The following is a 57671-nucleotide window of genomic DNA, read 5'->3' on the forward strand; positions in this document are numbered from 1 at the left end:
TGGTGTTCGTGAGGATGCGCGGCCGGCTGTTGTCCACCGGGAAGAAGCGGCCCGCCTCGCCCCCGCGCGCCCCACCGGGGCAGGCGTTGGTGGCGGCGTCGATGCCGGTGGTGGTGACGGCCACGTGCAGGTCCACGCCCTTGGCCAGGGCCGCGTCGGCGAAGGCGGGCATGGCCGAGACGATGCGCGGCTGCTCCTCCACCATGGACGCGGTGTTGTCCACCACGAAGAGGACGTCCACCTTGGAGCCGTCCTGCTGGACGAAGGCGTCCGTCTTCTCCACGTTCTTGGAGGACTCGCCGATGAGCGGGACGAGCAGCGGCGCGGGCAGGTCCGACGACGCCACGAAGAGCGGCGACAGGTTCAGCCCGTTCACCTGGGCCAGGTAGCCCACCTCCACGGTGAAGCCGTCTCCCGGCTCGAGCGTGAAGGGCGTGCCCGGCGTGTCGTTGAGCACGAACTCTCCATCCGTGGTGCCCGGCCCGATGTTCACGCCCGACACCGTCACCGGAGCCCTGCACGCGTTGAGGTAGTTCACCTCGCGCGGAACCATCGGGCAGTCCGGGCGCGCGACGCCGTAGTCCACGAAGCGCGGCGAGGGCACCAGGCACGCGTTCTGCGAGTGGGCCGTCAGCGGCACCAGCACCAGCGGGTGGGTGGGGTTGGCCGGCTCGAGCTGCAGCAGGCCCGCGAAGTCGCCCCCCGCCGCGGGCGCGGAGAAGGCCACCATGAAGCTGAACCAGTCGCCCGGGTACATGACGAGCCCGTCCAGCGCGCCACCGGGCATGGTGAACACCCCGCCCCCATCGTCGCGCAGGCGCATGTTCTTCACCGCGCACAGGTCCCCGCCATGGTTGGCCACCTTGACGCCCAGCACCGCGCCCTTCCCGGGCGCCACCGTGCCGAAGTCCAGCGCCACGGGGGAGATGTCCAGCGTGCAGGGCGCGTGCTCCTGCGCGGAGCCCGTGAAGTCGATCTCCGTGCTGTTGCCCGAGTACACGTCCGTGGTCATCAGCAGCCGGCCCGACGTGGCCCCGGCCCGCGTGGGCTCGAAGAAGACCTTGAGGTTCACCTCCTCGCCCGGCAGCAGCCGGTGGGGCAGTTGCATCGGCACGACGTTGAACTGCACGTCCGTGTCCGGGTGCCCGTCCAGGGAGTGGAACTCCAGCCCGTAGAGGGTGAGCGGGCCTCCGTTCGAGGCACCACAGTTCTTCACGTTGACCACCACCGCCGTCTTCGAGCCGATCGGCTTGCGTCCGAAGTCATGGTTGAGCGGCGACACGCACAGCTCCGCCGCGCCACCGAAGCCGCGCAGCGCCACGTCCGTGGTGGGGTTGCGCTTGCTCTCCACGCGGAACGTGGCCTTGTCCTCCGCCGGCCCCATGTGTCCCGGGCTGTAGCGCATCTCCCACGAGCGCACCTCGCCGGGCGCCAGCACCAGCGGCAGGCCCGGAGCCCCGTGGCTGAAGGAGGCCTCCGTGCCCCCCAGGGTCAGCTCCGTCACCGTCATGGGCTCCGTGCTGATGTTGTGCAGCCGCGCCAGCCGGAAGCTGTCCTTGTCCACCGGGATGGCGCCGAAGTCGAGCTCGGGCGGCTCGGCCACCACCGCCCTGTCCAGCGACTCGGCCGCCACCTGCACCGCCACGTCCGAGCAGCCCCGGCACGGCGACACCGCCAGCGCCACCTGCTTGCGCCCCACCCTCCCCGGCGAGAAGGTGATGGGCACCTCGCGCTGCTCCCCGGCCCCCAGTGACACCGTCGCCGCGGAGAACTCGTCCCGATCCGCCCCCAGCAGCTTCGGCGTCACCTCCACCGGCATGTCCGTGGGGTTGATGACGGTGACGTTCAGCGTCTTGCTGGACTCGGCCTCGATGCGCCCGAAGTCCAGCTGCCGCGGCGACACACGCGCCCACGCGTCCACGCCCGCGCCCTGCAGCGGCACACGGATGAGCGGCTCGCGTTTCGCGTCCGAGCGCACCACCAGCGTCGCCGGCAGCGGCCCGGACTCGGACGGAGCGAAGCGCACCCGCAGCGTGCACTCGCTTCCTGGCACCAGCGTGTGCGGGCCCTCATGGGTGAAGCTCACCTGCCAGGCCCCCGCGGGCCCCTCCACCCAGGCCTCGTCCACGTTGATGCGGGCACGGCCCACGTTGCGCAGCACCACTTGCGCTTCGCGCCCGTCGAAGACCGCCACCCGTTGAAAATCCAACCCACCCGGTGTCGCCGTCAACCTGCCGTCGGCGATGGCCGGGCGGTCGCGATCAGCACACCCGGTCAACACCACCAGCACCGCGAGGACCCACAGGTCCCTTCGCCTGCTCATGGCTCCCATTCCCCTTCCCACCCCCACACCCAGCCCAAGACCCACGCGAGCACCTCGCGGGATCAGGGTGCGAAGCTAGGCACCCACCGTAGGGTGGGCAACGGCCACTCCGAGGCCACTGTCCGGGACTCATACACACCTGTCGCTCCCACCTTTCAGGCATGTCCGATTCCCATCGGAGCGCGGCCACCGGCGGCCTCCTGGAGAACGGCACGCGCCTTGCTCTCCTCATGCGTGGACATCCCACGGAGGTAGACCGTCATGAACGAGCGGCAGATGCGCGACTGGATGAAGGAGAACCTCGACCGGCTGAAGACACTGCGTGATGAGATCCGCGTGGACATCCACCTGGCCAGCATGGACGCCAAGGACAAGTGGAAGGAGCTGGAGCCCGTGGTGCGCGACGCGGAGAAGCTCGCCGACGAGGTGACGGACGTCTCGCGCCGGGCCATGGAGGAGATGGTGGAGAAGTTCCGCCACTTCCGCGAATCGGTCCGCCACCACCGGCCGGGCGGGCAGGCCTAGGGCACGCAAGCCTTGCGTGACGCCGCCCCGGCGCCCGCAGGCAATGCACCGGAACCGCGGCCCCCACTGGCGGGGCCCTCTCTCCCGCTCCATGTTGGGGGCCCTATGAACGTGCAGCCCGCGGTGCTGCAGTCACTGATGGGGCGGGCCGGACGCCAGCTCGCCTCCTGGCTGTTGGCCGAGCCCCTGGAGCACATGCGCTCCATCCCCTTCCGGGACGCGGGCCACGGCCATGACGTCTTCGGGTACGAGCCCCTGCACGCGGCGCTCGCCCTGGCCGCGCTGGAGCCGGTGTACCGGCACTGGTTCCGCGTCCGCTCGTACGGGGTGGAGCACGTCCCCGCCCAGGGCCCGGCCATCCTCGCGGGCAACCACTCGGGCACCCTGCCCTTCGATGGGATGATGGTGTGGACGGACGTGGTCCTGCGGCGCCGCCGGCTGCCGCGCATGGTGGCCGACCATTTCGTCTCCGGCATGCCCTTCGTGAGCACCCTGTACGCGCGCGGTGGGGTGGTGGGCGGAACCGCGGGCAACCTCCGCGTGCTGCTGGAGGCCGGCGAGCTGTTGATGATCTTCCCCGAGGGCGTGCCCGGCATCTCCAAGCCCTTCCGCGAGCGCTACCAGCTGAGGGAGTTCCGCGTGGGCCACGCCGAGCTGGCCATCCGCCACCAGGCGCCCGTGGTACCGGTGGGCATCGTGGGCGCGGAGGAGCAGATGCCGCAGCTGGCCCGCCTGCCCGTGAGTGCCTTCGGTGCCCCCTACCTGCCCGTGCCGCTGACTCCCCTACCCCTGCCCGTGCGCTACCACCTCCATTATGGCGAGCCCCTGCTCCTCCACGAGGGCCTGCGCCCCGAGGACGCGGATGATCCGGAGGTGGTGCACCGCGCCGCCGAGCGGGTGCGGCGGGCCGTCCAGGCGCTGGTGGACCAGGGCCTGCGGCTGCGCAAGGGGGTGTTCCGATGAGCGCGCCCTCGGACTGGCGGGCCCCCAGGGGCGTGCTGGTGCTGGGCGCGAGCACCCCCCTGGGAGGCAGCCTGTGCCGGGTGCTGCTGGAGGACCGTTCCCTGGGCGCGGTGCTGGCCGTGGGCCGGGAGCCTCGCGAACAGGTGCGCCTCCCGGAGGACGCGCGGCTGTCGTACCAGCGGGTGGACATCACCCACGCGCGGCCGGTGCACGACATGCTCTTCGGCGCGGCGCGCGACCTGGGGGTGGACGTGGTGGTGCACCTGGCCCTGCACCGGGCCAACGACTTCGGAGACCCGGTGCACGTGCAGAACGTGGAGTCCCTGCGCTGGCTGTTGTCCCTGTCGGACCGGCACCCCACCCTGCGGCGGCTGGTGTTCCGCTCCCACGCGGAGGTGTACCGCGTGGAGCGAGGCCTGCCGTCCGTCATCACCGAGGACCACCCGCTGGAGCTGTCCCCGGATGCCCCCCAGTGGGTGCGAGACCGGGTGGAGGCGGACCTGCTGGCGTGCGCGCAGATGGGGATGGCGGCCGGGCTGGAGATCGCCGTGCTGCGCTGCGCCGAGCTGTTGGCCCCCAACGAGGGCTCGCAGCTGCACGACTACCTCTCCGCGCCGGTGTGCCTGCGCTCGGCGGGGTTCGACCCCATGCTCAACGTGCTGGCGCTGGAGGACGCCACGGAGGCCCTGCGGCTGGCGGTATACGCCGGGGGCACCCAGGGCATCTTCAACATCCCCGGCGCGGACACCCTGCCCCTCTCCGCCTGCATCCGCCTGTCGGGGCGGCTGGACGTGCCGGTACCGGGGCCCCTGCTCGCGCCCATCTACGAGGCCCGACGCCGGCTGCGGGGAGGCCAGTTCTCCTACCGCATCAACCGGGGCCGCTTCCACCTCGCGACCGTGCTGGACGGAACGTGGGCCCGCCGGGAGCTGGGGTACGAGCCCCGCCACCGGGTGGACTGGCCCTCCACCAGCCGCTGAACGTCGGACGGTGGGTGCAACATGCCCGCAAAGTACGCGGCGAAGGCCGCAAGATGCGCTAAGCCAGGGATCCCACGCCCCCTTGGGGCCGCGGAGGCATCGCAATGACGATGGAGTCGCAGCAGAAACGTGAGCCGCGCCACTTCTCGATGATTCGCACCTTCACGCCAGCTGACTTCGTCACGTTGGGCAATGCCTTCTCGGGCTCGGCCTCCATCCTGGCGCAGATGCAGTACCTGGCCACCGGCATGCCCCACTGGCTGTGGCTGGCCTTCGGGCTGATGCCCCTGGCATTCATCCTCGACGCGCTGGACGGGCGCATCGCGCGCTGGCGCTTCCAGTCCTCGCCCCTGGGGGCGGACCTGGACTCGCTGGCGGACGTCATCTCCTTCGGCGTGGCGCCCGCGGCACTCGCCTTCGCCATGGGGCTGCGCGGCACGCTGGACGTGCTGGTGCTGCTCTACTTCGTGGGCTGTGGCGTCAGCCGCCTGGCGCGCTTCAACGTCACCGCGGCCACGCTGTCGGACAACACGGGCAAGGTGAAGTACTTCGAGGGCACCCCCATCCCCACCAGCCTGGCGCTGGTGATGGTGCTCGCCTACTTCTTCTGGCGGGGCCGCACCGGGGACACCCTCCCCTTCGGCGTGTGGGACATCGGGCCCTTCCAGCTCCACCCCCTGGTGCTGATGTACCTGGCCAGCGGCAGCGCGATGATCAGCAAGACGCTGCGCATCCCCAAGTTCTGAGCCGCGCCCGGGCTACCGGGTGACGGGCCACCACTTGCGCCGGGTGAGCGCCTGCGAGGTACCGATGCCCGCGGCGAGCGCGCTCACGCGCAGGGAGGTCTGCACCAGGGTGGCGGTGCCGGCGGTGTAGTCCTGCGCGGCCAGCTCCAGCACGGTGCGGAAGGCCAGCACCCCGGGCACCAGGGGGATGAAGCCCGGGATGACGAAGATGCTGGTGGGCATGCGCAGGGCGTACGAGATGGGCTCGGAGAGGAGCACGATGGCGAACCCGGCCAGGAACATGGCGCCCTCGGGCGGCAGGGACGGGGCGAGCAGCACGGAGCTCCCGCGCACGGCGTAGCCCACCGCGCCCACCAGGGCACAGGGCAGCAGCGCGCGGCGGGGCACGTCGAAGAGCACCGCGAAGCCGGTGGTGGCCGCGAGCGCCAGCAGGGTGGCGAGCCAGAGCGGCGGCGGCTCGCGGGTGGCGAGCGCCAGGTCGACGCCGGAAGCGAGCAGCACCGTGAACAGCCCCGCCCCGACGGTGGCGATGATGAGCGTCGCGGAGGCGGCCCGCGCCATGCCGGAGAGGGTGTCCCCGCGGAACAGGTCCGCCACGGAGCTGACCATGAGGACGCCCGGCACCAGGAGGAGCACCGAGGCTGCCAGGGAGAGGCCCGGCGCGGGAGTGCCCACCCCGCGCGCCCCCACCAGCCCGAGGCCGGCGGCCAGCACCGTCACCAGGAACGTCGACGCCAGCCGGCCCATCTGCAGCCGGCCCAACACCTCGCGCAGGGCCTGCGCCGCCGCGGCCGCCACGCCCGCCACCCCGGCATCGGCGGCATCACCCCCGAAGAGGAGCGCGAAGCACGCGCAGGCGGCTCCCACCGCCAGGACCGTGAGGGCATCCCCGAAGCGCCGGGGCGCACGGGCGATCCGCTCCAGCTCGTCGTGCAGCTGCGCCCGGCTCAGCTCACCGGAGCCCGCGCGCTCGGCGAGCGCGTTGACGGCGGCCACCCGGTTCAGGTCGATGCCCGTCTTCACCACGCGCACGATGCGGGTGCGGTGCAGGTCGTGCGCGAGGGCGGTGGTGACGATGCCGGTGGGCGTGGCGAACACGTCCAGCCGCTCGGCGCCCAGGGCCGTGCCGAAGCGGGTGACGGCCTCCTCCACCCGGGCCATGTTGGCGCCGTTCTCCAACATGATCTGCCCGGCGCGAAGCGCCACGGCGAGCACCTCGCCGAGCTCCTGACTGCTGAGGGTGCGTGTCTCCATCCGGGCCGGAAGCTACTTCAAGCGCCCGGCCGAGCGGACGCCCGATCTCACTCCTGCTCGATCTTGGGACCCTCGCCGAAGCCCTGGAAGAGGCCCTGCATGGTGCCCATCAGGAAGGAGCGGGACATCTCCTTGATGGCCTTCAGCTGCTGCTGCTGCTCGAACATCGCCTGCATCTCGCCGTTGAACTCCGAGCCGACAGCGGAGTTGGAGGACTGGGACTGCTTGGCGGAGTCGATGGCGCTGGAGACGATGTCCCGGCCGGAGACGGCCGCACCGCTCCTCGGCAGGTTCACGGCGCCGCTGGCCCCCGCCTGCACGCGCGAGATGAAGCTGGTGCGCGGGGCCTCGCGCGCCGCGGACGGGCTCGAGGTGGGGACGCGGGGACCGGTCAGACCCTTGATGGTGGACATGAAACCTCCAGTTCCCTTCCATTATCGCCGAAGCCGGTCCGAAGTTGCTTGGGGGAATTCCGCCGACCGCGGATCGGCTATGTTCCACCCCCCCATATAAGGAGAGACGGCAAGAGGATGGAGCACCCCAGGAAGGTAGCGACCGCGCTCACGATCGCGGGCTCGGACAGTGGTGGAGGAGCGGGCATCCAGGCGGATCTGCGCACCTTCGCGTTCCACCGTGTCCATGGAACCAGCGCGCTGACGGCGCTGACGGCCCAGAACACCCTGGGTGTCACCCGGGTGGACGTCGTGCCCGCCGAGGCCGTGACGGCCCAGATCGACGCGGTGGCGACGGACATCGGCATCGACGCGGCGAAGACGGGCATGCTGTTCAACCGGGAGATCATCTCCGCGGTGGCCTCCCGCATGCGGGCCCTGGGCATCACCCGGCTCGTCGTGGATCCGGTCATGGTGTCGCGGGCGGGCTCCCGGCTCATCGACGACGAGGCCGTGGCGGCCCTGCGCGAGCAGCTCCTGCCGCTGGCGACCCTCGTCACCCCCAACCGGCACGAGGCGCAGCTCCTGGCGGGCCTGGAGCTCCACACCCTGGCGGACATGCAGGAGGCGGCGCGCCGCATCCACCGGCTGGGGCCGAAGGTGGTGCTCGTCAAGGGCGGCGCGATGCCGGGCGATCTGCGCGGCACCGACGTCTGGTTCGACGGCGAGCGGCTGGAGACGCTGCACCTCGCCTCGGTGGAGACGCCCAACACGCACGGCACCGGGTGCACGCTGTCGGCCGCCATCGCCGCCAACCTGGCCCTGGGACAGGGGCTGCTCGACGCCACCCGGCACGCCAAGGAGTACGTCACCCAGGCCCTGCGACACCCGCTCGCGGTGGGCCGGGGCAACGGTCCCATCGGGCACTTCTTCCCGCTGCTCGAGGATTGAGCTTCCGTCACCCGGCGTCGGTTCAGCGTATGTGAGGGCCCATGAGCACCGACGAGAATCCGGCCCCGAGCCTGTGGGCGTCCCTGAAAGAGGCCGTCCACGGCACCGAGCAGGATTTCACCGAGGCCCCCGTGGGACGCGCCATCCTGCTGCTGGCCGTCCCCATGGTCCTCGAGATGGTGATGGAGTCCATCTTCGCCGTCGTGGACGTGTTCTTCGTGTCCCGGCTGGGTGCCGAGGCCATCGCCACCGTCGGGCTCACCGAGTCGCTCCTCGCGCTGCTGTACGCGCTGGCCATGGGGCTGAGCATCGGGGCCATGGCGATGATCGCCCGGCGCACGGGGGAGAAGGATCCGGAGGCGGCCGCGCGCGTGGCCGTGCAGGCCATTGGCCTGGGCATCCTCGTGTCGCTTCCCATCGGGGTGGCCGGCGTGCTGTTCGCCCAGCCCCTGCTCACGCTGCTGGGCGGCTCGCCCTGGGTCGTGGAGCACGGGTTCCGCTACACGCAGCTCATGCTCGGCAGCAACGTCATCATCCTGCTGCTCTTCCTCATCAACGCCATCTTCCGCGGCGCGGGCGACGCCTCCATCGCGATGCGCGTGCTGTGGCTGTCCAACTCCATCAACATCGTCCTGTGCCCGTGCCTCGTGCTCGGCCTGGGGCCCTTCCCCGAGCTGGGCGTGGTGGGCGCGGCCACGGCGACCACCATCGGACGTGGCGTGGGCGTCTGCTACCAGCTCTACCGGCTCTTCCTCGGCAAGGGCCGCGTGGCCGTCCGCCGCGAGCACCTGCGCTTCGAGCCGGCCACCATGCTCGTCATGACGCGGCTGTCGGGCAGCGCCATCTTCCAGATGCTCATCGGCACCGCCAGCTGGACGGTGCTGGTGCGCATCGTGGCGGCGGCCGGGAGCGCCGCGGTGGCGGGCTACACCATCGGCATGCGCATCATCCTGTTCGCGCTCCTGCCCTCCTGGGGGATGAGCAATGCCGCGGCCACGCTGGTGGGGCAGAACCTGGGCGCCCGCAAGCCGGAGCGCGCCGAGCAGGCAGTCTGGCGCGCGGGCTTCTACAACATGGTATTCCTCGGCCTGGTGGGGCTCGCGTTCATCGTCTTCGCCGAGCCGCTGATCGGCACCTTCACCCAGGAGCCCGAGGTGCGCGCCATCGCGGTGCGCTGCCTGCGCATCGTGAGCGCGGGCTTCATCTTCTACGCTTACGGCATGGTCCTGACGCAGGCCCTCAATGGCGCCGGGGACACCACCACCCCGACGTTGATCAACCTCGTCTGCTTCTGGGTCGTGGAGCTCCCACTGGCCTGGCTGCTGACGGGCCCGCTCGGCCTGGGTCCCTCGGGCACATTCACCTCCATCTCCATCGCCTTCTCGCTCAGCGCCCTGCTGGGCGCCTGGGCATTCCGCCGCGGACGGTGGAAGTCACGCCGGGTGTAGGCCCGTCTGCCCTGGAACCGGGCGTGCGGGCTTGGACATCTCGCCAAGTGGACCGATGATGGGCCGCTGCCGCCCCTCCCCCAAGGCGGGCTAGCATGGGGAAACGATGAAGAAAGCAGTCTCGGGTCGTCGGCCGGCTTCCACGCGGGAGCGCCCCCCCTCGCGCCAGAAGGTGACCGAGAAGGCCCTTCAGGCCACCAACCTCCTGCTCCAGGCGCTCACCGACGCCCACCTCGAGTTCACCCGGGGCAGCGCCGCGCACAACCTGTTCGACAAGCTGCTGCAGGTCCTGCTCGAGCTGACCCAGAGCGAGTACGGCTTCATCGGAGAGGTCCTCCGGGAGCCGGATGGCGAGCCCTACTTCCGCAGCCACGCCATCACCAACATCGCCTGGACGGACGAGCTGCGCGAGCACGTCGCCCGTCAGATTCCCCTGGGCCTGGAGTTCCGCAACCCGCACACGCTCTTCGGCGCCGTGCTCACCACGGGTGAGATGGTGGTGGCCAACGAGCCCTCGACGGATCCCCGCCGGGGCGGCCTTCCCCCCGGCCACCCTCCCCTGCTCGCGTTCCTGGGCCTGCCCCTCAAGTTCGGCGATGAGATGGTGGGCATGCTGGGCATCGCCAACCGTCCCGGCGGCTACGGCCCCGACATCATCGAGTTCCTCCACCCCTTCGTCGCCACCTGCTGCAGCATCATCGTGGGCTGGCGCAGCGAGCGGCAGCGGCGAAGCGCCGAGGAGCTGTTGCGCCAACGGGAGGAGGAGCTGCGGCGCCACCGCTCCCAGCTCGAGGAGCTGGTGCAGAGCCGCACCGAGAAGCTGCGCTTCACCACCCAGGCCCTGGAGGAGCGGCAGGCCCAGCTCATCCAGGCCGAGCGGATGGCCTCGCTGGGACATCTCGTGGCCGGTATCGCCCATGAGATCAACAACCCGCTGGGCTACATGACGAGCAACCTGGCCACGCTCACCCAGTACCTCTCGGTCTTCACCGAGCTGCTCGAGAACTACCGCGAGCTCGCGACGGCCGTGGGCCCGGGACTCCAGGGACCGGCGGCCGAGCTGCTCACGCGCATCCGGGCCCTCCAGGACCAGGAGGATCTCGACTACCTCCTGAGTGACGTGAAGGAGCTGCTCAAGGACTCGCGCGAGGGCGCCCAGCGCGTGGCGGACATGGTGCAGAGCCTGAAGGCCTATGTCCGGGACGACTCCGGGCAACCGGAGCTGGTCGACGTGAACAAGGAGCTGGCCACCACGCTGAAGGTGGTGTGGAACCAGCTCAAGTACCGGTGCGAGGTGAAGAGCGACTACGGGCAGATCCCCCCCATCCTCGGCCAGCCCGCCCAGCTCAACCAGGTGTTCACCCACCTGCTGCTCAACGCCTCCCAGGCCATCCCCCAGCGCGGCGTCATCCACGTCCGCACCCGCCACGAGGCGAACGAGGTGCTGGTGGACATCTCCGACACCGGGCACGGCATGACGCCGGAGGTGATCTCCAAGCTCTTCACCCCGTTCTTCACCACCCGGCCTCCCGGCAAGGGCGTGGGGCTGGGCCTGTCCATCAGCCAGGGCATCGTCTCGCGCCACCAGGGGCGGATCGAAGTGCGGAGCCAACCCGGCCAGGGCAGCACCTTCACCATCCGGCTTCCCGTCGCCAGGGACTTCTACTGACGGACCGCTCCCTCCGCCCGCCCGCCCAGGGGCCCGCCCGCCGAGGCGCTGTCACGAAACCGGCCCATGGGCATCTGAACAAGCAGGGAGGAGTCCATGCCGAACCCCCGAGACCCGAGCCGTTGGTGGAAGGTGGTGCTTGTCACCAGCGCCATCGCCCTGCCCTCGCTCGCGGCCATGCCGGAGCCGGGAAGCGCCCTGCCCTCCTTCACGGCGGAGGATCTCCTGGGCCACGAGCACGCGAGCCGCGAGTACGCGGGGAAGGCCACGCTGCTCGTCGCCATCACGCACAAGAACGCGGGGGACGGGATGCGGAGGTGGTTCGAGGCCGCCGATGCTCACATTCCCGGCGGCGTCCAGCGCGAGTCCCTCATCTCCCTCCATGTGCCCTTCTTCGTGGGCATCGGGACGGTGCGCCACCGCGTGAAGCAGCAGGTGCCCCAGCAGTTCTGGGACGACACCCTGCTCGACCGGGATGGTGACATGGCCAGGGTGCTGGGACTCGGCTCCAGCAAGGAGCCCTACGTCTTCGCGCTCGACGAGCACGGCCGCGTCCTGGCCGCCGTGCACGGGCCGGCCGACTCACCGGATGCCGCGCGCATCTGGTCGTCCCTCTCTACCCCGCGGGTGCCGGCGGGTACTCCCCCGGCCTCCGGATGGGATACATCTCCACCGGGCGGCGCACACGGTCCGGAAAACAAATGACGAGATGACGCAACCCAAGCTGTGTTCGTTGCGATAATGTCACTGCCTGCTTTCTTGGCTCCTGAGACCGGAGGCTCACGCCATGTGGATTGAAACCATCGTCATGCCCCGGGAAGAGCCAGCCCACTACCGCCCCGCACCCCAGCGAGACCGCACGGCCGGATACGCGGCCGCGTGCGCCATGGGTGAGCAGTTCCGGAACTCCGTGCTGAGTTACCTCCAGTCGCAGAACCTGATGGACGCGGTGAAGTGGGTCAGCGATCCGGGCAGCATCGCCATGGTCACCCTCCACTGCACCTCCCAGGTGCTGGAGGAGCTGCAGAAAGAGCCTCGCTTCGAGGCGGGCCGCTCCCTCTCGTTCACGGCCTATTGAAGGTTCCGGCTGGGCTCCGGCGTGGACCCCCCTCCCCCGAGGTGGTCCCTTATCCCACATGCCTGAAGGAAGGGCCCCGGCGCACGGGAGGCCCCCGGGCAGGACGGCGGAGGTTCTGTTATTCAGGGGGACCATGACGGACACGCTCAGATACGTCCCGGATGCACCCACGGACGCGACCCTGATCTCCTCGCGGCAGGACAACGTCCCCGCTCCCATGCTCTCCCGGGATGGCGCCCAGGCGGCGGCCGCCTCCGCGCGGCGCAGCACGGTCCTGCCCCGCGTGCAGTGGAACGGGGACCGGCCCGACGTGGTGCCCTTCGAGCGTGAGCGCTTCGAGGAGGTCAGCCAGCTGGGCCAGGGCGGCATGGGCGAGGTGGTGCTGCTCAAGGACCACGACATCGAGCGGATGGTGGCCCTCAAGCGCCTGCCCGAGGGCGCCGATCTGGATCGCGTGCTGCGCTTCGTGGAGGAGATCCGCACCGTCGGGCAGTTGGATCACCCGAACATCGTCCCGGTGCACGACGTCGGCATCGACCAGCGCGGCCGGTACTTCTTCGTGATGAAGCACCTGCAGGGCGAGACGCTCGAGTCCATCATCGACAAGCTCCGCCAGGGCGACGCCGCCATGCACGCGCGCTTCACCTTCCCCATGCGGGTGCAGGTGTTCATGGGCGTGCTCAACGCGGTGGCCTACGCGCACCGCAAGGGCATCATCCACCGCGACCTCAAGCCCGCGAACATCATGGTGGGGCCCTACGGGGAGATCACCGTGGTGGACTGGGGCCTGGCCCGGCGCGTCCGCCAGCCGGACACCGTGGCCCGGACCGCGACCCCGGTCAGCGCCCAGACCAGCCTGCGCGAGGCCGTCTCCATGCAGACGCAGATGGGCGCCGTGGTGGGCACTCCGCTCTACATGTCCCCCGAGCAGGCCCGGGGGCAGCACGACGCGGTGGACGCGCGCAGCGACACCTACAGTCTGAGCGTGCTGTTCCACGAGTTCCTCGGCCTGCACCACTACCTGGAAGGCCGTGAGACGCTGGCCCAGGTGCTCGACGGGGTGCAGAACGTGCTCCCAGGCAAGAGCATCATGGATCCGAACCCCCTCCAACCGACCGTCCCCGCCGAGCTCGGCTGGTTCGTCATGAAGGGTTTCGCGAAAAATCCAGCGGAGCGATACCAGTCCATCGACGAGATGAAGGATGTGCTGATGCGCGTCATGGACGGGCGCATCGACGTTCACTGCCAGCGAACCCTGCTCAAGAATGGGTTCCACAAGGCCCTCCGCCTGGTCGACCAGCGTCCGAGCGTCTTGCTGCTCGGACTCCTGGTCGTCTCCTCGCTAGTGCTCACCGGTCTGATCGACCTGATGTGGAGGCTCCTCGACTGACGAGGAGGGGCACGAAGGCGGAACGGGTGTAACGCAGGGAGATTTCAGGTAGATTTCCCACCACTCCCCGGGCTCCGTGCCGCACAACCCAAGGTTTTGTTCCATGCCCTCCCTCCCCCAAGGCTCAGGTCCGGTCTCCCGGGAGCGCCCCGGTCTGGCCATCGCTGGCCAGAGCACCGCCGAGGAGACGCTACGGGCCAGCCATCAACTTCTGCGGGCCATCGCCGAGCTCCAGTCGGAGTTCATCCGAGGGAGTGAGGCGCCCGCCCTGTTCGAGCGGCTGCTCGCGGTGGTGCTGGAATTGACGGGCAGCGGCTCCGGCCTCATCGGCGAAGTGCTCCACGCCGTCTCCCCGGCCCCTTCGCTGCAGATCCTCGCCAGCATTCCCCGCGAAGAGGGGGACGCGCTCTGGCCGCTCACCGCCCCGAGCGAGGTGAAGGAGCAGGAAGCGCATGAGCCGCGCGTGCTCGTGCACGCCATCCACGCCTCCGGCAAGCCCGTGCTGACCGAGAGCTTCCTGGGCCTGCCGCTCGACTGCGGCGGAGAGCGGGTGGGCCTGGTGATCCTCACCGGCCGCCCCGGCGGCTACGACTCCGGGCTCGTCGACTTCCTCCAGCCCTTCATCGAGGCCTGCGGCAGCATGCTGCTCGGCGGTCGCAACGAGCGGCGGCGGCGGGCCGAGCGGGAGCCGCACCGCGCCCAGGAGTCCTTCGAGGAGCGCCTGCGGATGCTGATCGACGGCATCCATGATGGCGTGTGGGAGCTGGACCCGACCACGGGCCGGATGTTCGTCAACCGCCACTGGCTGGGCATGTTGGGCTATGCGTGGGACGAGCTGCCGCACGACTTCTCCACGTGGGCCCTGCTGAGCCACCCCGAGGACGTGGCCGAGAGCGATCGGCTCTTCCAGGAGCACCTGGCGGGCCGCACGCCCTTCATCGACCGGGAGCAGCGCCTGCGGCGCAAGGACGGCGAGTGGGCCTGGGTGCTGAGCCGGGCCAGGGTGGTGGCGCGCGACGAGCAGGGCCGCCCGCTGCGCATGGTGGGCACCAACGTGGACATCACCGCGCGCAAGCTCGCGGAGGAGCGCCTGCGCGCCCTGGTCCGCACCCTGCCGGACATGGTCTTCCGCCTCAGTTCGGACGGCACCTACCTGGACTGCCAGGTCAACGACCACGAGGATCTGCTGATCCCGCCGGAGACCGTCATCGGCACCAACATCCGGCAGATGCCGATGTCGCCGCAGCTCGTCGACAAGATGTTCACGCACCTGGGGCGTGCCATCCGTGACGAGAGCCTGGAAGTCTTCGAGTACGTGCTGGAGATGCCCCTGGGCCCCCGGTACTTCGAGGCGAGGATGTTCCGCAGCGGGCCGGACGAGGCCGTGTCCATCGTCCGCAACATCACCGAGCGCAAGCTGGCCGAGCAGCGCGTGCGCCAGCAGGAAGAGGAGCTGCGGCGCCACCGCGACAGCCTCGAGGAGCAGGTGCGCAACCGCAGCGAGCGGCTGCGTCAGGCCACGCTCGAGCTGGAGGAGCAGCAGAGCCAGCTCATCCAGGCCGAGAAGCTGGCCTCGCTGGGGCAGATGGCGGCCGGCGTCGCGCACGAGGTCAACAACCCGGTGAGCTACGTGATGAGCAACCTGGGGACGCTCGACCAGTACGTCTCGTCCATCTCCCCGCTGCTGCAGCTGCAGGGCGAGCTGGTGCACATCATGGAGTCCGGCGAGCCCGCCCCGGTGGAGATGCTCGAGCGCCTGCGCGAGCTGTGGGACCGGGCCGACGCGGGCTTCATCCTCGAGGACATGCCCGAGCTCATCGAGGAGTCGCTGTCGGGCACGCGGCACATCAAGGAGATCGCCCAGAGCCTGCGCTCGTTCGCGCGCGAGGACTCGGGAGAGCCGCAGCTGGTGGACGTGAACACGGAGCTGGCCTCCACGCTGAAGATGGTGTGGAACGAGCTGAAGTACAAATGCGAGGTGAAGCGCGACTTCGGTCCGCTGCCTCCCGTGAGCTGCCACCCCACGCAGCTGGCCCAGGTGTTCACCAACCTGCTCGTCAACGCGGCGCAGGCCATGGACACGAAGGGGGAGATCCGCATCCGCACCCGCCACGAGGGCGAGGAGGTGGTGGTGGAGATCTCCGACACGGGCAAGGGGATGACGCAGGAGACGCTCTCCAAGCTCTTCACGCCCTTCTTCACCACCAAGCCGCGGGGACAGGGCACGGGCCTGGGGCTGTCCGTCAGCTACGGCATCATCACCCGCCACAAGGGCCGCATCGACGTGCAGAGCGAGCCCGGCAAGGGCAGCACCTTCACCGTGCGCCTGCCCGCCGCGGAGCGCTGAGGCCCACCCGGGCCTCCGGCCGGCAGGCCGTGATGAAACCATGATGAAGAGCGGAGCCCCGCATGCGGCACGATGCGGGCCGCATCCGGATGATGGCGCTCATCCCGATGCCCGAGGTGGCCTCCACGATGAAGCCCGTTCTCTCCAGTCTCCTCTGTTGTGCCCTCCTGCTCCTGTCCGCGCCGGCCCTCGCCCAGGCCCAGACCGGCACCATCCACGGCACGGTCACCGCCGCCGCCATCAACGATCCCATCCCCCTCGTGGTGGTCACCGCGAGCTCGCCCGCCCTCCAGGGTGAGCGGGTCGTGCAGACCGACGCACAGGGCCAGTACGTCCTCTCCGGGTTGCCCGCGGGCGTCTACACCCTGCTGTTCGAGCATCAGGACTTCAGAGCGAAGGCGCGTCAGAACCTCCTGCTGTCCGAGGGCGGCACCCTCCACGTGAACGTGACTTTGGAAGTCTCGACCATGGAGGAGATCGTGGTGACGAGCGGACCGGCGCCCCTCATCGACCTCGGGGCCATCGGAAGAGGCGTCAGCGGCTTCTTCGAGCGCCTCGCGGGTTCCGGCAACAAGGGAAGCCAGGGCGGCACCACGGCCAGCGGTCCCCCTCCATCCAACACGACGCCCCCCCACCAGGCGCCCCCGCCCCCCGAGCGCACCGCGCTGCCTCCCCAGCAGCCCTTCGCGGACATGTACTTCAAGAGCTACGGGGTGAACCCCACCATCGACACCGAGGAGGAGCGCTTCTCCACCTTCTCCGTGGACGTGGACCGCGCGTCCTACGCACTCGCGCGGAGCTACCTGGAGCGGGGGGCGCTGCCCGACGAGCAGGCGATGCGGGTGGAGGAGTTCGTCAACAGCTTCGACTACGGCTACGAGAGCGACCCCGAGTCCCCCTTCAGCGTGCACGTGGAGGGCTTCCCCTCGCCGAGCCGCAAGGGCTACCACGTGGTGCACATCGGGCTGAAGGCGCGCGAGGTGAGCCGCCAGCAGCGCAAGCCCTCCCACCTCGTCTTCGTCATTGACGTGTCCGGCTCCATGGACCTCGAGAACCGGCTCGGGTTGGTGAAGCAGTCGCTGCGGCTGCTGGTGAACGAGCTCGACGAGCGCGACCGGGTGTCCATCGCCGTCTACGGCACGACGGCGCACACGGTGCTCGGGCCCACCCGCGCCACCGAGAAGCGCAAGCTGATGGCCGCCATCGACAGCCTCGAGTCCGAGGGCTCCACCAACGCCCAGGCCGGCATCGAGCTCGGATACACCCTGGCCTCGGAGCACTTCCTGGAGGGCGGCATCAACCGCGTCATCCTGTGCTCGGACGGGGTGGCCAACAACGGCATCACCGACGCGGACGGCATCTGGCAGCGCGTGCGCGGGCAGGCCGCCAGGGGCATCACCCTGACCACCGTCGGCTTCGGCATGGGCAACTACAACGACGTGCTGATGGAGCGGCTGGCCCAGGTGGGAGAGGGAAACTACGCGTACGTGGACCAGCTGGAGGAGGCACGCCGCCTCTTCGTGGGCAACCTCGCCGGCACCCTCCAGGTGGTGGCCAAGGACGTGAAGCTGCAGCTCGAGTTCGACCGCAAGGCCGTGGCCCGCTACCGGCTGGTGGGCTACGAGAACCGGATGCTCGCCAAGGAGCAGTTCTCCGATGACCGGGTGGACGCGGGCGAGGTGGGCGCGGGCCATGCCGTCACCGCCATCTACGAGGTGAAGCTGCGCGAGCCCACCCCCTCCTTCGCCACCCTGCGCATCCGCTACAAGGCGCCGGAAGGGGGCGACTCGCGGCTGGTGGAGAAGGAGCTGCCCGCCAGCATCCTGCGGCCGGCGTACGGCCGCGCCGCGCCCCCCACGCGCCTGTCCTACGTGGCGGCCGCCTTCGCCGAGAAGCTGCGCGGCTCCTACTGGGTCCGCCCGCTCACCTGGTCCCAGCTCGTCTCCCTCTGGGAGGAGGTGGGCGAGCCCCTACACGACCGGCCAGACGTGGCGGAGCTCGGCTCCCTCATCCGCAAGGCCCAGACGCTCGACCGGAGGGCGGACCGCTTCGAGCAGCTCGTGCCCGTGAGCACCATGGACTTCGACCGGGTCCCGGCCATCAAGTAGACCCGCCCTCATGCTCCGCAGGCTGCTCCCCACCCTCTCCGCCCTCGTGCTCGGCCTCGCCGGGCTCGGATGGGGCCTGTGGCAACTGCAGCGCATCTTCGCCACCGAGCGCGAGGATGCGCGGGCCTCGCTCCGCTCCCGGCGCGAGGCCCTCGAGCAGTACGCCCTCGCCTCCCTGAGCCAGGTGGTGAGGGAGAAGCTGGAAGCGGCGCGGCCCGCGCTGGAGCTCGCCGCGGCCGATCCACTCGCGCCCGCCCAGGGCCTCTATCTGCGCGAGCGCGGAGAGCAACTGCTGCCACGGCTGGCCCTCCATGACTCGGGACAGGATACGCCCGCGCGAGACCGGTACACACGGCTGCGCGCCGGTACCGAGGTGGCCGACGAGGAGGATGGCCCCTGGGTGGAGCGGCTCGCCCTGATGAGCGCGGTGGAACGGGCGCTCGACCGGAGAGACGGGCGCGCCGCCACCGAGGCACTCGTGGCCTTCCTCCACCATCGCAGCCGGTACGTGCTCGCCTCCACGCGGGATGTGCCAGGCCATCTGGTGGTGCTGGAGACGCTGGCGGAGCGGGGGAACGTGGTACCGCAGCTCATGCAGTCGCTGGTCCGCGAAGGGCTGGACGAGAGCAAGGGGGGACGGATGGATGGACTGCAACGGCTGCTCCTCCTCAAACGCTCGCGCTTCACCCGCGCCGATTTCGACTTCCTGCGCGAGCGCGTGGTGGCGCTGTCCACGCGGACGGGAACGCCGGTGATGGACTTCGAGGCACGCACCGCGGAGCTCGCCGCCGCGCCCCTGCCCCTGCCCGCGTCGCTCGCCGGGCCCGTGCTGGTGCGCTCCGGCTGGTACCTGGAGCCGCGAGACGAGGGGTACGCCCGGGGCGTGGCGGTGGACCCTGGGGCGCTATTGGAGTCCCTCGCCCGGGAGATGCGCGAGCGCGGGCTGCTCGGCCCCGAGGGACACGTGCGCCTGCGCGGGGAGGACGAGGTCCTGCCGCTCGCGACCCTGCGCCTGGACGTGGAGACGCCCGAGTGGGCGCGGGAGGAGAGCGCGTTGGAGCAGCGCTACCAGCTGAAGACGGGCATGGTGGTGCTGTGCGCGGGGCTCGCCCTCACCATCGCCGCGCTCGCCTTCCTGGGCCAGCAGCGCAAGTCCCGGTTCCTCGAGCTCAAGAGCGACTTCGTGGCCACCGTCTCGCACGAGCTGCGCACGCCGCTGGCCTCCATCCGGCTGCTCGCCGAGACACTCGAGTGGCGGCTGGCCCAGGGCGTCGAGTCGCGCGACTACCCCGCGCGCATCATCCACGAGGCGGACGGGCTGGGGTTCCTCGTGGAGAACCTCCTCTCCTTCAACCGCATCGACAAGGGCCGCTGGGTGCCCCACCTCTCGCTCGTGCGGCTGGAGGAGCTGGTGGCCACGCTGCGGCGCGACCTGGAGGGCTGGGCCCGGGTGCCGGTGGAGCTGACGTCCGACGTGGGCGAGCGCGAGCTGCTCGCGGACCCGCAGCTCCTGCGGCTGCTGCTGGCCAACCTCGCGCGCAATGCCTGCGCCTACAACACGCGCAACCCCGTGCGCCTGCGCCTGGAAGCGCTCGCGGACGGACGGGTGCGCTTCTCGGACAATGGCGTGGGCATCCCCGAGGCCGAGTGGGAGCGCATCTTCGGCGAGTTCTACCGGCTGCGCGGGCAGGGACGAGAGGTGCCCGGCAGCGGCCTCGGCCTCGCCCTGTGTCAGCGCATCGTGCGCCTGCATGGAGGCACCCTGCGCGTGGCGGCCTCCAACCCCGAGGGCACCACGTTCGAGCTTACCTTTCCGGAGCGACGCTGAATGACGTCTCCCAACCCCGCCATCCTCCTCGTGGAGGACGATCTCAACCTGCGGCTCGCGCTGCGCGACAACCTGGAGAACCAGGGTGGCTACAGCGTGGAGGAAGCAACCACCGTGGCCGAGGCGCGCGCGCACCTGGCCCGGCGCGCCTTCCAGCTCATCCTGCTCGACGTGATGCTGCCGGATGGGGACGGCTACACGCTGTGCCGCACCTTGCGCCGGGAGGGGCTGGAGACCCCGGTGATGATGCTCACCGCGCGCACGCTCGAGGACGACGTGGTGCGGGGCTTCGAGTCGGGCGCGCAGGACTACCTGGGCAAGCCCTACCGCCTGCGCGAGCTGCTCGCGCGGGTGGGAGCGCTGGTGCGGCGGAGCGGAGGTGTGCCCACGCAGGTGGTGCGCTTCGCGGGCTACAAGATGGACCTCGACCGGCGCAAGGTGGAGACGCCCGAGGGGAAGACGGTGGAGCTGACCCGCACCGAGTTCGACCTGCTGGCCTTCTTCGTGCGCGAGCGAGAGCGCGTCCTGCGCCGGGACGAGATTCTCGACGCCGTCTGGGGGCGCGACGTCGTCGTGGACCCGCACACGGTGGACAACTTCGTCTCGAGCCTCAAGCGCAAGCTGGGCTGGAACAGCACCTCGCGCTTCGCCCTCCAGACAGTGCGCGGCGTAGGCTACCGCCTGGAGGTGGAGGGGTGACGAGCACCCTCCTCTTCCTGCTGCTGCTGACCGTCCTGCTCGCGGGGATGCTGTCCATCGTCTTCCACACGCTGAGGACCGGCATCTCCCCCATGCCCACCTCCGGGAAGGTGCGCCGCCAGCTGCTCTCCCTGCTGCCGGAGGACCTCGAGGGCACCGTGCTCGAACTGGGCTCGGGCTGGGGGACGCTGGCCTTCGCGCTGGCGGACCACTGCCCCCGCGCCCGGGTGGTGGCCTTCGAGCTGTCTCCCCTGCCCTACGCCTTCTCGTGGCTGCGCCAGCGCCTCGCGCCACGCCCCAACCTCCGGCTCCTGCGCGAAGACTTCTTCCGCGCCTCCTTCTCCGAGGCTTCGACCGTCGTCTGCTACCTCTTCCCCGGCGCGATGACGCGGCTGGCGCCCAGACTGGCCGGGGAGCTCTCCCCGGGGACGCGCGTCCTCAGCCACACCTTCGCGCTCCGGGGGTGGAAGCCGCTGCGCACCCTCGTGGTGGACGACCTGTACCGCACCCCCATCTACCTCTACGAAGTCCCCGCCCGGGAGGCCCGGCTCAGCTCCATTGAAGGGTGAGCGTGTCGTCCTCTTCCAGGAGGACGTGCGTGCCGAATCGGCGGCCCTCCCGGTTCAGGATGCCCTGCAACCACCTGGCGTCGGCGGCGGAGACCCGGCACTCCCGGAAGCGGCGCACCTGCATGGGCGTCATGCGGAGGGAAAGCAGCCGGCCGCTCGTGGGCTCCAGGGTGACGAAGTACATCAGGGTCAGGTCACCCCGAAAGCCTTCGTAGCCACGGATGCCTTCGTAGTCGTTCAGGAAGTCCCCGCAGCCGTAGAGGATGAGACGCTCCCGGTAGACCTCGATGCCGCGGGGATGGTGGGAAGAGTGGCCGTGGACGACATCCACCCCCGCTTCGTCGATGAGGGCCCGTGCGAACTCCCGCTGCGCGGAGGGCACCTGGTAACCCCAGTTGCTCCCCCAGTGGATGGAGGCGATGACGAGGTCTCCCGCGCGATTGATGGCTCGCACCCGCGCACCGACGTGCCGGGCCGTGGTGGGCGTCAGGTCCGCCAGCAGCTCCACCCCTGGCCTGTCCACCCCCGCCGCCCACGTCGGTGGGATGCCACTGCTTTCCGACCCAAGCGAGAACACGGCGACCCGGCCCTTGCTCGGGACGTCCAGCACGGCGGGAGCCCGCGCTTCTTCCAGGTGGGCTCCCGCTCCCGCGGTGGCGATGCCCGCGCTCCGCAGGGTGGCCAGCGTCTCCCGGAGCCCCTCGTACCCCCAATCGAGCACATGGTTGTTCGCCAACGCGCAACAGTCGATGCGGGCGGTGGTGAGGCAGGCGACGTGCGCCGGGTTCATCCGATAGTGGATGTCCTTGTCCGGCCACCACGCCTCGCTGGTGGTGATGCTGGTCTCCAGGTTGATCAACCGCACGTCCGGAGCACGCCGCGCCAGCTCGGCGAGCGCATCACCCCAGACATGGTCGAGGCCCACGGGCCTGGGAATGGAGCCGTTCCGATCCTCGGCCAGCGCGATGTAGTCCCGGGCGTCCCGCACATAGGGCTCGTGCAGCTCGGGTGGACACGGGTGGGGAAACGCCTGGTCGATGCCTCGCCCGGTCATCACGTCGCCACAGAGGAAGACGGTGAGCGCGCTCGCCGGGGAAGAAAGCTCGCCAATGTGCTCCGGCTCTGGCATGGGCAGCGTCTCCCCAGAGGGTAGACATGCCCGGCGGGCATGGCATTCCGCGTCCCCCGGCGCTCCCCCGCTCCGCCATGGCACCCCTCCTTCCCTCGGAAGTCAGGCCCTCCATCCGCCCTGTCTGGTCCTCCGCTCATGTCAGACCCACCGGATACGATTCTCTTCTTCGCCGCGAGGGAGATGCGGCGCGCAACGGAGGGATTCGTGGCAGACATCGCGGACGGCGCCCAGGTCGAGATGAAGGGCTCTGGCTCCAAGCCGTACATCCTGAAGAACACCGGGGGCGTGTACTCGTGCTCGTGCCCGGCCTGGCGCAACCAGTCGGTGGCCATCGAGCGGCGGACGTGCAAGCACCTGCGCAAGGTTCGTGGGGATGAAGCGGAGGACGCGCGGGTGGGCGCCGCGGAGACGAGCGCCGCGGCGAAGCCGGCGGCCCGCAACGTCCGTCCCCGGGCGAACGCGAGCGAGGACGCGGACAGCACGGTCCCCCCGCTGCTGCTGGCGCACTCGTGGGAGAACGATGTCGACCTGACGGGCTGGTGGATGAGCGAGAAGCTCGACGGCGTGCGGGCCTACTGGGACGGCAAGCAGTTCATGTCCCGCCAGGGCAACCCCTTCTTCGCGCCCGACTGGTTCACCGAGAAGCTGCCCGACTTCCCGCTCGACGGAGAGCTGTTCGGCGGGCGAAAGAAGTTCCAGCGCACGGTGAGCGTCGTGCGGCGGCAGGACCGCAGTGACGATTGGAAGGAGCTGGCCTTCGTCATCTTCGACGCGCCGGGTCTCGAAGCGCCCTTCGAGGAGCGGCTGGCGCGCTGCCAGCAGTACGTGGAGGACGTGGCACCGCCGTACGCCGAGTGGTTGCCGCACGAGCCCTGCAAGGGCGTGACGCACCTGCGCGAGGAGCTGGCGCGGGTGGAGGGACTCGGGGGCGAGGGGCTGATGCTGCGCCAGCCGGGCTCGCGCTACGAGGCGGGCCGCTCCCACACGTTGCTGAAGGTGAAGAGCTTCAAGGACGACGAGGCGCGCGTGGTGGGGCACCTCGCGGGCGCGGGCAGGCACAAGGGCCGGCTGGGAGCGCTGGAGGTGGAGCTGCGCGACGGCACCCGCTTCTCCGTGGGCACCGGCCTCTCCGACGCGGAGCGCGAGAACCCGCCCCAGGTGGGCACCATCATCACCTTCCGCTACCAGGAGCTGTCCAACGACGGCGTGCCACGCTTCCCCTCGTACGTGGGAGTGCGCATCGACGCCGTGCCCTTCGAGCCCGTGGCCACCCGCAGGCGCGCCTGAGCCGGATTTAACCCTTCTCCGGCTCGGGGGTTTTCAAGGACAGGAGACGCCGGGAGGCCATCCCGGCGTCATCCCTGGAGGAGAACCCTGTCATGCGCCTGAAGCTCGCCCTGTCCGCCGCCGTTGCCTCGCTGCTGTTCGCCGCTCCCGTGCTCGCCGAGGAGCCCGCCCCCGCCCCCGCCAACCAGGCGGCCCCCGGTGACAGGGCGGCGCACCGGCACGAGCGGATGATGCGCAGGTTCGAGCGCATGGAGCAGCGGATGAACCGCGCCGTCGAGCGAGGCCGCCTCTCGCGCGCCCAGGCGGATGAGCTCATCGCCGAGGCCCGGCAGCTCCGCGACGAGGCGCTCGCCCTGCGTCAGTCCAGCGGTGGAAAACTGACCGAGGAGCAGCGTCAGCAGTTCCACCAGCGCAAGCAGGCCCTGCGCGAGAAGGTGCGCGCGGCCATGAAGGCCAACGCGCCCCAAGCGCAGTAACGGCGCCGTCACCTCATCAGGGAGACGTCGGAGGCTACCGTCCCTCCTGGGCGGTCTGGAGGGAGGGCGGGCCACCGATGAAGCCGGAGAACATCAGCCGGTTGGGCGAGCACGAGCCCGGGTTGGCCACCTTGCCGGGGGTGGAGTTGTCGACGAGCGCGGCGGCCACGGCGGCGGGGGCGGCGGTGGGGTTGCGCTCCAGGAAGAGCGCGGCGAGCCCGGTGACGTGCGGAGCGGCCATCGAGGTCCCGCTGAGGAGGCGGGTGGCGGTGTCATTCGAGAGCCAGGCCGAGAGGATCTCATGGCCCGGAGCGAAGACATCCACGCAGCTGCCCCAGTTGGAGAAGGTGGCGCGCGAGTCGGAGTTCGTGGTGGCGCCCACGGTGATGGCCTCGGCCGTGCGCGCCGGGGAGACGTTGCAGGCATTCTGGTTCTCATTGCCCGCCGCGAGGATGAAGGTGACACCCGAGGTGATGGACTTGCGGATCGCATCATCGAGCGCTGCGTTCTTGGCGCCGCCCAGGCTCATGTTGGCCACCGCGGGCAGCTCGCGGTTGCTCGTCACCCAGTCCACGCCGGCGATCACCCCGGCGGTCGTGCCGGAACCGGAGCAGTTGAGCACGCGCACCCCGTGGAGGCGGACGTTCTTGGCGACGCCATACGTGTTGCCGCCCACGGTGGCGGCCACGTGGGTGCCATGGCCGTTGCAGTCATTGCCCTTCTGATTGTCGCCGATGGAGTCGAAGCTGGCCTCCGCCCGTCCGCCGAACTCGGAGTGCGAGGCGCGGATGCCGGTATCGATGATGTAGGCGTGCACGCCCTTGCCGTGGGCGTTGTAGAGGTAGGTCTTGTCCAACGGGAGCTCGCGCTGGTCGACGCGGTCGATGCCCCAGGTGGCGTCGGGCTGGCTCTCGCTGATGGTCATCACCCCGTTCTCCTGGACGTACTCCACCTCGGGGTCGGCGGCCATGGAGCCGGCCTGCTCGGGGCTCATCCGGCTGGCGAACCCCCGCAGGGCATGCGCGTAGGTGAAGAACACACTGCCGCCGTATTGGGCCGAGAGACGCTCGGCGGCCAAGGAGGGCTCGAGCGTCTTCTCACCCGGGCGCGGCGTCCTGAGCACGACGATGTACTCACCGGGGACCGGCTGGGGCGAGGCGACGAACTTCCCGGTGCGGGACTCGCTCCCCACGGCGTCGGCCTTGACGCAAGGGTCCGAGGGGTTGGGCGTGGGCGTGGGAGCGGGAACGTGCTTGGCCGGGCAAGCCACCAGCATGGACAAGGACACAGCGGACACGGCCACCCACGACGCGATGTGGAGACGCATGGTTTCCCCCTGTTGCGAAGAAATTCCAGACTGCGTGTTTCAGTTTAAAGAGACGTCTGACGCGGTTCCTTCTGATTCACGCCTGGCGCACACGTGTTCAAAACGAGACATGCGGGCGATGTCGGATGGATGTATGGCTTTGGCCGCTACTTCCGGGGAGGCGGTGCCGGGGCGTCGGAAGACAGCCCTGGGGGAGCCTCGCGCTTGAAGGGGCTCCAGGACACCACCACCTCCTGGCCCGCCGCGTCACGGCCATACAGGAAGTCGAGGATCTGTTTGATATCGGGCGGAGCCTCGGAGGCGCTCACCGTCACGTAGCCGCGGAAGCCCCCGTGCCCGAGGTGCTCCTCCACGTGGATGGCCTCGTTCCAGGCGCGCGTGACGGTGTCCGCCTGCCCGTCCCAGTGCAGGGAGATGCGCTCGAGGCGCTCCCAGGTGAGGGCCGAGCCGTCCGGGGCGTACACCACCACCTCACTGCGCCACCCCTCGCCCTCGGGGAGCGGACGCCAACGGGAGACCCGAAGGTCCACGGGAGGCGGCACATCGGAGGGGGGCTGCCCGCGAACGAGCGCGAACGCCGTGGCCTCCAGGGGCCCACCCCGGCCGAGCCGGGCCTGGAGCCTCACGGTGAAGCTCCTCACCTCCTGGGGCTCGAGACCCTGGAGCGGATAGGAGTGCTCGACACGAGGCTCGGTGGTGGTGGCGGCGGTGCCATCCCCGAAGTCCCAGGCGAACGCCACGGTGCGCTCGCCGCCCTGGTACAGGGCCTCGAAGGCGAAGGTCCCCTGCCCTCGCTGCACGACCCCGAGGCGGAGCGGCTCGTCGCGCTGCCCCTCCCCCTCGGCGCACTGGCGCACCTCCACCTCGACGTCGCGCTCGGCCAGAACGCCGACGCGCCGCCCTCCGAGGTCCGTGCAGACCTGGAAGCGAACGAAGTACCTGCCAGCGGCCTTCGGAGCCCGCCATTGGAGCGTCGGGCCCGGATGCAGCTCGGCACCGCCCCCGGCGACGGGCCAGACCCACCGTTGGACAGCGCCCGGCTCGGGAACACCTCCGAGGCGGGCGGACAGGCCCATCGACTCACCGGCGCACACCCAGGGACGGTCCTGGTCGATTCCCTCGACCACGACACTGGACGCCAGGCTCACCCGCTCCTCGTGGAGCGCCGCGGAGAGCATGCCCCCGCGAGAGGCCGGCGAGGCGGGCACACGGGGTGTGGGAGGCGCCGGTGGTGGAGCGGAGGACGCCGCTGGCGGTACCTCCAAGGCGGGGGCACGGCGCTGGGGAACGGGGGGCGTCCGGAGCGCCTCACCGCCATCCTGCCGGGGCCACAGCACGAAGGTGAGCACCGCGAGCAGGACCCCCACGACCGCGAGCCCCAAGAAAGAGCGGAGGGGCGCCCTGGCGGGGCGTCCCGGGTGTCCTGGTGGCACGGGAGCGTTCCGCACGAAGCGCTAGAACCCGAAGTCGTTCAGGTGGCGGCGGTAGCCCTGGGAGTTGGGGCGATACCACTGGTCATCCCAGCCCTTGAACTCCACGTCATCGAGCAGTCGCTCGGTCTTGCCGTTGAGGAGGACCTGGTTGATCAGCTGAACGCCGGTCGAGCCCACATTGCGGGAGACGAGCCGATCCGTGGTGTCGAGGTACTGGTAGGTATGGCGGCTGCAGTAGTCCTGAAGGAAGCAGCCTTTGTCGCAGTTGGCCAGGTTGTTGTAGGTGGCGTGTTTGTCTTCGGCGACGTAGAGCGTGGGCCAGCCGCGATAGGCATTGCGGGAGTCGATCGCGGTGTCGTACTCGAGCTGGCTGTACGAGTACCAGGCGGACGAGTCACAGCTGCTCTTGCGATGGGCGGACATGTAGACCCAGTCGAGGTACCACCTGCCACCGGAGTAATGGACCTCGAGGATCTGGAACTCGGGATCTCCATCGTGTCCGGTGGTGACACCGGAGTCCTCGAGGAAGGTGTCCATGTAGAAGATCTGCAGCGTGCGGGTGGAGAAGCTGGTGCTCTTCACCGCGTAGTAGGGACGCCGGGCATGGCCGCTCTCGCCGCTGTCGAACCAGAAGAGCGGCATGAACCAGAAGGCGACCTGGTACTCGCAGTCATCATTGAGCCCGTCACGATCGGCATCCGTGCCGGAGCCCCAGCAGTTGTCGCCATAGGGGATGGAGCCGAGACCGTCGGCGCGGGCCGTCTCCGTCATGGCGAGGAGCAACACCAACGCGACGACTGCGCTTCTTGCGATGCGGTCCACTCGGGGCCTCCGGGGTAGGGGGGCCGCGAATGCTATACCAACCCGCGGAGGGACCGCCCGGCCCTGACAGGACGAACCGGGCGGTTCCGAACCTCGAGTCCTCTCAGAGGGCCAGCAGGCGCGCGCGGAGTCGCTCCGCGACGCGCGGCAGATCATCGGGCGCCTTCACGGGCTCGAACCGGCTGGTCGCCGGATCCGAGCGGCTCACCTCGATGAAGGCCGCGGGCATGAGCGGCTTGCCATCCGGGCGGGTGAGGCTGCTGGCCTCCGCCGTCACCTGCTCGAGTTGAAGCACGGACTGGCCCTCCACCTTCTTGGAGACCACGCGGTAGGGAATGGGGATCTCCTTCCCGATCATGGCCTCCAGATCGAAGGTGATGTTGTTGGTCGAGATGAACTGATGCTGGGTGGGGTCCACCTTCTCGACGAGCTGCAGCTGCCCCTTCAAGCGCACCGGCGCGGCGCCCGCGTCGAGCGCTCCGCTGGGGTTGGCGCGCGGGGTCACCTCCACCGTCATGGCCCCGCCCTGCTTCAGGTGCAGCCCGATGACGACCGGATCGAGCGTCGCCGCCAGGTTGTCCACGTTGGAGAAGTACATGTGGCGAACACCGCGCCGGCGCAGCTCCTCCCCCACCCCGCTCTCGCGCAACGCCCGGAAGACGTCGCCGTGCCCGGACGGAGCGAACGACAGCTTGCCGTCCGGCTCGCGGAACAGCTCCCCGCTCGGAGTGAGCCGGGGGAGCATCCGCTGGCGGAAGAGGAACACGCCCTCCTCCTCGCCCCGCTTCGCCAGGTACGCGGCGATGTCATCATGGGTGAGGTAGGACGTCATCAACGCCACGGGCACCGGGCGCCCGTAGCGAGCCCCGAGCCGGCGGGCCTCCGCGAGCTTGAAGTCGAGGAAGGTGCGATCCCCCACCACGGGGATGAGCCCCTTCACCCCACCGCCGAAGCGGGTGCCGGCGCCACCGGCCACCACGAGGGCGGCCACCTGGCCCTGGCGGAACGCCTCTTCCCCGAGTGCGCGGCACTCCTCGTACGCGGGAGTGCCCTCGCGCGGGAGCGGTTGGATGTCCCCCTCCCGGAGCGGCTCGAGGGAGCCCGCGAGCGGCGGTGCTTCGACGAGCTCCCCTCGATGATACCGGGCGAGCAGTTCACGGAAACTCGCGGCGTCGAAGCCATCGCGCGCGAGACTGGGATTGTCGAGTTCAGTGTCGGTCGGTTGTCCTGGCACGGAACGAAGGTTCCGCGATCCTCGCGGCGTGTGCAATCGGCAGTGTGCCGAAGCGCGTCCGGATTCGAACCATCCAACGACCCTCAGGGCACCAGCACCGTGGCGGAGTGTCCCGAGCGAGCCGAATAGGCCCGGGCGATGCGCTGCGCCACGGCGGCCCCGGTGCCCGTGCGAGCCAGCGCCACGATGGAGCCACCGAAGCCTCCGCCGGTGAGACGAGCCCCCAGCACATCCGGCTCGCCCCGTGCCAGCTCCACCAGCAGGTCGATCTGCGGCACGGAGACCTCGTAGTCGTCACGCTGCGAGACGTGCGAGGCGTAGAGCAGCGGTCCGAGGGCCGCCAGATCGCCCGTGCGCAGGGCCGTGACGGTGGCCAGCACCCGCGCGTCCTCGGACACCACGTGGCGCGCACGACGGCCCAGGGGGTCGGGAAGCGCGGCCACTCGAGGCAGATCCGCCTCCGTCAGGTCGCGCAGCTGCGGCACGCCCAGCAGCGCCGCCGCGCGCTCGCACTCGGCCCGGCGGGTGCGGTAGTCGCCCGCCGCGTGGTTGTGCGCCACCCCCGAGTTGATGACGATGGGCTCCACGCCGGCCGGCAGGGACACCCGCTCGAAGCTCATGCTGCGCGTGTCGAGGAAGAGCGCGGAGCCTCCGTCCGCCAGGTGGCAGGCCATGGGGTCCATCACCCCGACCGGAGCACCGACGAAATCGTTCTCCACCTTCTGCCCCAGCAGCGCCAGCCGCACGTCTTCCAGCTGGAGCGAGAAGGCCTCGCGCAGGGCGCGCAGGAGGCACACGTCCAGTGCCGCGCTCGAGGACAGCCCGCTGCCCACGGGCACCTCCGAGGAGATGCGCACGTCGAAGCCGTCGAACGAGAAGCCCTCGCGCTGGAGGACGAGGGTGACGCCCTGCACGTAGTCGAGCCACCCGCGTCCCGGCGCCTGCTGGCCGAGGACGAACTCCTGCACCCCGCCCTGGCTGCCCACGGTGGCGCTGAAGGCCCGGACGGTGCGGTCCTTGCGAGGCCTCAGCTCCACGTGCGTCCGCTGGGGGATGGCCATCGGCAGCACGAAGCCGCCGTTGTAGTCGGTGTGCTCACCGATGAGATTCACCCGGCCCGGCGCATGCGCCACCACGCTGGGAGGGTGTCCGAACAACGCTTCGAAAGAGGGGGCCGTACCAGTTTCCATCGTCGAGCACACCTTGGTCGGGCAGGACTACTCGGGGGTGATCCGCAGCGAGTCGAACCGGACGGAGGCACCCGCGACGCCTCCAGCGACGAGCGCCACGCGCACGCCTTGATCCCAGGAAGGCAGATACGAGCCCTCCTCCTCCGCGTCAACGTCGATCCAGGTGGTGCCATCCGCGCTCACCGCGAAGCCGAACACCTTGCCGTTCGTCGCCCGCATGCGCAGATGCAGCTTGCCGTTCATCGTCGTGGGCGCATCGATGCCACCGAGCACCTGCTCCTTGCCCGCCTGCCGGCGCCACGCCTCCACCTTGCCGGACCTGATGGCGAGCCAGAGCGCGTTGTCCGGGTTGCCGTAGGCCGACAACCCCGCCGACATGCCCTCCGTGAGCCCGCTCACGTCCACGAGGGTCTCGGCCGTGTAGTTGGCCGCGTTGGTGGAGCGCGCGAGGACCGCGCCGATGGGATTGGCCGCCTGCTCGGAAGGAGGCGCGAGGGTCAGCAGCCCCCCCGCGAGCCCCGTGGTCGGCTGTCGTCCATTGGGCCACTGCCAGCCGAGCACCAGGGACGTGGAGGTGAAATCATCGAAGAAGGCCACGGGCTTCGACAGCAGTCGGCCCCCGGGACCCTTGCGCCCGTTGATCGTCGGCCAGCCATCCGCCCCCCACTCGATCGGGTCCAACAGACCCTGGCGTCCGACGTAGACGGAGCTCTGGGTGCTGTAGGCGTGATACAGGAAATAGTCCCGGCCCAGCGTGTCCGACACCACGCTGCCGTGCCCCGGACACTTCCAGTCCTGGTTGGCCTTCATGATGGGATTGATCGGGTTCTTCTCCCAGCCCTCGAGCAGCTTGCGCGAGCGCGCCACGCCCACGCCATAGTTGCACTGGAGCCCGCAGCACCCGGAGCCGGCGTAGAAGAGGTAGAACCAGCCGTTGCGCTTGATGAGGTGCGGGCCCTCGATGAGCTGCCCCTCCCACGGCGTGTCATTCATGAGGATCTGTTTTGGCTCGCCGATGAGCCGGGTGCCGTCCTCCGACAGGGGCTGCGCCCAGAGGAGAGTCGGAAGGCCGCGGCTGTTCCCGTCCTCCTTCCAGACCAGGTAGAGCGTGTCGTTCTCGTCGCGGATCAACGCGCCGTCGATGGAGCCCAGCTCCTGGCAGACCAGCGGACCATGATCGGTATAGGGCCCCGAGGGCTGAGAGGCCGTCGCCACGGCGACGCACAGGGGACCGCCCCGCTTGTGCGCCGTGTAGAAGACGAAGTAGCGACCCTTGTCGGTCGCCAGCTCCGGCGCCCAGTAGTTGCCGTCCGACCAGGCCGGCGAGGTCTGGAAGATCGAGTCCACCAGCTCCCAGTTGACCAGATCCCTCGAGTGCAGCAGCGGGAAGTGAGGAGCCCACCCGGACGACGTCGCGGCGGCCCAGTATTCATCCCCCACGCGGATCACCGAAGGGTCGGCGAAGTCACCGGGCAGGATCGGGTTCGTCACCTCGAGCGGCGGCGGTGGCACCGGGGGAGTCGACGGTTGAGAGGTACAGCTCGAGAGGGCCGCCAGCATGGACAGGGAGAACACGGCTGCGGACAGGACGACACCGCGTGAACGCATGGGGGGGATCCTCGACTTGGGGGGGCGCAGGCTAGGGAGATGCTCAACAGGGGTCAATCAAGTCCGGGGCGAGTCCCTTCAAACCGATCGCGAAGGGAAGAGCGCTCGCCCCGCTCCGTCCGCTCCCCAACGACTTGCCGCGTCATTTTGTCTGTCTTTCAACAATTCCTATCCGGATGCACGGGAGTCGGGTCCTGGCGACCCCTCCCCCGAGGGCCGATAGATGTCTTCCTTGACACATTCCATGGGGCTGGATGAGATGCGCCACTTTTTTGACTTTGCAGTCAGGAGCGGAGCCAGGCCGGAGCATCGAGCCGTTCCAGCTCCCCCACAGGGGAGGAAGCAGACATGCGGAGAGGTTTGTTCTCGTCACGGTGGTGGGTGGGCGCGTTGCTACTGCTGACCACCACCGTGGCCTGCACGGAGGCTCCGCCCCAGAAGAGCTATACCAATCCCCTGAGGGTCTCGATTCCGGGCGGCGGCATGGTGGAGAACTGTGCCGACCCGACGATCATCCGCGGGAAGCAGGTGGGGGATTACGCCTGGTACATGTACTGCACTTCGGATCCCCTGAATGATCAGGACAGGGATTCCGAGGGTCAGTACCGGGAGCACCTGATCGCGATCCTGAAGTCGAGCGATCTGGTCGAATGGACCTACGTCGGGGATGCATTCACCGAGCGGCCGGAATGGGCGGAGCCCACCTCCGAGCTCTGGGCCCCCGAGATCGAGTACTTCGGGAACCAGTACCACCTGTATTACACCGTGACCGACTCGAAGCAGGGAGACAGCGCGATCGGCGTTGCCACCAGCGACAGTCCGACGGGGCCCTGGACGCACGCCGCGAAGCCGGTGGTGGAGCCACACGAGGCGCCCTGCTGCGGTGGTTCGCAGCGGTGGGTGTACGACCCCGAGGTGCTCGTCGAGCCGAACGGCGACAAATACATCTACTACGGCAGCTATTACGGAGGCATCTCCGTGCGGAAGCTGTCGGCGGATGGCGCAAGCTCCGACCCGTATAGCCAGGTGGAGGTCACGGTCGCCAACCGTTATGAGGCCGCCAGCATCATCAAGCGCGGTGATTACTACTACCTGCTGGGCTCTTCCGCGGACTGCTGCAATGGAGCGGTCACGGGCTACAGCATCTTCGCCGGGCGTTCCAAGAGTCCCCTGGGGCCCTTCGTGGATCGCGAGGGCGTGCGCCTCACGTTCAACCGCGTCGGAGGGACGCCCGTGCTCGGGCTGAACGGCAACCGCTGGGTCGGCACGGGCCACAACGGGATGCTGACCGACTTCGGTGGCCAGGACTGGCTCGTCTACCACGCGATCGACAGGGACAGCCCCTACTTCGCCCCGCCGGAGAAGGGAGCGCGTCCCGTCAAGCGCCACGTGATGATGGATCCGCTGGACTGGGTCGACGGTTGGCCGACCGTGCGCGGTGGCTTGTGGGCCTCGGACAGCGAGCAGCCGGCGCCGGCCGCCCAGCCCGGCGAGAAGAGCCGTTATCAGATGACCCGGGTGAAGGATGACGCGCCGGGAGCCGCCATCGCCTCGGCCTCGGACGAGTTCGACGGCACCTCGCTGAGCTCGCGGTGGACCTGGATCCGCCCGCCGGCCGAGAACGGCTTCGGGCTGGAGAGTGGCACCTTCCGCTTCGACACCCAGGGCAGGGAGCTCCACCAGGACGACAACAGCGCCGCTGTCCTCACCGAGCCGGCGCCAGCTGGAAACTACCTCGTCGAGACCAAGGTCACGCTGAACCTCCCCCCGGTGAGCTGCTGCCACAACTACGTCCAGGCGGGGCTCATCATCCACGGCGATGACAACCACTACGTCAAGCTGACCCACGTCTCGAACTGGGAGACGCGGCAGATCGCGTTCGCCAAGGAGGTGGGACCGGAGAGCTCGCCGCGCTACGGCGAGACGTTCGGCGGCCCCGCGGACGAGACCGTCTGGCTGAGGATCGCCAAGCGCGACGTGGGCGGGGAGCAGCACTACACGGCGTACTCCAGCCGGGATGGCTCGACCTGGACCCGGGCCGGCACGTGGATGCACCAGCTTGGCCCCGAGGCGAAGATCGGACTGGTCTCGATGAGTGGAGGCGGCTTCACCGCTCGTTTCGAGTACGTCCGCGTCCATGAATTGAAGGAGTAGGCCGCTGTCGTTGGCAGTCACCGAATCCGGCGGCTTCCGAGGGGAAGCCGCCACTCGCAGTGGAGAGACACATGAGATGGTTGATCGCGGTTGCCCTGTTCGCGCTGGTCGGATGTAAGCAGCAACCTTCGGAGAAGCAGCAGCAGGCCGCCGAGGGAGCCGGCTCGGCCGCTCCCGCCGCCAAGAAGCTGGTCATCGGGTTCTCCCAGGTGGGAGCCGAGAGCGCCTGGCGCACCGCCGAGACCAAGTCCATCCGTGGCGAGGCCGAGAAGCGCGGCGTCGAGCTCAAGTTCGCGGATGCGCAGGGCAAGCAGGCCAACCAGATCAACGCCCTCACCTCCTTCATCGCGCAGAAGGTGGACGCCATCGTGCTCGCCCCGGTGGTAGAGACCGGCTGGGAGTCCGTGCTGATGCAGGCCAAGGAGGCCAACATCCCGGTCATCCTCGTGGATCGCGGCATCAAGGTGAGCGACGAGAGCCTCTACACCACGCTGATCGCCAGCGACTTCGTGGAGGAGGGCCGGATGGCGGCCGAGTGGCTCGCGAAGAAGACGAATGGCAAGGCCAACATCTTCGAGCTGCAGGGCACCACCGGCGCCGCCCCGGCGATCGATCGCAAGAAGGGCTTCGAGGAGGCGCTCAAGAAGTACCCCGAGATGGTCATCCTCAAGAGCCAGAGCGCCGACTTCACCCGCGCCAAGGGCAAGGAGGTCATGGAGGCCTTCATCAAGTCGGACCGCGAGAAGATCCAGGCCGTCTACGCGCACAACGACGACATGGCGCTCGGGGCCATCCAGGCGCTCGAGGAGGCCGGCATGAACCCGGGCAAGGACGTCACGCTGATCTCCATCGACGGCGTGAAGGGGGCCTTCGAGGCGATGGTCGCGGGCAAGCTCAACGCCACCGTCGAGTGCAACCCGCTGATGGGCCCGATCGTCTTCGACACCATCACCAAGGTGAAGGCGGGCGAGAAGGTTCCGAAGTTCATCCAGAGCAAGGATCAGCTCTTCGAGCAGTCCACCGCCGCCCAGGTGATCAGCACCCGTGAGTACTGAGCCGATCCTCGTCGCGAGAGGAGTGGAGAAGCGTTTCCCCGGGGTCCACGCGCTGCGGGGCGTGGACCTGGATGTACGAGCCGGCGAGGTCCATGCCCTGATGGGGCAGAACGGCGCCGGCAAGTCGACGCTCATCAAGCTCCTGACGGGTGTCTACCCGCGCGACGGGGGGACGCTCACCTTCCAGGGGCGGGACTTCCGCCCCACCTCACCCGGCGATGCCCAGCGCAAGGGCATCAGCACCATCTACCAGGAAGTGAACCTCATCCCGACCCTGACGGTCGCGGAGAACCTCTTCCTGGGCCGTGCGCCCCGGCGCTGGTTCGGCATCGACTGGCGCGCCATGCGGCGCAAGGCGGAGGAGCTCCTCGCCACCTTCGAGCTGAAGGTCAACGTCGACCAGCCGCTGGGGAGCATGTCCACCGCGGTCCAGCAGCTCGTGGCGATCGCCCGCGCCGTCCAGACGGACGCGCGGGTCATCATCATGGATGAGCCGACCTCGAGCCTGGACAGCCACGAGACGGAGCTGCTGCTCGACATCATCGGGCGGCTGAAGGCGCGGGGGCTCGGCATCGTCTTCGTCACCCATTTCCTGGATCAGGTCTACAAGGTCAGCGACCGCATCACCGTCCTGCGCAATGGCGCGCTCGTGGGGACATATGAGGCGTCCCAGCTCTCGAAGCTCGACCTGGTCTCCCACATGCTGGGCAAGGTCCCCGAGGAGCCGGCGCTCCACGCGCGGACCGGGGAGACGCGGCCGGCGGTCATCTCCGCGCAGGGGCTGTCACGCAAGGGGATCGCTCCGTTCGATCTGACGATGCACCAGGGAGAGGTGGTCGGGTTCGCGGGCCTGCTCGGCTCCGGGCGCACGGAGGCCGCCCGCCTGCTGTTCGGCGCCGACCGCGCGCGGAGCGGTACGGTCAACGGCTCGGTTCCGAGGAATCCCCGGCAAGCCATCGAGCGGGGTCTGGCGTTCTGCCCCGAGGACCGCAAGGCGGAGGGCATCATCCCGGACCTGTCGGTGCGGGAGAACATCGCGCTGGTCGTCCAGCGCAAGCTGGGTTTCACGGTTTCACGGGCGCAGCAGGAGCGGATCGCCCAGGAGTTCGTGACGAAGCTCGGCATCAAGACGCCCTCGGTCGAGCAGCCCATCCGGTTGCTCAGCGGAGGCAATCAGCAGAAGGTCATCCTCGCCCGGTGGCTGGCGTACGACCCGAGCGTGCTGATCCTCGACGAGCCGACGCGCGGCATCGACGTGGGCGCGAAGGGAGAGATCGAGCGCCTCATCCACGAGCTCTCGCAGAAGGGGCTCTCGGTCCTCTTCATCTCGGCCGCCTTGGAGGAGGTCCTGCGGCTGTCGCACCGCATCGCCGTCTTCCGCGACCGGAAGAAGGTGGGCGAGCTCACCAGCGCGGGGCTTCCGGAGGTCATGAAGCTGATCGCCGGAGAGGAGCACCATGAGTCCTAGGAATTTCTGGCCGCTTGTGGCCCTGGCGGCGCTGCTGGTCTTCAACCTCGTCTTCACCACGGGCTTCGCCAGGCTCGAGTTCCGGGATGGCCGGCTCTTCGGCGCGCTCGTGGACATCTTCCAGAACGGCGCCCCCGTGATGCTGCTCGCGGTGGGCATGACGCTGGTGATCGCCCTGGGTGGAATCGACCTGTCGGTCGGCTCGGTGATGGCGCTCGCGGGAGCGGTGGCGGCGCTGCTGATGACCGAGCACGGGCAGCCCGTCCCCCTGGCGGTCGTGGCCGCCCTGGGCACGGCCCTGGTGATTGGAGCCCTCAACGGCGCGCTCGTCACCTACGGTGGCGTCCAACCCATCATCGTCACACTCGTGACGCTGGTGATGGGACGGGGGCTGGCGCAGGCGCTCACCCAGGACCAGAAGGTCCGCTTCGAGAGCCCGGCCTTCGAGTTCCTCGGCAACGGCACCGTGGTGGGCCTGCCGGTCCCGGTCCTGATCGTCGCGGCCGTGTTCGTCCTCGTGGCCCTGCTGCTGAGGAAGACGGCGACGGGCCTCTACATCGAGGCCACCGGCGGCAATCCCCAGGCGGCCCGGCTCTGCGGCTTGAGGGTGCACACCATCCAGATGACGGCCTACATGGCCAGCGGGCTGTGCGCGGGGCTCGCCGGCCTCATCGCGGCGGCCGACATCAAGGAGGCGGACGTCGCCAACAGCGGGCTCTACCTCGAGCTGGACGCCATCCTGGCCGTGGTGCTGGGCGGGACCAGCCTGACAGGTGGCCGTGCCAACCTCGTGGGCTCGATCATCGGCGCCACCTTCATCCAGACGCTCACCATCATGCTCCAGATGCGAGGTGTCATCACCGAGCACACGCTCATCATCAAGGCGATCGTTGCGCTGGGTGTCTGCTTCATGCAGACGGCGGCGTTCGAGCGCATGGTGCGGCGGTTCCGCCCCGCGGAGGGTGCATGAACTTCCTCCGCAAACACGTCACGGTGCTGGCGGGAGTCCTGGCCTACGTGCTGCTCTATGCCGCAGCGGCGCTGAGGTACGACGGCTTCTTCTCGCTGCCGATCTTCATCAACTTCCTCTCCAACAACGCGGTGCTCGGCATCGTCGCGGTGGGCATGACGTTCGTCATCCTCTCGGGAGGCATCGACCTCTCCGTCGGGGCCGTCATGTCCTTCTCCAGTGTGCTCATCGGGGTCCTCGTCATGGACCACCACTGGAACGTCTTCGCCGCGATCGGACTGGCGCTCGCGTGCGGGACCACCCTCGGGGCCCTGCTCGGGACCCTCATCCACACGACCGGCATCAAGCCCTTCATCGTCACGCTGGCCGGGATGTTCTTCGTGCGAGGGCTCGCGTTCATCATCCACCTCGAGTCGATCGCCATCGTGGATCCGCGCCATACCGCCATCGCGACCACGCGGATTGGCTCGCTGCCCCTGACGGCGGTCCTGTTCCTGGCGTTCGTCGCCATCGGTTGGTACGTCGCGGTGCTCACGCCCTTCGGCCGGAACATCTACGCGCTCGGAGGGGGCGAGGAGGCCGCGCTCCTGATGGGATTGCCCGTCAAGCGCACCAAGATCGCCGTCTACGCCGTGAGCGGCTTCTGTGCGTCCTTCGCCGGCGCCGTGCTCACCTTCTATCTCTCGAGCGGCAGCCACCTGGAAGGTGTCGGGATGGAGCTCGATGCGATCGCGACCGTGGTGATTGGAGGAACCCTCCTCGCGGGCGGAGTCGGCTCCGTGTTCGGCACGCTCGTCGGAGTCCTGATGCTCGGCCTCGTCCTGACGTCGATCACCACGTACGAGGGCATGTTGAGCTCCGGGCTGACCCGTGTCGCCATCGGGGCGCTCCTGCTCGGGTTCGTGCTGCTGCAGAAGCTGCTGACGCGGCGGATCGTCGGCGTGGGACGGGCCACGTAGGAACCGTCCCAGCCTCGAAAGGAGGAGTAGGCCGCGTGGGACCTACTCCTTTTCGATCTTCAAGTAGTAGCCGTCCTCCCACTGCTTGGTGAGGTATTCGCGGAACTCGTCGACGACGGTGTCGATGTCCGACGCCTCCCAGAGGAACGCGCTCCGCGGCTCGAAGTCCCCGATGCGCACGCTCTTGGGACGACGGTCGCCAACGACGGCCGCCAGCAGCTTCGCCAGCGTCTTGAGCTCGGAGCCCGGCATCGTCAGCAGTGCGTCCGTCAGCTCTTCATCGCTCTGGGCCTCCAGGACCTCGGAGAGCGACTTCGGGCCATCCTCGACGGCTTGGAGGAGCGCATGGACCCTGGGTGAGCGCAGGAAGGATGCGAACCCGCGAAGAGCGACCCTGGGAGTGTCGAGCAGCCGCGTCAACGCCTCCCGCCGGAGGTCACACTCCCTGGAGAGCCGCCGGAACGTCAACACCTCGTTGTCCACGACATCCAGCACGCTACCCGTGGCACGGGCGTCCTGCTCCGCGGCATCGCGATCCTCTGGGCGCCGACGAAGGGCACGCGGTGCTTCGCCGCTCTCCTGGCGCACCTTCTCCAGGATCCGGCCGGCCTCCTGGAACCCGCTGAACTCGCCAAGGACGCGCAACTCCGCGCTGCCCTCGATCTTCCTGCGCGCCTCCTCCACGTCCGCCTGGAGCGAGTCCAGCGACATCAGCGCATCGAGATAGGCGGGGACATAGACCTCCTCGAGCCGACGGAACCGGGGCTCGAGTCGCGTCTTGACCGTATCGGGATTCACGACGAGCTCGGCGACCTTCTTCAACTCGTCCAGAACGTCCGCCTGCGCGCGCTCGATCTGCTTCGGCACTCCCGACGTCGGGAGTTGCGCACGCGCCAGCCGTGCCGCGCGAAGGAGGATCAACCGCGTGGTCTCGAAGGAGTCGCGCAGCTCGACGAACCGGCGGCGATTCTCGCGGAACGTCGTCAGGTGCTCCGACGTCAGGGCGGATGGCTCGCCTGCCCCGGAGACCACGAGGACGGCGCGGCACAGCGACTGGAAGACCTCTTCGAGCTCGACTGGCGCGGAGCGGATCTCCTCCGCGAACTGAAGCCAGTAGATCAGCAGGTCATCAAAGGGGTTCTGCTGCTCGGGGCCCAGCGTGCCGAACAGATCGCGGAGCGCATCCATGACGTTGTTCACGTCGGCATCACGGACCCAGTGCTGATTCCGCAGCACCGCGAGCGCGTCGTCGGCGACCGCCTTGTCGTACTTCGGACCCAGCGACCCATCGGACCGCTGCAGGAGGACCTCGAGGTACGGGCAGAACACCTGCCAGTCCGGCAGCGCCTTCGGCAGCTCGATGCGATTGAGATTCCGGAAGTGCTCCGGCTTGAAATCAATCTCACCAATCGTGGCGCGATCGATCCACCCACCCTTCTTGTCACTGATGCGAATCTGCCCCTGCTGGGCCAGACACAGCAGGTAGATGTCCACCATGCGGCGCGTGAGGCCTGGCGACTCATTGCCGTCCTTGGCGTCGTACCCGGTGAACCAGTTGTAGACGGTCCGGATCTCCAGACCCGCGCCTCCCCGCTCCTCGACGCGCTTGCGGATCTCACCGAAGAAGACCGAGCCCGTTGGATCCAGTCGCCTCGGGTTGTCCGTGCGGACGAGCCCCAGCGGTCCCGCGAAGTTCTCGACGGCGCTCCACAGCTGATCGCCTTCGCTCACGGCCTGGCCGCGCTTCACGAGGCCGTTCACGAGCTTGACGGCTCCCAGCGCATCGAACTTGCGGTTGCCGAAATCGAGCACGCGCGATCGGTAACAGGTGTCCATGGCCTTCTGGGCCATCGACTCGATGGCGCCGCGAACACCTCTCACCATGGAGACATCCAGGGAGGTGCGTCCGGTCCGAGCCGCTCCGCGGACGTACATCGCCTGCAGGAGGGTATGCGCCCGGGTCGCCTCGCGTCGGAACTCCCGCCGGCCGTCCTTCTCGAACGCGGAGTTCTTGTGCTCCTCCGCGACGAGGAGATGGGCCAGGACCGCCGCGAAGGTGGACTTCTCCTCGGGGCTCGGCTCCGCGGGAGCCCAGACCACCAGTCGAGGATCCACCTGCGCGTCCGCCTTGAGGAACTTCTCCACATCCTTGTCCGACATCGGACGTCGCGCGAGCACGACGAGGAAGTCATCCTCGTTACCGTGGGTGTCGATCTCCGGTGGCCGGGCGTTCTGGCGCAGAAGGTCCGCGGCGGTGACGCGTCCAGAGCGCTCCTGCCCGTGCCAGGTCGTCTTCACCTGGAGCTGGCGCCAGTCCTCTTCCGGCACGAACTCGGAGAATGGTGATGGAGCATCAGGGTCCGCCGACACCATCAAGCGGTCCATGTACTGCCAGAAGAGCATCGGGTCGCTCTTCAGCCGGTCCGTGGCTTGAGACACGAGGTCGTCGTACTGACCCGTCTCCTTGGGAACGAACTCGTAACGCCCCTCGCGGAGCCGGACCTGATTGCGCAGCTTGCCGCGCATCTCCTCGAGGATCGTCTCGTAGTGCCCGAGTTGCGCCTCGAGCTCATCCTCGTTCGGCTTGAGATCACAGACGGTATCGAGGATCTGCTCCTTGGTGAGCCCCTGGACGCCCGCGAGGTGGTACAGGAACAACGTATTCAGGATGCGTTCCGCCCGGCTCCGGTTCTGGGGCCGTGCGAGCTGACCATCGGTGATGCGCTTGAGCGTGGCCTGTGCCGCGTCGAGCGCGGCGACCTCGCCGCGGAACTTGCTGCGGATGCTGATCGCCCCCGACGACGAGGTGGAGGGGGTCTCGTTGTACGACATCAGGTCGTCGAAGACCTTCCAGAGGGGGACGAGATCCTTGTCGCCCGTTTCGACGGCCCGCTTGAGGGCGCGGTGGAGGAAGCTGATGGTCGACCGCGTACCGGTCAGCCGAGTGGAAATCGCCCGGATGACCTGGATGGCGTCAGGGGGGAACGGGAAGGCCGACTCGAACTCTTCCTTCGGTGTGTCCTTCACCCAGGGAACGAGGTTCTTGTAGCCGCTGTAGTAGACGGCCACGGCGCCCGGGTCGCTGATGGTTCGCGTGCGCTGAACCACGATGTCCCGGAAGCGCTCGGCCTTGTGCTCGAGGAGCTCCTCACGGAGCCGATCGGGTCCGATGATCTTCTTCGGGTTCGTGTGCTCCGACTGGGCGGCGACGAGAGTCCAGATGGGGAGTGCTCGCGCCTTCGCCAGCGTGCTCGAGAGCGTGAGGAGACAATCCTCGTCGTCCGAGGTGAACTGGGAGCGGCGCAGGTATTCGGACATCTCGTCGATGGCAACGAAGACACCGTGGTACCCGGCCTCCAGGATGTCCTGCACCGCGCGCGCGAGCCGCTCGCCTCGCTCGGTGGGGATGCGCGGCATCAGGTTCTTGTGACGGTAGAACGCAGTGAGGACCCGCCCTGAGTCGCGCTGGCTCTGAGGGTCCTGAAGAGCCTTCACGAGCTCGTCGTACTCATACTGGGGCAGCCCGCGCATGAGCCGCTTGTCCGCGAGGAACACCCGCAGGTCGTCGCGGAACGCCTTCTGGTGTTCCTTCAAGAAGAGGCGGGCGAGATGCTCCTCGGGGTAGACGGCGAGCGGCTTCCCCTCGCGCAAGCCGAACGTGGCCTGCGCCTCCTCGAGCACGAAGTCCTCGAGCTTCTTCTCGTGCGAGCCACCGCACCCCTCGAGGGAGAACACGATGGGGAAGATCTTCTTGCCCTCGAGCTTCTTCCGCCACAGCGCGTCGAGACGTGCGCCCGGGCCCGCCCTGTTCTCCTCCTTCTCGCGCTGCTTCACCCGATCCCAGGCCGGAGAGCCACCAATGGCGAGAACGGCCGTGGCCGCCATCAGGTGCGACTTACCGACGCCGAACTCCGCCTGGACCCAGAAGCCCTGACCTTCACCCTCGGCGACCTTCTCGAGGATGCGGTTCAAGTAGGCACGAACGGGATCGAGGAAGAACTCGTCGAGCGTCTCCAGACGCACCTTGTTGTTCTTCCGCGATTCAGTGCGCTCGGCGTCGCTCTCTCCCGCCCAGACGTGCTGGGTCAGCGAGTAGACGCTCTGGACGCGCTCGGGAACCTTGACGATGTCCTTGAGCGGAGGCCGGCTCGCGAAGCTGTTGAGTTTCATCTGGCTCATTCGTCGGTCCCTTCGTCGTCGCCCGCCGCGTCGTCCTCTCCGGCGTCCTCCGCGACCTTGCCGCTGCGACGGCGACACTGCGCGTAGTAGTCCTCGGCATCATACCGCTCGTCCTCGGAGAGCTGACCGAGCTGGTCGATGAGGCCACCCTTCTCGTAGATCGCCACGCCCTCCTCCACCAGACCGAAGGAGGCGCAGTGCTTGAGCCAGGCCACGAGCGTCTTCGCGTCCGGCAGGCGCTCCTTGGGCAGCTCCCCTTCCCCCTGGAGGAAGGCCGTGTACTGCCGGATGCGGCGGCCCAGGCCCGTCTGCCGTGCCTTCCGCAAGCTCTGCGCCTCGGCGGCGTCGGGAGTCCGGTGCAACCACTTGTCGCCATCCTTGAAGCGCACGAGGTACTCATCGAGGAAGTCGACCAGGTTGCGGCGCGGCGTCTTTCCCGCCGCTCGCGCCTTCAACCACCGGGTCAGGTAGAAGAACAGGCAGTCGTAGAACTCGACGCCCTTGAGCCTGCCGCCGAGCTCGAACTTCCCCGCCTGCTTCTTGTCCTGGATGAGCGTGTCTTGAATCCAGCGCTGCACCTGGGTCTCATCGCAGTCGTCCCCCGCGAGGTCTGGCCTTCGCAGCACGACCTCCGCCGCGAGGCTCGAGCGGACCCCCATCATCCGGAGGCGCGCGAACTGGACGAGCGCTTCACCGGCCTTCTCCTCGTTCTTGATGTCGTTCTCGGAGAGGCTCTCGAACTGCTCTTTCAGGAACCAGCGTCCCGACTCGGACCGTACGGCGATCTCGGACAGAAGGTCGTCGAAGCGGTGCTCGGCCATCTGCCCGCGTGACAGCAGGCGCCTGGCCACGACGTCCCAGAGTCGGTCACGCGTCTGCCCTCCTCGTGTCCCGAGCTCGCCGAGCAATATCTCCCGGACACGATCAGAGACCGACGCCTCGCTGGCGGCCTGGGGCTGGTTCTCCCCTTCCGCACCAGCCTTGCGGCAGTTGAGCACCAGATCCGACTTGACGACCACCTCGGCGGTATTCGCGTTCTGTGACTTGGATCGAGGCTCCAGTGTCGTGACGCTCTCGATGACGAAGCCGACATCCAGCAGGACATCCTGAAGGGCGGTCCACGTGGAAGGATCGGTGTCGTGATAGCAGACGGAGACACAGCGGCGCGGCTTCAGCACGCGATGGATCTCCGAGAACACGACGCGTATCGCGGAGAGCCAGGCATCGAATGACTTGCCACGGCTCTCGTTCTCCACGATCTCATCGACGAGCCAGTCCGCCTTGACGCCGAGCATCGCCTCCCAGAAGAGGTTCAACTCCCCGTACTGCATCTTGAAGGTATAGGGCGGGTCCGTGAAGACGTAGTCCACCGAGGACGAAGGGACGCGGCGGAGCCCTTGCGCGGCGGGCTCGTTCGAGATGAGCGCGTGGCCGGGGGAACTCGGGGCCATCGCCGCCTTGTGCTCGAAGTGCCCCAATATCTGACTCTTCGCTTGTGACAGGTACTTCGTCGGACGGGCCTCCATCCGGAGGGGAGCGATGTAGTAGGTCCCCTTGTTGACCCGCCCGACACCATCGGCGTTGCACCCCATCAGCATGGAGCACTTGTGGACGATCCACGTCAGGAACAGACGCGGATCCACGTGGGCTTCGCGTGGCGCTTCGAGGAGCGAGGAGAGCGCGGCGCGATTCCTGGCCGTGAAGAAGTCCCCCACGGTCTCGATCCCGAAGTTCCACAGGGCGTCCCGCTGGTACCGAAGACCCTTGGGGAAGGCCATCTTGAAGGCGGGATGTGCCTTCCTGGCGTCCCGGGCCGCCGTGGCGACCCGCACGTCTTCGCGGACCGCGGCCAGGGCCTTGGGGTCGTCATCGAGCACCGTGCGAAGCGCGGCCTTCGGCCTGCACCCTCCGAGGCACGAGACCTTCGTGCCCACGGGAACCGCGGGAAACTTCTTGGAGCGGGTGGAGACCGCGAAGTCGCGGTTCGGCTTTCCACCGTTGTCCGCGAGGCACCCCGGGCAGACACGCGCCTTCTTCAGCGCGCCATCCGCCTGGGGGACGGGCTTCTCGGGACACGAATAGATGGGGACGATCTTCGCGCACTGCGGGCACTGGTACTGATCGCTCCAGAGCACGTATTCGATCAGTGCGTCACCACCGCACCGATGGCATCGGGTCTGGAACTCGGCGTCGGCACGATCCCCGCGTCCTTCACCCAGCAGCAGGTCCAGAGACTGCTTCGCCGCACCCGGTGGCGGCAGGAGCGTGTAGTGATACGCCAGGAAGCAGGCCGCGGGAGACACGTCGAACAGGAGCGCATTGCGTCCAGAGACGACCGCCGCACATCCCGTCGTTCCCGACCCGCACATCGGGTCCAGGACGAGGTCCCCTTCTTGCGTGTAGTGCTTGATGTACTCGGCGATGGCCGAAGGGTCCTTCTTCGACCAGTAGGTGTGCATCGTGTACAGCTTGTTGTGCTTGTGGGTCTCGATGTCCTTTTCGAACGCGGAGGACGCGTACGGAGCGTCGCTCCCGGTCCGGTGGGCCTGGACGAAGGCCTCCACCTCGGGATGAGGGCCAACGGTCGAGGCCGAGGGGACGGACGTCGATGCTCCGCTCTCGTCCGAGAGCAGGTGCATCTGAGAAGACTCGACCTTGCGAGTGCTGCTGCGCCTTGCCATGACAGTTTCCCTAATCCGCGAGCTCGAAGACCCAGCCCGAGTTCTTGAACACCAGCGCCTCGGGGAATTCCCTACGAGACTCGGCGTCCTCGTCGAAGATCCACAGCCGCCCATCCCGCATCCTGCCCGGGACGAGCAGGCAGACGCGCTTGCCGTTGATCGCCACCTGGCGAGCGAGCGAGATGTCGTTGCCGCCCAGGTCATAAGCGTACAGCAGTTCGAAGTCGGCCACGAACAAGCCCACGGTACCGGCGGCCTCGATCCGGCTCGTCATGAGGTCCCGAAAGGTGGAGGACAGGAGCCCCTTGAGCTGCTCATCGCGACGCTGATCGGCGAGGCGCCCGGCCTGCGCATAGGTGCCACGAGCCTTCAGGTGGCCGAGGAGGTCGTGGCTCAGGGAGAGATACTCGACCGCGCCAAGCTTGTTGAAGCTGCCCTTGGCGACCTCCTTCTTGAGGCGCTCGGAGAAGCGTCGCAGCGACGCCTGGCTGCCGAACACGCAATACACATGGCGGTCGTGGGCTGGCGCGGCGAAGAGCGCGGCCAGCTCACGGAGCACATCGGACGGAGGTAGCTTGCGAACGTCGTTGGACATGTGGCGTCACTTGTCCTGGGGAAGCAATGGGAGTTGTACCGGCTCCGCCCTGCCCTTGCGCTTGCTCTTCCGAGGAGCGCCCGCCGCGGGCTTTCGCTTCTTCACGGGCTTCGGAGGCACGGGGTCTTTCCTGGCCTCGGGCTCGGGGGTTGGAGATGGCGGCGGGGACGAAGGTTCGCCGAAGAGCCTGCCAAGCCGTACCTCGGCGGAGTCGGCGAGCGTGAACTGGTGGTACTGGTCGAGCTCGGAGATCTTGCTCACGTGGCCGGCGCGCCGCGCGGCCTCCAGCATTCCGGGAAGGCACGGGCGCGGCCAGAGCATCGCGCGGAGGAGGGGCTGTCCGGCGAGCTGCTCGACACGAACCATCGCGCGCTCGGGATAGAGGCGAGCGAGGACGTAGAAGAACGCCTCGGGGGAAGGCTCGGACCAGACCGGGATGTACACGGCGGGTTTCGGTGACGAGATCTTCCGGCACCTTCGAAAGGTCGCCACGGCGGCCGTGGCCACCCGGTCCGAGTCGCGGCCCCCAAGGCGTCGCTCGAGGAAGGCCAGGAGCGAGTCCCGGGAGCTGCCTTCCGGCGGCAGCTCCGCCAGCCACAGAGAGGCGATCTCTTGAAGGACGGGGCTGGCTTGCAGCATCTCGAAGTAGAGGATCTCGCGCCCTGTGCGGGAGTCGCCGTAGCGCGCGAGCGCCCGCGCGAGGGCCAGGTTCATCTGCCCGTCCTGGGAGAAGCGCTGGGAGATGTACTCGGCGAAGCGCTGTCGCGTCTGGACGCTCGACTGCGGGAGCTGCGCGATCAGGTATGCGCGGAAGGCGCTGGACGTCGGGTGCTCGACCGCCGCGGGGAGATACCGGAGGCTCTCCTCGACCAGCGGGTTGTTGAAGTACGTCCGCCGCGCGCGTTGGGAGAGCGCCCTGCTCAAACGAGAACCTCCTTCAGCGCTTCTTCCGCCTTCTCGACGAACACCAACTGCACGCCGCGGCAGACGTCGGCGGGGAGCTCGCGCACCTCCCGCTCGTTCTCCTTGGGGAGGATCACGACGCGGGCGCCCGCATCCCGGGCCGCCGCGATCTTGGGTGCCACTCCGCCGATCCCCAGGATGTTCCCGTGGAGGGTGATCTCACCGGTCATGGCGACGTCGTTTCGCACCTTGCGATGGGTCAGTGCGGACACGATTCCCACGGCGAACGCGAGGCCAGCGGAGGGACCCTCCTTGGCGATCGCTCCCTGGAGCGCGAGCACCGAGAGGTCGTAGCCCCCCTTGAGCTCGCTCACGATCTGAAGGGACTTGCGCCGGTGGGACACGTACTCGTACGCGGCCTTCACGGACTCCTTCATGGACTTGCCCATCGACCCGAGGCGGTGAAGCGCACCATTTCCCTTCTGCGCGACGACCTCGATCACCTGCAGGCTGCCGGCACCGTCTCCCCCCACGGCCAGCCCCACGACGACTCCGACCTGCGGCTCGCTGGGAATGCGGAGCGACCTGCGCCGGGCGCGCTCGGGCGGCTCCACCAGCGTGCGCTTTCCCGCGATCTCGAACTCCATCGTGTACTTGGGGTACTCGCCCGGAGCGAGCACCGAGAGCTGGTCCTTGACGCGCTGACGGGCCTCGACGGCGAAGGCCACGTACTCGGCCAGCTCCTCATCGGTGGCGCGCCCGTCCGGGTGCAGCAGCTTCATGAGTCCGCGCACGACCTTGTGGATGGCCTCGACGTCCCGTCCCTTCGCATTGCGAAGCACATAGCGGGTACTGGGATCGGTCGGGAGCAGCGAGCCACGAAGCAGATGGAGGAGCTCGGCGAAGTAGTCCAGGGTGAACCCGTAGCCCTCCGCGAAGCTCTTGTCCGTCAGCTTCGGCATCTCCCAGCCCGGCAGGAACCCGTGAATGCGCTCGAACAGCGCCGTGTCGACCAGCTCCTCCGGCAGGGGCTCGAAGAGATGGTCGTACTTCTCGTGGGGCTGGTTGCCGAGAACATCGAGGTTGCCGATGAAGACGATCGACGCCTCGCCCTTCACCTGGAAGCGGCCGAGGCTGAAGTTGCCGTACTCCATGTAGTCCTTGAAGATGGAGACGGTGGCGGTCGGATCCTTGAACTCCGTGTTGGCGATTTCGTCGAAGACGAGCGTGTCGAACTGAGCGACGAGCCCCGGCTTGCCGGTGCCGCCGTGGACGAACAGCGCCGCTGGCGTCGCTCGTCCTCCGGAGAGCATGTACGAGTAGTACGAGAGGTTCTTGTACCCGTAGCTCTTGCCGGTCTCCCTCGGGCCCAGCTCGATCAGATGGACCATCCGCTCCGCCATCGGCACGAGGCGCAGGATGGTGAGCAGCTGCTGTCGGAACGACAGCACCTCGGGGTTGAGGCCAATGGTGTTCACGAGCAGGGCGAGCCACTCGTCCCGCGTGAACTGGGAGCGCTTCTCGAGGAACTCGCTGATGTCGATCCGGCCGTGCTGGAACGGGGTGAAGTCGGAGAGCAGCAGGGGGGTGATCTTGCCCTTCCAGACCTGCGCCTCGTCGTACGTCAGCTCGGCGATTCCCCACATTCCGCCCATGAGGCGCGGGTACTTGTTGACCAGTCCCTCATCGACATGGACGTGCCGCTCGTTCAACGCGGCGAGCTGCGCCCAGTACTTGTCCTCGCTCGTCTCCAGTCGAACCTCGACCCGGGCGATCAGATCCAGGCTGCGCTTCTGCTTCAGCTCGTGGAGGATCCGGGGAGCATCGGCCGGTGAGGCGTAGTTCTCGGCGAGCTTGCGGCGAACACGACCGAGCTCGGCCTCGAAGTCATCCCCAGGGCAGAACTGGTTGATCAGGTACTCGAGAACATACCGGGGGAACTCCTTCAGGTCGGCGAGGCGCGTCCGTCGCTTCTCGACGACCAGCCGGCCGAACACCTCGGGTATCTTCGTCTCCCGCCCCATCACGTATCTCCAAAGAGCCTGGCGAGCTTCGCCCTGGCCACATCGACCTTGGCCCTGGCGGGCGCGACATCGACTTCGATGCTCGTCTCACCGACCTTGTCACCCGCGAGGAGCGCCGTGAGTTGAAGCGTGTGCTTGCCTGGCGCACCCGGCACATACCGGAGCTTCACGGTCTGGGGCGTCGTCGTGACCCCCGTGACGACGGTGGATTCCACCGCGGGTTGAGCCGCGGCAAGCGACACGGGGGACGACAGGATCCCATCGGCCGAGACACTGAGCTCGATGACCGACGCGACTCCGACCTCGAACGCCCCCGCCGCGTGGGCGACGAGGCGTACCTGCGCCTTGGCCGTGCGGTGTTTCAGCCTGATGAGCGGTACCACGACCTCGAACAGGCTGATGCCACCGTGCCGGTAATTCGCGCTCGGGCGGAACCTGCGGGACGCATCCGAGCCATCGCGCAGCGCGTGGCCTGGACGCGGGAAGACGAACCAGCCGGGGCTGCCGTGCCGGAGGTCACGCGCCGGAATCTGGAAGACCCTGGCCGCGTCATGTCCCTCGACACGCGACGTGACGTACGCGGAGCGATAGCCCACATCGTCCGCGTCCCGCAGATTCACCGGAGCTCCGCGTTGCTGCAGGATATGACCGTGGTCCGCCGTGATGAACACCATCGCCTCGGGGCCGATGTCCGCGAGCAACGCGCGGATCTCCCGAATCAGATGGCGCTGCCCCTCTTGCAGCGTGTGGGGATCCCAATCGACCTCGTGAGACAGGGCGTCGGGAAAGTCGAAGACCGCCGCGTGGACGGACTGGTCGCGAGTCCGCACGCCAAAGCGCATTCCGGGGCGGCGGCGAGGAAGTTCCTCGAAGGTGATGGCGGACCCATGCACGGTGGAGAGCAGCTGTGCGAAGAGCTCCGACTCACTCCCCGACGACGGCGTCGACGCGGGAGGCAAGCCCGCGAAGAAGGAGCGCCGCGACACGTGCGTCTCGGAGGGCAGTAGCGCGAAGCCGAACGACTCCTCGACCTCGTAGTCCCGTTCGAGCGCGGGGCGCAGCAGCTCACGCCAGATGTCCACCCGCATGCTGTCGACGACGAGGACGACCGCCTTGCGCATCCCCCCGCCGCTCGTTCGACGCCGAGGAGCGATGAACTTCTCGTAGAAGAGGTCCGTCGTGAGCACCTCGGATGGAACGATCTCCGCGTACCGCGCCTCGAGCAGCTTGCCGAACGCGAGGTCGAGCTCGTCACGCAGTCGCCCGGCGAGCGCCATCGTGTCACGACACGCACGCTGCTCCTTCGACCAACGCGCCTCGAAGCCCGTCACGCTCCGCCATTGGTGCCGCGCGGGACCTTCGATGAAGTAGATCAGGCTCTCGAGACGGCCGACGATCCGATCGACCCGATGAAATCCCCGGTCGATGAAGATCTGGATCAACTGCCTCGCGGTCTGGTTCTTCAGCGGAGACAGCCGGAGTCCCTCGATCACCCCCTTGGTGGCATGGATGATCGTCTCGAGCTCCTTCTTGAGGTGCAGGAACTCCGGCACGAGCTGATCGAGCCGGAAGTCCTCGCCGCCGGATTCGTGCACGGATTCTGGCGCCTGCACCTCGAACGGGACCAGTGAGCGCAGCTTCCGGGAGAGGCGCTCGCGCTGGGCAAACGTCCTGGCCTTCTCCGGCGAGCCGAGGTCCAAGGTGTCGCGGATGTGGCGCAGGAACTCATCGCCGCAGGCCTGCTCGAAACGCGGAACCTCGCTCTCGGAGAACCAGGAGGGGGCGTCGACGCTCGGAAGCACGTCGCAGTCCCGGTATGACCCGAGCGCGGGGGAGAGGAAGGGCAGCTGCTTCCCGGGCTCCTCGAAGTGCTGGCGCAGCAGGAGCAGTGAGACCAGCGCCAGGCGGGCCGTCTCCGCGTGCTCACCGAAGAGGTCTCCGAGCGGACGCGGCAGCGAGCGGAGATGCCGCCGGACGATCTCCTGCTCGGCCGGGTTGAAGAGTTCCTCGACGGCCTGCCATCCGTCCTGCGAATGGAACGCGAGCTCCAGGGCAATCACCGGGCTCGTGATGTCGAACAGGTCCACACCGAGCACGGCGCTCGCACCGACGACGACGAGATCGCTGTCGGTGAGGGCACGCCCCATGCGGCGGAACGTCTCGTACGCCTTGACGAGCGCGGCCGGCCGCTCCCGGGCGAGCTTCTCATACGGGTAGATGTTGACCTGAACGGGCCAGTCCTCGAAGCCCGTCATCGACATGAGGAACTCACGGATGTTCGGCCGGAAGAACGCATCGGCCGCGACGCACGGTTTCCAGTCGGGAGCGGGAAGTGGCCTCAGGTCCGAGGGCTTCGCGTCCTTCGGCAACAGGTGCGGATCACGGATCGTATAGGACTGATCCACGATGACGGCCTTGGCCGCGCGTGCGTCTCCCCCCAGGCCGTCCAGGGCCTCGCGGAGACGGAAGGCGTTGTCGACGCACACCACCCGGCGGCCCGTCGGCTCGAGCACCTTGCGCAATTCGCCGAGCTCGGACTCCTCGAGCATCTGGTACGGATCCTCGACCCACACCAGCTTGTGGTGTCGGGCGAGCGCTTCGGTACGATCCCTGGCCCACTGTGACGGACGCATCTTCCACTTCTCTCTGTCACGCGGGGCAGCGTCGCGCCAAGGCGCAAACGAAAAAAGCCCCCGAGTCACTTGGGGTCGGAGGCTCCTTCGGAGTCCAGGGCGGGATTCGACCCCGGTAAGGGGGGATGGAAACCTCGAGCAGGACGCGCCCTTACCCACCATCCCCTTGATTTTACTCGGGTTCGTCATTCCGTCCCATCCCACTCCGACCCACCTGGTTCCGCCTGATTCCGCGCCGGAGGGACACATACGGGGCACATGAGCGTGCCCTACGGCACGGAGTCACGACGAGGTCCAGAGACAAGGAGACAGGCAGGCGCTCATAGGGGCCGGCGCCTCGAGCGGCGCGCAGCATCACCCGCCCGAGCTACCGCCGCTCCGTGCTACGCCACGGGCTTCCTTCTGAGACGCGACAAGTGCTCCTCGCCGTTCTCCGCGAACCGCCGCGCCAGTTCGGCCTGGCCCTCCGCGCCGTGCTCCAGCAGGTACTCCAGCTCCGAGGGCAGCAACGCCTTGACGGTGACGAGCTTCACCTCCCCATACGGTGTGGAGAAGTGCCTCGGCAGCGTGCGCGACTCCACGCCCAGTAGCACAGCCACCCTGCCATCCTCGGTGACGAGGGACCTGGGCAGGCCCTTGCCGGACACCTCCATGGAGAAGAGGCCCGCCTTCACCCCCTCGCGCACCTTCTCGTGCTCGGCGACTTCATCCGCCACGCGGTTCAGCAGCAGCAGGGGCCAGCCCTTCGAAATGTCCTTCACGGACGCGTCCACCTCCAGGGCGAGCTCCAGGCCAAAGCCCACGGAGGGCTCCAGACTCTCGATGAACGGGTCCGAGAGCCCGTGCGTCACGAGCAGGGTGCGCCCTGCCTCGCGACGGATGACGCGCCAGAGCTGCCGGTGACCCGGCCACGAATCGCTCATGGCGATGGGCATGAAGACCTCCTCGTCCAGCGTGCCCAGGGTGCGCCAGGCCGCCTCACGAGCGGTGGCCGCCGTCTCCAGCAGCTCGCGGCTTTTCCGGTCCCTCGCTCGCTCCTCCGCGCTGATGGTGCTGGGGCCGGTGACCTCTTTGAACTTCGGCCCCGTCGCGCCCAGTTCTTCAAGGGCCACCTTGATGGCCTCGGAGACGACCATGGCTACCCAGCCCCAAGTGCGGAACACCTGGGCATCGCCCACCTTCGAGGGATCGATGCGCATGCCGATCACGGAGCGGTACTCTCCGAGTTGGTCCGGCAAGCCATGCTCCGGTGTCACGTAGCGCACCTCGTCGGAAGCCTCGTCGTCGATGCACTTCACGACACGCGTGATGTTGAGAAGGAAGTATGGCTCGCTCTGTCCCTCCACCTCGACCGGAATGAGCTGCACATCGCCGGAAGCCAGCTCGGCGAACACGGCCGCCACCCGGGCATGAACTACCGGGATTGACGTACCCGCCAGGGAAAAGTCGAGCGCCTTGCCAGGGGAATAAAGGGGAATCCGGATTCGTCCCTCGACCATGACGGGCTCGCCCCGTCTAAACAGCCAGGTTCCGAGCGCCTGCCCCTGCTGATCCACGGGCTCACTTAGCTCCCACCGGCCCGGGATATGAATGTCATCCAAAAGCCTGAAATATTGTCCTGCCATCATATAGAGATTCCCTAGCGGGGTTTTCATTCGGTCAGTAGCCTATTGAGCCGGCTTCCCTTCCTGGTTATCTCCGCAGCCAGCTCCCCAAGCACTTTCCGCAATGCACGCGCGCACTCCTGCTGAGTGACACTGTCTTTCGTCGCCATGTCCAAGTCGTCAAAGACGGCTTGATGGTACTCCTCAGGATGAGGTCCATAGTGCCCGGGGAGTTGGACCTTGTTGGCCGGGTCCTCCATCGACATGCCCGCCTTGTCGAAGATTGGCTTGAACCTCTTCGTCCAGGGCCCGCCGCGCAACGTGGACTTCTCGTTCTCGACGGTGGCGATGTGGTGCACCTCCGGCTTCTTCTTCGGCGGGCCCACGCGAGCCGGAGAGCCCCTCGCGGCCATGCTCACGACGTTGGCGGGCAGGACGACACTGAAGGTGCCCTCGGCCACGGCGACCTTCACCTTGTCCGCCTCCTGCGCGGCCGTGAGCACGTCTCGGATGCCGGCATGGGACTCGAGCGCACCGGCGGCTTTCGCGAAGCCCGGCAGCTTCGGGGCCTTGGACACCAGCGCCGCCGTCTCCCCCACCGCCGCCGTTCCCAACAGGAGGAGAATCCGCACGCTGTTGGGCCCGATGACCTTGCCGAAGCGGTCTCCCGCCTCGCGCAGCTCCGCGAACGTGCTGGCCTCCGCCGCCTCCTCCCAGAGCTTGAACCAGGCCCGCACCAGGTCGAAGAGCTCCCAGCCCAGGTAGCCCCACATGAGCAGGGCCAGTGCGCCGGCCACGCATTTAGAAACGGGCTCGGGTGCCGCAACCAGGGCGAGGTATCCAATGATGGTGAGGCTCAGCGTCGTCCACAGCTGCGTCGTGGAGAACATGCCGCGCAGCTCCGCGTCCCGGGACTCCAGCGCCACATTCACGGAGAGCGCCAGGGCCAGGTCGCGCTTGTCCTCACCATCCAGGCCCGGCCCGTCCTTGAACAACCCGAGGCAGTCGCCCGGCGTGCCTTGCCGCTCGCAGAAGCTCCCGTAGGAGCGCGCCAAGGGCGTGCGCCACTCCTCGCTCGTGAGCGAGGCGGAGGCCAGCGCCAGCTTCCGGTGGAGGTAGAGCGGAAAATGGGAGTCGGCCACCCGCAGCGGCATGTTCAGCACCAGGGTGGCCAGGGCGTCGTTGAGCTCGAAATCGCTCACCTGCACCGCCCCGAATCGGGTGGGCAGGAAGAGGTGAACCCGCTCGTCCGCGGCCTCGCCCTCCTCCGCCTCGGCCGTGGAAGGCCGGGCGTCTTCGTGGAAACGGGGTGTCAGGGGCCGGTAATGGAAACCCACCAGCATCCCGCCCCGAGAAACGCCCGTGGCGCATGCGGCGTTGAGGAAGAGGACGATGAGGACCCAAGCACCCAACCAGGGGCGCTGCCGCGTGCCTGCCAGGCGCGAACCAACGGGACGGGTGGACACGCCGCACCTCCGATAGGCGGGGACTGAACCCAGGATGACAGCGGGGTCCGACAGGCACGTCAATCCATCAGGAGGGCGGAGGGATGGGCACCGACGGCTCCACCCTCACTCGCGGCCTCGTGCCGGGAGTCACCACTGCCGGGAGTTGCTCGTCGCGGACCCCTGCCCTTTGCGGTAGACGGACACCATGGACGAGAAGCTGCGACACGCCCTGGGGAGCGCGGCCCGGGCTGCTCGCCTGCGGCTGGGCCTCACGCAGGCGGAGGTGGCCAGGAAGGTGCGCCTGAAGTCCGGCGTCTACGGCCGGGTCGAGCGGGGCGCGATGGTGCCCAGCGTGCCCACGCTGCGGCGCATTTGCGAGACCCTGGGCATCTCCTCGGATGCGCTCCTGTCCCTGGGTGCGCAGGCCCACGAGACAACGGCACCGGCCCCTCCGCCCGCGGCCGGCGAGCACCCGGAGCTCAGCCGCATCATCCACATCTTGCACGGCTGGCCCCCGGAGAGGTTGGCGCTCCTGCGCAAGCTGCTGGAGACGGCCGACTCCCAACTCTCGGACGTGAGCTAACGGGGCCCAGGCAGCACGGCCTCCGTGACTTCCTCCTCGGCCGTGGCTTCCTCCTCGGGGGTGGGCAGCACGCCTCTCTCAAGGGGGAAGGCGCGCGTCTCCTGAGGGGCGGGCTTCTCGCGCACGAGGGCTCTCAGCTCCGCCGCCGCCCTGGAGCGTCCGAACCGCTTGCCCTGGCCGCGCAGCCACGCGCACAGCTCGTCGCGCATCTCACCGCCGGTCTGGTAGCGATCGTCCGGGTGGGCGCGCAGCGCCCTGTGGAGGATACGCTTGAGCGGCTCGGGCACCTTTTGGGCTACCCGCTCCACGTCCTCCGGGCCGAAACGCAGGATGCGATCGGCCAGCGCCCCCGCGCTCGTCCAGGAGGGGCGCTCGGCGCGCATGCGGGCGTTGTACCGGACCACGTCCGGGGACTCACCCGCGGGCAGGTTCACGTCTGGCGGATCCAGCGGGTACTGACCCGACAGCATCTCCAGCAGCACCATGCCCAGCGAGTAGAGGTCCGCCCGCCCATCGGGCTTCTGGCGGCGCATCACCTCTGGGGCGGCGTAGGCCAGTTCCGCACGAAGTACCCTGGAGGGCGTGTCCAACCGGCCCGCCATCCGCGAGTACGCCACGCCGAAGTCGGTGAGCTTCACCCGGCCGCTGGACTCCAGCCGGATGCTCATGGGGCTCACGGCCCGGTGGACCACGTGCAGCGGGTGGCCGTCCCCGTCCTGGCTGTTCCATGCACAGTGGAGCGCGTCGGCCACCTCCGCAGCGATGTAGACGGCATGGGCCGGTGCGAGCGTCCTGCCCAGCAGCAGCGCCGTCTCCATGGCTGTCGCCAGGAAGAGTCCCGGGGTGTGCTCCATCACCACGTAGAGCTCGCCCTGGTGCTCAACCAGCTCGTACACCTGGGCGATTCCGGGGTGGCGCAGACGCGTGGCGAGCCACACCTCCTCCACGGCCCGCTGGCGGCGCTCTTCCTCGGGCAGCATCTCCACGCGCTTGAGGATGACGAGGCACGGAATGCTTTGGCCCCGCGGAGAGGTGCGCCAGGCGATGGCCAGGGGATCATTCCCGTCCCGCAGGGGGGCAACGAGCGTGTAGCGATACTCGGGTCCCTCGAAGAGAAGACCGTCAGGACCCATGGGTCGGATGGGGAAGCTGTCGTTGCGCGCTGGGCCTTTCACGAGGGCACCTCCTGAACCATTCAGGTTCTCGGCGTCAGGACCGGGTTGCTTTCGGGCAACACGGGAGACCCTCGAAAGAAAGCATCAGCCAACCAGACAGGTCAACCCCCAGACTTGACCTTTTGGAGCGGGAGAGCCGCAGCAACCCAACGCCGTCCATCCACCTGGAGGATGCGAACGTCGTAAACGAGCCGCCTATGGGAACGTCACGCCTTCGAGGCTCACGCTCCCGATGTCGGCTCCTCCCGCCCACAGCTTGAGAGTGTAGGTGCCCCGGGCCTCGCTCTCCGCAGCGTCCAGTTCCACCACCATGAGCTGCGACTCCCCCGGAGCAATGGGCTTCAGGGGCCAGACCGTCAGCCCCGTCAGATCCTCGCGCTTGGAGCCAACCAGGGCCACCCCCATGGGCGTCCATGCCACCGGTCCGCGGTTGCGCAGCATCACCTCGACAGCCACCCTGCCCCGCCCCTCGGGTCCAACGGCTCGGTAGGTAATGACATCCTGCGCGTACAGGGCGTCTCCCGAACGTGAGGTGACATCCTTGAGCCACCGGGAAACAACACCCCTCTTGCCGAGCCATCCGTTGACGATGAATCCCGTGAGCCCCAATTGCCCACTGCACTCCTCCTGAAGACGCGCCTTGTCCTCCCTGCACTGCTGGGCCTCGGCTCGCGCCTGCTGCTCGCCCAACCGAAGGGAGGCCATCGTGCGCTCATGACGTGACACCTCCACCTGCCGCTCCGCCTGAGAAGGATGGACTACCAGCACGAAGGAAGCAGTCGTCGGCGCTACGTCGTCCTGGAAATAGACCGTCACCGGCACGCGCTCTCCGTCATGTAGCATCTCCGACGCCACGAGCGTCAGGGTGTCGTCCATCATCTTCACCCGGCGGAACCTCTCCCTCCCCTCCACTTCCACGCGCGCCAGCTTCCCGTCGAAGAACAGGTTGATGGACAGCTCCGGCCGAATGCACACCTCCGGCGGCTTGTTGGAGGCGTCCGCCGTCAGCTCGATGTAGCGCGTGCCCGTCTCACAGGTGGGAAGCGGAGCCTGCTCGGCGGCATCCGAAGGGACGGTGAGCAGGGTCAGCCCGAGCAGGGCGGTGGAGGACAAGACGAACACGGAGCGGGAATCTCCAAAGTGAAGAAGAAGAAACTGGAGAAGTAGGCCCCTAACACACCTTCCTGCCCGGTAGTCCGCGTTCCGGTCCGGGCCTCCAGCCCACCAAGCTTCAGGATGGGCGCTACTCGAAGTGCTCCACAGCCTTTACATCGGCTACGGGGTGAACCTTGACGGCTCCCTCGCCAGGCTCGATTTCGAGACCGCGATCCAGTTCTTGGTACAGTTCCATGCAGACGGTGAACGTGTCCCCAGCGGGCGTAACGGCCTGGGTGATGCGGCCGTAAACACGCTGCTCCCCGACACAGAGCTGCCCGGAGAACAGCGTACCGTCCGGGAGCA

General features: G+C 68.4%; 44 protein-coding genes (2 of these 44 running past the window's edge). 23 read left to right on the forward strand and 21 right to left on the reverse strand.

The features are described 5' to 3' along the window. Positions 1–2323, reverse strand: partial view of a choice-of-anchor D domain-containing protein gene (locus JRI60_RS33300; RefSeq protein WP_239469852.1) — the 5' portion only. Its footprint begins 632 nt before the window's first position; the window shows 2323 of its 2955 coding nt (coding positions 1–2323); the start codon lies at positions 2321–2323; its stop codon lies off the left edge, out of view. A 261-nt stretch (positions 2324–2584) separates the two neighbouring features. Between JRI60_RS33300 and JRI60_RS33305 the strand changes: the two genes are divergently transcribed. The 4 genes from JRI60_RS33305 to pssA all read left to right on the forward strand — a co-directional run bounded on the left by JRI60_RS33305 (position 2585) and on the right by pssA (position 5537). Then, positions 2585–2848 carry a hypothetical protein gene (locus JRI60_RS33305; RefSeq protein ID WP_204219961.1) on the forward strand — a complete coding sequence of 88 codons (264 nt, stop codon included), beginning with the start codon at positions 2585–2587 and terminating at the stop codon, positions 2846–2848. A gap of 105 nt (positions 2849–2953) precedes the next feature. Next, positions 2954–3811: a lysophospholipid acyltransferase family protein gene (locus tag JRI60_RS33310; RefSeq protein WP_204219962.1), complete on the forward strand. Its 858-nt coding sequence runs from the start codon at positions 2954–2956 to the stop codon at positions 3809–3811. Further along, entirely contained in the window at positions 3808–4791 is a 984-nt protein-coding gene (locus JRI60_RS33315) for an NAD-dependent epimerase/dehydratase family protein (RefSeq protein WP_204219963.1), read from the forward strand. Before JRI60_RS33310 ends, JRI60_RS33315 begins: the two co-directional genes overlap by 4 nt. Before the next feature lie 104 nt (positions 4792–4895). Further along, positions 4896–5537, forward strand: a complete 642-nt coding sequence (pssA, locus tag JRI60_RS33320; protein WP_204219964.1) for a CDP-diacylglycerol--serine O-phosphatidyltransferase — start codon at positions 4896–4898, stop codon at positions 5535–5537. Positions 5538–5549: 12 nt separating this feature from the next. On the opposite strand, the gene JRI60_RS33325 is transcribed toward pssA, so the two are convergent. Continuing rightward, a complete protein-coding gene (locus JRI60_RS33325; RefSeq protein WP_204219965.1) occupies positions 5550–6791 on the reverse strand; it encodes a threonine/serine ThrE exporter family protein in 1242 nt (413 codons plus the stop codon). Between the two features lie 47 nt (positions 6792–6838). Further along, positions 6839–7204 carry a hypothetical protein gene (locus JRI60_RS33330; RefSeq protein WP_204219966.1) on the reverse strand — a complete coding sequence of 122 codons (366 nt, stop codon included), beginning with the start codon at positions 7202–7204 and terminating at the stop codon, positions 6839–6841. A gap of 117 nt (positions 7205–7321) precedes the next feature. On the opposite strand from JRI60_RS33330, the gene thiD reads away from it, so the two are divergent. The 11 genes from thiD (at position 7322) to JRI60_RS33385 (ending at position 21270) form a co-directional block, all read left to right on the forward strand. Beyond that, the gene (thiD, locus tag JRI60_RS33335) at positions 7322–8134 is read left to right on the forward strand and encodes a bifunctional hydroxymethylpyrimidine kinase/phosphomethylpyrimidine kinase (protein WP_204219967.1); all 813 of its coding nucleotides are present in this window, start codon (positions 7322–7324) and stop codon (positions 8132–8134) included. 41 nt (positions 8135–8175) lie between these two features. Beyond that, entirely contained in the window at positions 8176–9582 is a 1407-nt protein-coding gene (locus JRI60_RS33340) for an MATE family efflux transporter (protein WP_204219968.1), read from the forward strand. A gap of 106 nt (positions 9583–9688) precedes the next feature. Beyond that, the gene (locus tag JRI60_RS33345; protein ID WP_204219969.1) at positions 9689–11251 is read left to right on the forward strand and encodes an ATP-binding protein; all 1563 of its coding nucleotides are present in this window, start codon (positions 9689–9691) and stop codon (positions 11249–11251) included. Between the two features lie 96 nt (positions 11252–11347). Then, on the forward strand, positions 11348–11956 hold the full coding sequence (locus tag JRI60_RS33350; protein WP_204219970.1) for a hypothetical protein: 609 nt from the start codon (positions 11348–11350) through the stop codon (positions 11954–11956). Positions 11957–12038: 82 nt separating this feature from the next. Beyond that, entirely contained in the window at positions 12039–12329 is a 291-nt protein-coding gene (locus tag JRI60_RS33355) for a hypothetical protein (protein WP_204219971.1), read from the forward strand. Between the two features lie 133 nt (positions 12330–12462). Beyond that, positions 12463–13719: a serine/threonine-protein kinase gene (locus JRI60_RS33360; protein ID WP_204219972.1), complete on the forward strand. Its 1257-nt coding sequence runs from the start codon at positions 12463–12465 to the stop codon at positions 13717–13719. A 103-nt stretch (positions 13720–13822) separates the two neighbouring features. Then, on the forward strand, positions 13823–16066 hold the full coding sequence (locus JRI60_RS33365; protein ID WP_204219973.1) for a PAS domain-containing sensor histidine kinase: 2244 nt from the start codon (positions 13823–13825) through the stop codon (positions 16064–16066). A gap of 62 nt (positions 16067–16128) precedes the next feature. Further along, positions 16129–18174 (forward strand): YfbK domain-containing protein, encoded by a 2046-nt coding sequence (locus JRI60_RS33370; protein ID WP_343213350.1) that lies wholly within the window; start codon positions 16129–16131, stop codon positions 18172–18174. A gap of 10 nt (positions 18175–18184) precedes the next feature. Then, positions 18185–20002 (forward strand): sensor histidine kinase, encoded by a 1818-nt coding sequence (locus tag JRI60_RS33375; RefSeq protein ID WP_204219974.1) that lies wholly within the window; start codon positions 18185–18187, stop codon positions 20000–20002. Further along, on the forward strand, positions 20003–20701 hold the full coding sequence (locus JRI60_RS33380) for a response regulator transcription factor (RefSeq protein WP_204219975.1): 699 nt from the start codon (positions 20003–20005) through the stop codon (positions 20699–20701). Beyond that, positions 20698–21270, forward strand: a complete 573-nt coding sequence (locus tag JRI60_RS33385) for a class I SAM-dependent methyltransferase (protein ID WP_239469853.1) — start codon at positions 20698–20700, stop codon at positions 21268–21270. Before JRI60_RS33380 ends, JRI60_RS33385 begins: the two co-directional genes overlap by 4 nt. Here JRI60_RS33385 and JRI60_RS33390 read toward each other — a convergent pair. Continuing rightward, complete coding sequence (locus JRI60_RS33390; RefSeq protein ID WP_204219976.1) at positions 21251–22399, reverse strand: CapA family protein; 1149 nt, start codon at positions 22397–22399, stop codon at positions 21251–21253. The genes JRI60_RS33385 and JRI60_RS33390 overlap by 20 nt on opposite strands. Before the next feature lie 207 nt (positions 22400–22606). Here JRI60_RS33390 and JRI60_RS33395 point away from each other — a divergent pair, with 207 nt between their 5' ends. Then, positions 22607–23689, forward strand: a complete 1083-nt coding sequence (locus JRI60_RS33395; protein ID WP_204219977.1) for a DNA ligase — start codon at positions 22607–22609, stop codon at positions 23687–23689. A 92-nt stretch (positions 23690–23781) separates the two neighbouring features. Beyond that, complete coding sequence (locus tag JRI60_RS33400; protein ID WP_204219978.1) at positions 23782–24165, forward strand: hypothetical protein; 384 nt, start codon at positions 23782–23784, stop codon at positions 24163–24165. A gap of 34 nt (positions 24166–24199) precedes the next feature. Here JRI60_RS33400 and JRI60_RS33405 read toward each other — a convergent pair whose 3' ends face one another. From JRI60_RS33405 to JRI60_RS33430, 6 genes are all read right to left on the reverse strand, one after another. Next, entirely contained in the window at positions 24200–25492 is a 1293-nt protein-coding gene (locus JRI60_RS33405) for a S8 family peptidase (RefSeq protein ID WP_239469854.1), read from the reverse strand. A 146-nt stretch (positions 25493–25638) separates the two neighbouring features. Beyond that, the gene (locus tag JRI60_RS33410) at positions 25639–26874 is read right to left on the reverse strand and encodes a PKD domain-containing protein (RefSeq protein WP_239469855.1); all 1236 of its coding nucleotides are present in this window, start codon (positions 26872–26874) and stop codon (positions 25639–25641) included. A 72-nt stretch (positions 26875–26946) separates the two neighbouring features. After that, the gene (locus JRI60_RS33415; RefSeq protein WP_204219979.1) at positions 26947–27696 is read right to left on the reverse strand and encodes a hypothetical protein; all 750 of its coding nucleotides are present in this window, start codon (positions 27694–27696) and stop codon (positions 26947–26949) included. Positions 27697–27850: 154 nt separating this feature from the next. Continuing rightward, on the reverse strand, positions 27851–28981 hold the full coding sequence (locus JRI60_RS33420) for a UTP--glucose-1-phosphate uridylyltransferase (protein WP_204219980.1): 1131 nt from the start codon (positions 28979–28981) through the stop codon (positions 27851–27853). Between the two features lie 83 nt (positions 28982–29064). After that, on the reverse strand, positions 29065–30171 hold the full coding sequence (gene galK / locus JRI60_RS33425) for a galactokinase (RefSeq protein WP_204219981.1): 1107 nt from the start codon (positions 30169–30171) through the stop codon (positions 29065–29067). Between the two features lie 27 nt (positions 30172–30198). Further along, a complete protein-coding gene (locus JRI60_RS33430) occupies positions 30199–31779 on the reverse strand; it encodes a family 43 glycosylhydrolase (protein ID WP_204219982.1) in 1581 nt (526 codons plus the stop codon). Between the two features lie 348 nt (positions 31780–32127). On the opposite strand from JRI60_RS33430, the gene JRI60_RS33435 reads away from it, so the two are divergent. The 5 genes from JRI60_RS33435 to JRI60_RS33455 all read left to right on the forward strand — a co-directional run bounded on the left by JRI60_RS33435 (position 32128) and on the right by JRI60_RS33455 (position 38385). Beyond that, on the forward strand, positions 32128–33933 hold the full coding sequence (locus JRI60_RS33435) for a family 43 glycosylhydrolase (protein WP_204219983.1): 1806 nt from the start codon (positions 32128–32130) through the stop codon (positions 33931–33933). Between the two features lie 71 nt (positions 33934–34004). Next, the gene (locus tag JRI60_RS33440) at positions 34005–34988 is read left to right on the forward strand and encodes an ABC transporter substrate-binding protein (protein WP_204219984.1); all 984 of its coding nucleotides are present in this window, start codon (positions 34005–34007) and stop codon (positions 34986–34988) included. After that, positions 34978–36456, forward strand: a complete 1479-nt coding sequence (locus JRI60_RS33445; RefSeq protein WP_204219985.1) for a sugar ABC transporter ATP-binding protein — start codon at positions 34978–34980, stop codon at positions 36454–36456. Before JRI60_RS33440 ends, JRI60_RS33445 begins: the two co-directional genes overlap by 11 nt. Continuing rightward, a complete protein-coding gene (locus JRI60_RS33450; protein WP_204219986.1) occupies positions 36446–37426 on the forward strand; it encodes an ABC transporter permease in 981 nt (326 codons plus the stop codon). Before JRI60_RS33445 ends, JRI60_RS33450 begins: the two co-directional genes overlap by 11 nt. Then, positions 37423–38385 carry an ABC transporter permease subunit gene (locus JRI60_RS33455; RefSeq protein ID WP_204219987.1) on the forward strand — a complete coding sequence of 321 codons (963 nt, stop codon included), beginning with the start codon at positions 37423–37425 and terminating at the stop codon, positions 38383–38385. Before JRI60_RS33450 ends, JRI60_RS33455 begins: the two co-directional genes overlap by 4 nt. Positions 38386–38427: 42 nt before the next feature. Here JRI60_RS33455 and JRI60_RS33460 read toward each other — a convergent pair whose 3' ends face one another. The 8 genes from JRI60_RS33460 to JRI60_RS33495 form a co-directional block, all read right to left on the reverse strand. Continuing rightward, positions 38428–42564 carry a hypothetical protein gene (locus tag JRI60_RS33460; RefSeq protein WP_204219988.1) on the reverse strand — a complete coding sequence of 1379 codons (4137 nt, stop codon included), beginning with the start codon at positions 42562–42564 and terminating at the stop codon, positions 38428–38430. Further along, positions 42561–45245 carry a DNA methyltransferase gene (locus tag JRI60_RS33465; protein WP_204219989.1) on the reverse strand — a complete coding sequence of 895 codons (2685 nt, stop codon included), beginning with the start codon at positions 45243–45245 and terminating at the stop codon, positions 42561–42563. Before JRI60_RS33465 ends, JRI60_RS33460 begins: the two co-directional genes overlap by 4 nt. A gap of 10 nt (positions 45246–45255) precedes the next feature. Next, complete coding sequence (locus tag JRI60_RS33470; RefSeq protein WP_204219990.1) at positions 45256–45840, reverse strand: hypothetical protein; 585 nt, start codon at positions 45838–45840, stop codon at positions 45256–45258. Between the two features lie 6 nt (positions 45841–45846). Further along, positions 45847–46764: a hypothetical protein gene (locus JRI60_RS33475; protein ID WP_204219991.1), complete on the reverse strand. Its 918-nt coding sequence runs from the start codon at positions 46762–46764 to the stop codon at positions 45847–45849. Next, complete coding sequence (gene brxL / locus JRI60_RS33480) at positions 46761–48767, reverse strand: BREX system Lon protease-like protein BrxL (RefSeq protein ID WP_204219992.1); 2007 nt, start codon at positions 48765–48767, stop codon at positions 46761–46763. The genes JRI60_RS33475 and brxL overlap by 4 nt, the downstream gene beginning before the upstream one ends. Then, positions 48767–51400, reverse strand: a complete 2634-nt coding sequence (locus tag JRI60_RS33485) for a PglZ domain-containing protein (RefSeq protein ID WP_204219993.1) — start codon at positions 51398–51400, stop codon at positions 48767–48769. Before JRI60_RS33485 ends, brxL begins: the two co-directional genes overlap by 1 nt. 383 nt (positions 51401–51783) lie before the next feature. After that, entirely contained in the window at positions 51784–52803 is a 1020-nt protein-coding gene (locus JRI60_RS33490) for an imm11 family protein (RefSeq protein ID WP_343213351.1), read from the reverse strand. 248 nt (positions 52804–53051) lie between these two features. Then, positions 53052–54470: an AHH domain-containing protein gene (locus JRI60_RS33495; RefSeq protein WP_204219994.1), complete on the reverse strand. Its 1419-nt coding sequence runs from the start codon at positions 54468–54470 to the stop codon at positions 53052–53054. Positions 54471–54657: 187 nt separating this feature from the next. On the opposite strand from JRI60_RS33495, the gene JRI60_RS33500 reads away from it, so the two are divergent. Then, positions 54658–55035 (forward strand): helix-turn-helix domain-containing protein, encoded by a 378-nt coding sequence (locus JRI60_RS33500; RefSeq protein WP_204219995.1) that lies wholly within the window; start codon positions 54658–54660, stop codon positions 55033–55035. Here the strand turns inward: JRI60_RS33500 and JRI60_RS33505 are convergent. The 3 genes from JRI60_RS33505 to JRI60_RS33515 form a co-directional block, all read right to left on the reverse strand. Continuing rightward, positions 55032–56210 (reverse strand): serine/threonine-protein kinase, encoded by a 1179-nt coding sequence (locus tag JRI60_RS33505; protein WP_204219996.1) that lies wholly within the window; start codon positions 56208–56210, stop codon positions 55032–55034. The genes JRI60_RS33500 and JRI60_RS33505 overlap by 4 nt on opposite strands. Before the next feature lie 195 nt (positions 56211–56405). After that, complete coding sequence (locus tag JRI60_RS33510; protein WP_204219997.1) at positions 56406–57332, reverse strand: DUF2381 family protein; 927 nt, start codon at positions 57330–57332, stop codon at positions 56406–56408. Positions 57333–57453: 121 nt separating this feature from the next. Beyond that, a protein-coding gene (locus JRI60_RS33515) for a hypothetical protein (protein ID WP_204219998.1) crosses the window boundary here: on the reverse strand, positions 57454–57671 show its final stretch. The gene runs 343 nt beyond the window's last position; only the last 218 of its 561 coding nucleotides appear in the window; the start codon falls outside the window, past its right edge; the stop codon is at positions 57454–57456.

This window comes from Archangium violaceum, from assembly GCF_016887565.1.
Classification (GTDB): Bacteria; Myxococcota; Myxococcia; order Myxococcales; family Myxococcaceae; genus Archangium; species Archangium violaceum_B.

Excerpts from the sequence above, each read along its gene's own strand:
- JRI60_RS33440 (WP_204219984.1), top strand. The coding sequence starts at position 34,005 with ATGAGATGGTTGATCGCGGTTGCCCTGTTCGCGCTGGTCGGATGTAAG.
- JRI60_RS33415 (WP_204219979.1), bottom strand. The coding sequence starts at position 27,696 with ATGACGGAGACGGCCCGCGCCGACGGTCTCGGCTCCATCCCCTATGGC.
- galK (WP_204219981.1), bottom strand. The coding sequence starts at position 30,171 with ATGGAAACTGGTACGGCCCCCTCTTTCGAAGCGTTGTTCGGACACCCT.
- JRI60_RS33355 (WP_204219971.1), top strand. The coding sequence starts at position 12,039 with ATGTGGATTGAAACCATCGTCATGCCCCGGGAAGAGCCAGCCCACTAC.
- JRI60_RS33360 (WP_204219972.1), top strand. The coding sequence starts at position 12,463 with ATGACGGACACGCTCAGATACGTCCCGGATGCACCCACGGACGCGACC.
- JRI60_RS33350 (WP_204219970.1), top strand. The coding sequence starts at position 11,348 with ATGCCGAACCCCCGAGACCCGAGCCGTTGGTGGAAGGTGGTGCTTGTC.
- brxL (WP_204219992.1), bottom strand. The coding sequence starts at position 48,767 with ATGGGGCGGGAGACGAAGATACCCGAGGTGTTCGGCCGGCTGGTCGTC.
- pssA (WP_204219964.1), top strand. The coding sequence starts at position 4,896 with ATGACGATGGAGTCGCAGCAGAAACGTGAGCCGCGCCACTTCTCGATG.
- JRI60_RS33400 (WP_204219978.1), top strand. The coding sequence starts at position 23,782 with ATGCGCCTGAAGCTCGCCCTGTCCGCCGCCGTTGCCTCGCTGCTGTTC.
- JRI60_RS33375 (WP_204219974.1), top strand. The coding sequence starts at position 18,185 with ATGCTCCGCAGGCTGCTCCCCACCCTCTCCGCCCTCGTGCTCGGCCTC.
- JRI60_RS33485 (WP_204219993.1), bottom strand. The coding sequence starts at position 51,400 with ATGCGTCCGTCACAGTGGGCCAGGGATCGTACCGAAGCGCTCGCCCGA.
- JRI60_RS33380 (WP_204219975.1), top strand. The coding sequence starts at position 20,003 with ATGACGTCTCCCAACCCCGCCATCCTCCTCGTGGAGGACGATCTCAAC.
- JRI60_RS33365 (WP_204219973.1), top strand. The coding sequence starts at position 13,823 with ATGCCCTCCCTCCCCCAAGGCTCAGGTCCGGTCTCCCGGGAGCGCCCC.
- JRI60_RS33470 (WP_204219990.1), bottom strand. The coding sequence starts at position 45,840 with ATGTCCAACGACGTTCGCAAGCTACCTCCGTCCGATGTGCTCCGTGAG.
- JRI60_RS33330 (WP_204219966.1), bottom strand. The coding sequence starts at position 7,204 with ATGTCCACCATCAAGGGTCTGACCGGTCCCCGCGTCCCCACCTCGAGC.
- JRI60_RS33455 (WP_204219987.1), top strand. The coding sequence starts at position 37,423 with ATGAACTTCCTCCGCAAACACGTCACGGTGCTGGCGGGAGTCCTGGCC.
- JRI60_RS33435 (WP_204219983.1), top strand. The coding sequence starts at position 32,128 with ATGCGGAGAGGTTTGTTCTCGTCACGGTGGTGGGTGGGCGCGTTGCTA.
- JRI60_RS33310 (WP_204219962.1), top strand. The coding sequence starts at position 2,954 with ATGAACGTGCAGCCCGCGGTGCTGCAGTCACTGATGGGGCGGGCCGGA.
- JRI60_RS33430 (WP_204219982.1), bottom strand. The coding sequence starts at position 31,779 with ATGCGTTCACGCGGTGTCGTCCTGTCCGCAGCCGTGTTCTCCCTGTCC.
- JRI60_RS33345 (WP_204219969.1), top strand. The coding sequence starts at position 9,689 with ATGAAGAAAGCAGTCTCGGGTCGTCGGCCGGCTTCCACGCGGGAGCGC.
- JRI60_RS33465 (WP_204219989.1), bottom strand. The coding sequence starts at position 45,245 with ATGGCAAGGCGCAGCAGCACTCGCAAGGTCGAGTCTTCTCAGATGCAC.
- JRI60_RS33315 (WP_204219963.1), top strand. The coding sequence starts at position 3,808 with ATGAGCGCGCCCTCGGACTGGCGGGCCCCCAGGGGCGTGCTGGTGCTG.
- JRI60_RS33325 (WP_204219965.1), bottom strand. The coding sequence starts at position 6,791 with ATGGAGACACGCACCCTCAGCAGTCAGGAGCTCGGCGAGGTGCTCGCC.
- thiD (WP_204219967.1), top strand. The coding sequence starts at position 7,322 with ATGGAGCACCCCAGGAAGGTAGCGACCGCGCTCACGATCGCGGGCTCG.
- JRI60_RS33390 (WP_204219976.1), bottom strand. The coding sequence starts at position 22,399 with ATGCCAGAGCCGGAGCACATTGGCGAGCTTTCTTCCCCGGCGAGCGCG.
- JRI60_RS33405 (WP_239469854.1), bottom strand. The coding sequence starts at position 25,492 with ATGCGTCTCCACATCGCGTCGTGGGTGGCCGTGTCCGCTGTGTCCTTG.
- JRI60_RS33305 (WP_204219961.1), top strand. The coding sequence starts at position 2,585 with ATGAACGAGCGGCAGATGCGCGACTGGATGAAGGAGAACCTCGACCGG.
- JRI60_RS33370 (WP_343213350.1), top strand. The coding sequence starts at position 16,129 with ATGCGGCACGATGCGGGCCGCATCCGGATGATGGCGCTCATCCCGATG.
- JRI60_RS33340 (WP_204219968.1), top strand. The coding sequence starts at position 8,176 with ATGAGCACCGACGAGAATCCGGCCCCGAGCCTGTGGGCGTCCCTGAAA.
- JRI60_RS33460 (WP_204219988.1), bottom strand. The coding sequence starts at position 42,564 with ATGAGCCAGATGAAACTCAACAGCTTCGCGAGCCGGCCTCCGCTCAAG.
- JRI60_RS33500 (WP_204219995.1), top strand. The coding sequence starts at position 54,658 with ATGGACGAGAAGCTGCGACACGCCCTGGGGAGCGCGGCCCGGGCTGCT.
- JRI60_RS33450 (WP_204219986.1), top strand. The coding sequence starts at position 36,446 with ATGAGTCCTAGGAATTTCTGGCCGCTTGTGGCCCTGGCGGCGCTGCTG.